Origin of the sequence: Rhodococcus sp. NPDC003318 (genome assembly GCF_042879035.1) — a bacterium.
GTDB lineage: Bacteria > Actinomycetota > Actinomycetes > Mycobacteriales > Mycobacteriaceae > Rhodococcus_G.
In genome coordinates this window covers 228,753-271,091 of sequence record NZ_JBIAOU010000002.1, presented here as the reverse complement: position 1 = coordinate 271,091, position 42,339 = coordinate 228,753, and the positions used below count along the sequence as shown (strand labels likewise).

Genomic DNA, 42,339 nt, shown 5'->3' with positions numbered 1-42,339 from the left:
GCCGTGGTGGGGTGGGGGGGCGGGGGGGGGGGGCGCGCCGAGCGGCCCCCACGCTCGGGGGGGGGGGGGGGGGGGCGGGGGGGGGGGGTGGGGGGGCCCCCCCCCCCCCCCCGCCCACCACTGCGCGAAGCGCATCATCTGGTGAAGCCGAACAGGTGGCCCGCGACCTTGCGCATCTGGATCTCCTCGGCGCCCTCGGTGATGCGGTACCGCCGATGATGGCGGTAGATGTGCTCGAACGGCAGGTGACGGCTGTACCCCATGCCGCCGTGCACCTGCATCGCCCAGTCCGCGGCGTCGCACACCAACCGGTTGGCGCGGTAGTTGCACATCGAGACGCGGTCGGAGACCTCCATGTGCGAGCGGGTGTCGAGGTCGCGTGCGGTGGCCCGGATCAGCTCGCGCAGCATCGCGGCGTCGGTGTGCAGTTCGACGAGCGGCCACTGGATCGCCTGGCGGGCGGCGAGCGGCTGCCCGAAGGTCACCCGCTCGCGGGCGTAGGCGACCGACTCGTCGATGCAGTACTGCGCGGCACCGAGGCTGGACGCGGCCTGGCGGATTCGGTTCTCGTGCACGAAGTTCTGCGCGATCTCCAGTCCGCGCCCCTCCTCGCCGAGGATCGCGGAGTCGGGCACCCGGACGCCGCGCAGCGTCACGTCGGCGTGGTCGGTCGGCATGTTCAGCGTCCAGCGGAACAGGCCGATGGTGAAGCCGGGTGCGTCGACCGGGACGAGGAACGCGGTGATGCCGCGGGCGTCGCCCGGCTTGCCGCTGGTGCGGGCGAAGACCAGGTCGTGGGTGGCCACGTGCATGCCGGTGTTCCAGCGCTTGGCGCCGTCGAGAATCCAGTCGCCGCCGGAGCGCACGCCGACGGTCTCCATCCACGTCGCGTCCGAGCCGTGGTCGGGTTCGGTGAGGCCGAATCCGAGTCCGCGCTCGCCGGTGATCAGCGCCTCGACGAACTCGCTGCGCTGCTCGTCGGTGCCGAACTTCCAGACCAGGTGCGCGGACGGGAAGTTGCCCACGATCGACGACTCGTCCTGCAGGTCGTTGTGCAGGCCCAGGCCGCGATGCGCGAGGTGCTCGCGCACGATCGCCATCTCCAGGTTGCCGGCCTCGCTGCCGCCGAGCTCGGCGGGCAGGTCGCGCCGCAGGAACCCGGCCCGGTCCGCTCGCCTGCGCATCTCCGTCAGCAGCTCGTGCCACTCGGCGCGCGGCAGCCCGCCGGCCTCGAAGTCGGTCCGCGCCCACTCGCGCCGGTGGTCGAAGAACCGCTCGTTGTCGTCGGCGGCCTGGAGCGGCGCGATCTGCTCCTCGATGAACCGATCCAGGTCCGTCAACAACTGCGCGGTGTCGGCGGGGATGCCGGAATCCATGGTGCCCCCCTTGTGCGGAATGACCTCTGAACGATCGTTCATCTATGACCGTACAGCGATGACTTTCCGGTAACAAGAGTGAGCATTGACATGCTGAAATTGCCCTTCTGTTGCCACCGGCCGAGGGTGTGCAATGATTGAGCAATCATTCATTCAGCCGAAGGAGGGGTCGCGGTGCGCAAGCGGTCCGAGACCATCGACACCGACTTTCGGAGCTCGGCGGTCCAGGGCACCGACGACGCGACCGTCGCCGACGTGATCAACGCCGCCGTCCGAACGTGGGTCGAGAAGGGCTACCACGGCACGTCGGTGCGCGACCTCGCCGCCGCCGCCGGCGTCAGCGTCGGCACGCTGTACAACCACGTCGGCTCCAAACACGATCTGCTGGTCCTGATCATGAACCGGGTGATGGACGGCCTCGTCACCCGCACCGAGGACGTCCTGTTCCGGGCGGGCACCGACCCCGCCGAGAGGTTGCGCGCCATCGTCGGCGTCCACGTCGAGGCACACGCGGCGAGGCCGTACGAGTCCATGCTCGGCAACACCGAACTGCGCAGCCTCGAACCGGCCGCGCTCGCACTCGTCGTCAGCAAACGCGACGCGCAGCAACGCATGTTCGACCGGGTCGTCGCCGACGGCGTCGACCGCGGATCGTTCACCACGACCGACCCGGTCAACGCGTCCCGTTTCGTCGTCTCGGCCTGCACCGCGGTCGCCACCTGGTTTCGTCCGGGTGGCTCGATGAGCGCGGCCGACGTCGTCGATCGCTACCAGCGGATCGCCCTCGACGCAGTCGGCTACCGGGGCGCGGTCGCACACCAGGAGGAGAAGTCATGACACCCACCGCCCTCGCCGAGGCCGTCGCGGATCGGTACGCCGACGCGGGCAACGGGCCCACCACGATCACCGGCCTGCAACGACTGACGGGCGGCGCGAGCCGGGAGACCTGGTCGATGACCGCCGTGTCCGACCGATCCCCCGACACCGAACTGATCCTGCGGCGGGACCCGCCGGGCCTGGAGGAGCCGGAACGGATGGCGCTCGAGGCCGCGTCCATCATCGAGGCACGCCGCGCCGGAGTCCCCGTTCCGCGTCTCTACGCACACAGCCGCCCCGGCACGACCGACGACACCCTGGGCACGGCGTACATGCTGATGGAGAAGCTGCCGGGCGAGGCGTTGCCCCAGCGTCTGCTCCGCGACCCCGAGTACGCGGACATCCGACCCCGGCTCGCGTACGAGGCGGGACGCACGCTCGCACGGATTCACCGGATGGATCCCGAACGTGTTGCCGGCCTGGCGGACCAGGACCCGATCGAGTCGCTCTTCCCGCTGTACCTGTCCATCGGATCGCGGCTGCCCGCCCTCGACCTCGCGTTCCGCTGGCTCCGCGAACACCGACCGGAGACCACCCGGAAGGCAGTCGTCCACGGCGACTTCCGCAACGGGAACCTTCTCGTCGAGCCCGACGGGATCCGCGCGGTGCTGGACTGGGAACTGGTCCACCTGGGCGATCCGATGGAGGACCTGGGCTGGCTGTGCACGAAGACGTGGCGCTTCGGGTCATCGGCACCGGTCGGCGGATTCGGCGAGCGGGACGAACTGTTCCGCGGGTACGCCGACGAGTGCGGTGTCGCGCCGGATCCGGCGGCCGTGCACTGGTGGGAGGTCTACGGCACGCTGCGCTGGGCGTACATGTGCCGGCTGCAGGCCAGTCGCGGATCGGACTCCGGATCGAACCCGCTCGAACTCCTCGCGATCGGGCGCCGCATCACCGAATGCGAACACGACCTGCTGAACCTGCTCGGCGTGGGCACGGCCGAGCGGCCGTCGACACCGCCCGAGGGCCCCGCCGACGACGACCTGTTCGGGACGCCGAGCGCCGCGGCCCTGCTCGGGGCGGTGCGCGGGTTCGTCCGCTCGCAGTCCGACGACGCCACCGGCCGGTCCCGCTACCTCGGCCGGGTGGCCGGGAACGTCCTCGGTGTCGTCGAGCGGGAACTCACCACCGGTGACGCCGCACGCCGCGACCACCGCGCGCGGCTCGCCGCCCTGAACCTGCGCAGCGAGGCGGAACTGGCAGTCGCCCTGGCCGAGGGTGCGCTCTCGATCGAGACCGCCGAGGTCGCGGATGCCGTCCGCGGCGCCGTCGCCGCGCGCCTCGCCGTCGCCGCACCGAACTACGTGTAGGTGCCTTCGGCGCTCGTGCGCGGTTCGGGGGTCCCCCGACCCGTCAACCCCGCACGAGCGCGTAGCGCTCGCCGCGGGCCAGCAGGGCCGCGTACCGGCCGCCGAGCGCGACCAGGTCGTCGTGGCTGCCGCGTTCGACGATCCGGCCGCGGTCGAGGACGGCGATCTGGTCGGCGCCGCGGATCGTGGAGAGCCGGTGGGCGATCGTGATCGTGGTGCGCCCGGCGCTGACGGTGTCGAGGGCCCGCTGCACGGCCGCCTCGGTCTCGTTGTCGAGGGCGCTGGTGGCCTCGTCGAGAACCAGGATCCTCGGGTCCCGCAGCAGGGTCCGGGCGATCGCGATGCGCTGCTTCTCCCCGCCCGAGAACCGGTGCCCGCGGGCGCCGACGACGGTGCCGTAGCCGTCGGGCAGCGAGGCGATCAGGTCGTGGACCTGCGCGGCGCGGGCGGCCGCCTCGATCTCGGCGTCGGTGACGCCGGGCCGGGCGTGCCGCAGGTTCTCGCGGATCGTGGAGTGCAGCAGGTAGGTCTCCTGGGAGACGACGCCGACGAGTTCGGACAGCTCGGCGAGGGTGATGTCGCGCAGGTCGACGCCGTCGATGCGGACGACGCCCGACGTCGGGTCGTGCAGCCGCGCGACAAGTGACGCGAGAGTGGTCTTGCCGGAGCCGGTTTCGCCGACCAGCGCGAGGGACGACCCGGCGGGCACGTCGATCGCGATGTCGTCGAGTGCGTGTCGGTCGCCGCCCTCGTACCGGAACCCGACGTGGTCGAACGTGACGGTGCCGTGGACCCGATCCCGCGGCATCGGGACCGGACGCTCCGGATCGTCGATGTCGACGGGCAGGTCGAGGTATTCGAAGATCCGGCTGAACAGCGCCAGCGACGCGGTCACCGAGACACCGACGTCGAGCAGGCTCATCAGCGGCCGGAACAGGGCGCCCTGCAGTCCGGTGAAGGCGACGAGGGTGCCGATCGTCATGCCGCCCGAGGTCGCGGGCAGGCCGGCGACGAGGTAGAGCAGCGCCGGGATGGCGGCGAAGACGATGTTCATCGTGGCCATCCGCCAGCGGCCCGACAGCTGCGATCGGACCTCGAGGTCGGACAGGCGCGCGGACGTGTCGGCGAACCGCTGCGACATCGCCGGTCCGGCGCCGAGGGTCTTGGAGAGCGCAATTCCGCTGACCGACAACGACTCCTCGATCTGCGTCTGCATGTCGGCGAGGGTCCGTTGCCGCTGCGCGGTGATCTCGCGGCGCATCCGCGCGACGCGGCGGGTCAGCCAGATCGCGGGCGGCAGCACGAGCAGCGAGAGCAGTGACAGCCGCCAGCTGAGCACCGCCATCGCGACGGCGGTGCCGACGACGGTGGTGACGTTCGACGCGATCGACGTGGCGGTGGAGGTGACGACGGTCTGCATGCCGCCGATGTCGTTGGTCAGCCGGGACTGGATCTCACCGCCGCGGGTGCGGGTGAAGAAGCCCAGCGACTGCCGCTGCAGGTGCGCGAACACGCGGGTCCGCAGTCCGTGCATGATCCGCTGGCCGACGGTGGTGGAGATCCAGGTCTGCGCGACGCCGAGCACCGAGCCGGCGACCGTGACGGCCAGCATGCCGATCACCGCCCACACGAGCAGGGTGACGTCCTGCTGCGGGATGGCGCGGTCGATGACGGCGCGCACGAGGAACGGGTTGGCGAGCGTGATCACGGACGACGCGACGATGAGCGCGACGACGACGGCGATCTGCAGTCGGTAGGGGGCGAACAGGGCGCCGATCCGGCGCAGGCTCACGGGCTTCTCGGCCAGTTGGGCGCGATCGGCGGGGTCGATCTTCACGGGACGGCCCGGTCCGGGTCCGCCGGGAAATTGGGGGATTGTCATACACCACCCCTCTCGCAGTGTCGGGGTAAGACATACTGAGGTTGCCTCACAATGAGGGAGGCGTCAAGTGCCTGTACGCTGAATCACCGTGACCGCCGACCGTCCCGACACCCTCCGGGACCTCGTCATGTCGACCTCACGGGGCCTGCGCCGACGGTGGATAGCGGCACTCGAACCCTGGCAGCTCAGCCCGCACGAATCGCGGGCACTGCACGTGATCGGCCACGGACCGGACGGCCGGCCGCGCCTCGGCGACGTCGCGAAGGCACTGCGCATCGCGCCGCGGTCCGCGACCGAGGTCGTCGACCGGCTCGAGGAACGCGGGCTCGTCGAGCGGATCCCGGACGCGCACGACCGCCGCGCCACGTGCGTACGCCTGACCGGCGACGGCGCGCGGACCGTCCGAGAGCTCGAGCAGGCCCGCGACGCCGACGCCGACGACTACTTCGCCGTCCTGAGCGACGAGGACCGCGCCGAGCTGCGCCGCATCCTCACCAAACTGCGCTGATCCACCGGTCCCCCACCGGCTGAAGGCGCCCTTCGTCTCGATGGGCCGCACGAAGGCCACCTTCAGCCAACACACCAGCCCACGCACCCCACGCACCCCACCGGCCGGTCCCCCACCGGCTGAAGGCGCCCTTCGTCTCGATGAACCGAACGAAAGCGCCCTTCAGCCGGTCGTGGACGCGACTAGAGGATGGGGGACGGCGAGTAGGTCGCGGCGTCGGGGTGGGACTCGACGAGCTTCTCGACCTGCGCGACGACGGACACCACCTGCGCCTCGGCGGCACCGACGAACGCGGACTTGTCGGCGAGCGCGGCATCGAGCGCGGCGCGGTCGAGCGGCAGCCGGTCGTCGGCGGCGAGCCGGTCCAGCAGGTCGGGCTCGCGCCCCTCCTCCCGCATCGCCAACGCGACGGCGACCGCGTGCTCCTTGATGACCTCGTGCGCGGTCTCGCGGCCGACCCCGGCGCGGACCGCGGCCATCAGCACCTTCGTGGTCGCCAGGAACGGCAGGTAGCGGGTCAGTTCCTTCTCGATCACCGCCGGGTAGGCGCCGAACTCGTCGAGCACGGTCAGGAAGGTCTCGATCTGCCCGTCGATCGCGAAGAACGCGTCCGGCAGCGCGACACGGCGGACGACGGAGCAGAAGACGTCGCCCTCGTTCCACTGCGCACCGGCGAGTTCGGCGGCCATCGACGCGTAGCCGCGCAGCACCACCTGCAGACCGTTGACGCGCTCGCAGGAGCGGGTGTTCATCTTGTGCGGCATCGCGGAGCTGCCGACCTGGCCGGGCTGGAAGCCCTCGGTGACCAGCTCGTGGCCGGCCATCAGCCGGATGGTGTGCGCGAACGACGACGGGCCCGCACCGACCTGGACCAGCGCGGACAGCACGTCGTGGTCGAGCGAGCGGGGGTAGACCTGGCCGACGCTGGTCAGCACGTGCGCGAAGCCCAGGTGCTCGGCCACCTTCCGCTCGAGGGTCTCGAGCTTCTCGGCGTCGCCGTCGAGCAGGTCGAGCATGTCCTGCGCGGTGCCCATCGGGCCCTTGATGCCGCGCAGCGGGTAGCGGTCGATCAGTTCGCGCAGGCGGGTCAGCGCCACGAGCAGCTCGTCGGCGGCGGACGCGAACCGCTTGCCGAGGGTGGTGGCCTGCGCGGCGACGTTGTGCGAGCGACCGGCCATCACCAGCGACGAGTACTGAGCGGCCTTCTCGGCGAGCCGCGCGGCGACCGCGACACCGTGGGCGTGCACGTGCTCGAGGGACCGGACGATCTGCAGCTGCTCGACGTTCTCGGTGAGGTCGCGGCTGGTCATGCCCTTGTGGACGTGCTCGTGCCCGGCGAGGGCGTTGAACTCCTCGATCCGCGCCTTCACGTCGTGCCGGGTGACGCGTTCCCGTTCGGCGATCGAGTCGAGGTCGACATTGTCGATGACACGCTCGTAATCGGCGAGGGCCTGCTCGGGGACGTCGATCCCCAGGCCGGCCTGGGCCCGCAGAACCGCCAGCCACAGCTGACGCTCGAGGACGATCTTGTACTCGGGCGACCACAGCGCCTTGAGCTCGGGGCTGGCATAGCGGGTGGCAAGGACGTTCGGGATGCGGCTCACGGACACCCAGTTTACGGCCACCGCGCAGGTGCCGATCCCCGACCGGCCCGTCACGGCGGAGTCCGGCGGCTCGTCAGTTGCCCAACGCGGCGCTGCGTTCGAGCCGCGACAGCGCCTCCTCGACCTCGGCCGTCGCGCCGGCGAACGAGATCCGCAACGTCCGGTCTCCCCGCACGACGTCGAAGTCGATGCCCGGCGCAAGGGCAACTCCGGTCTCGTTCAACAGGTTCGCGCACCAGGTGGTCGAGTCGTCGGTCAGGTGCCCGATGTCGGCGTACACGTAGAAGGCACCGTCGGCGGGCGCGAGTTCGGTGATCCCGAGCCGCGGCAGTTCCGCCAACAGCAGGTCCCGGTTGACCGCGTACCGCCGCACGTGACCGTCCAGTTCCGCCTTCGACTCGTCGGTGAACGCCGCGACCGCCGCGTACTGCGAGATCGACGGCGGGCACACCGTCATGTTGGACGCCAGCCGCTGCAGCGGACGAATCATCGCGTCGGGCACCACCGCCCAGCCCAGTCGCCAGCCGGTCATCGAGAAGTACTTCGACACCGAGCCGATCACGACGGACTCGCGGGAGGTTTCCCAGGCACTCGAGGTCGGCTCGGTTCCGAACTCGATGCCGTGGTAGATCTCGTCGGAGATCAGCAGGGTGCCGTGGTCCTCGCACCAGCGCGCGAGGGCGGCGAGTTCGGCGGGGTCGATGACGGTGCCCGTCGGGTTCGCGGGGCTCGCCACGATCAGGCCGGCCGGTGGCGCGTCCAGCGCGTCGAGCATCGCGACGGTCGGCTGGTAGCGCGTCTGCGGTCCGCAGTCGAGTTCGACGACGCGGCAGCCGAGCGCGGTGAGCGTGTTCCGGTAGGCCGGATAGCCCGGGCGGGCGACGACGACGGTGTCGCCGATGTCGAACGCCGCGAGGAACAGCAGGGTGAACGCGCCGGAGGAGCCGGTGGTGACGACGACGTTCTCGGGGTCGACGTCGATCCCCGATCGCGCCGAGTGGTACCCGGCGATGGCCTCGCGCAGCGGCGCGATGCCGAGTGTCTCGGTGTAGCCCAGGACCTGCGAGGCGATCGCCTCGCCGGCGGCTCTCAGCACGGGCGCGGGCGCGGGCGTCGACGGCTGCCCGGCCGCGAGGGTCAGGACGTCACCGTGGGTGCGGGCCCGCTCCGTCGCCGCCTTCCACACGTCCATGACGTGGAAGGCGGGGATCCGGGACCGCTGGGAGTCTGCGCGCACGACCCGACGTTAGGCCATGGGCGCCCCGGGCCCGGCGGCTCCCCCGGCGAGCGCGTCCCGCTGCGCGTCGACGGTCTCCCGGAGCGCACCGATCACGGCCGCCACCTCCGGGCGACGCAGCCCCTCGGGTCTCGTGACGAGCCAGTACGCGAGCCGCGCCTCCACCTTCGCGGGCAGCACGCGGACCAGGTCGTCGTGGCGGTCGGCCATGAAACTGGGCAGCAACCCGATCCCGGCGGCGGCGCGCGTCGCCTCGACGTGGACGAAGACGTTGGTCGACGTCACCGACTCCCGCATCGAGACGGTGAGCCGACGCGGCAGATCGAGCTCGTCGACCTGGAGCATCGAGTCGATGAAGTAGACGAGCGGATGGTCGCTCAACTCGGCCACGGTCCGCGGCGTGCCGTGCTCCGCGAGGTACGACCGCGACGCGTACAACCCGAGGGTGTAGTCGGCCAGCCACATCGCCTCCGCGCGGTGGACCTGCGGTTTCCCGACCACCACCTCGATGTCGAGCCCCGACCGGTGCTGGGACGCGCGGCGGGTCACCGCCACGATCTCGACGGCCACGCCGGGATGCCGTCGCCGCAGCAGCGATCCGGCCGGCGCCGCGATGTATGCGCTGAACCCGTCGGTGGCCGAGATCCGGACGACGCCCTTGAGGTGGTCGTCGCCGGCCGGGTCGACGACGAGTCCGTGGACGGCCGCCTCGACCCGCTCGGCGGCGACGAGTGCCTGCCTGCCGAGATCGGTGAGCTCCCAGCCGCCGGCGGCCTTGGCGAGGACGCGTCCCCCGAGGCTGCGTTCGAGCGACGCGATCCGTCGCGAGATGGTGGTGTGGTTGACGCCGAGGTCGTCGGCGGCGGAGGTGAACCGGCCGGTCCGCGCGACCGCGAGCAGCACGAGCAGGTCGTCGGCGCTGGGCATGGGCGGTCCGAGATTCACATCTGCATATTCGCACATCTGGGCTGCAGGATCAGCCATTGTAGGCGCAGAAACATGCATCAATACTCGGCAGGAACAGCAAGTTGTGTCACCGGTCACACGGTTCGAGCGAGGAGATGCGCATGAGTGTCGGCGAGACCACACGCGTGGAGAAGAACCCGCCTTCCGGGTTGAAGAAGGTGGTCGGCGCCTCGATGGCGGGCACCGTCGTCGAGTGGTACGAGTTCTTCCTGTACGGAACCGCGGCGACCCTGGTGTTCAGCAAGGTGTTCTTCCCCGCGGGCGGCAACGAGTTCGACGCCATCATCGCCGCATTCGTGACCTACGCCGTCGGCTTCGTCGCCCGACCGCTCGGTGGCATAGTGTTCGGTCACTTCGGGGACAAGTTCGGGCGCAAGCAACTCCTGCAGTTCAGCCTCCTCCTCGTCGGTGTGGCGACCTTCCTGATGGGATGCCTGCCCACGTTCGGGCAGATCGGCTACTGGGCACCGGCCCTGCTCGTGACGCTGAGGTTCGTCCAGGGCTTCGCGGTCGGCGGCGAATGGGGCGGCGCGGTGCTGCTGGTCGCCGAGCACAGCCCGAACCGGTCCCGCGGATTCTGGGCGTCGTGGCCGCAGGCCGGCGTGCCCGCGGGCAACCTCGTCGCGACCGTCGTCCTGCTGATCCTCACGACCACACTGTCCGACGCCGCATTCCTGAGCTGGGGCTGGCGCGTCGCGTTCTGGTTGTCCGCCGTCATCGTGCTCGTCGGCTACTACATCCGCACCAAGGTGACCGACGCGCCGATCTTCGTCGAGGCCCAGAAGGAGGCCGAGCAGATCAAGGCGAACTCCTTCAGCGTCGTCGAGGTTCTGAAGCGGTACCCGCGGGGCGTGCTGACCGCGATGGGACTGCGATTCGGCGAGAACGTCATGTACTACCTCGTCGTCACCTTCTCGATCACCTACCTCAAGGTCGTGGTGAAGACCGACACCGCGCAGATCCTGTGGTGGATGCTGATCGCGCACGCCGTGCACTTCGCGGCAATTCCCTTGGTGGGACGGCTGTCCGACACCCTCGGCCGCCGGCCGGTGTACATGATCGGCGCGGTCACCGCGGGCACGTGGGGCTTCTTCGCCTTCCCGATGATGAACAGCGGACACAACGCCGTCATCCTCGGTGCGATCATCATCGGCCTGGTGTTTCACGCGTTCATGTACGCCGGGCAGCCGGCGATCATGGCGGAGATGTTCCCGACCCGCATGCGGTATTCGGGTGTCTCGCTCGGCTACCAGGTGACCTCGATCGTCGCCGGTTCGCTCGCCCCGATCATCGCGACCGGCCTCCTGAGCCGCTACCACTCGGCGTGGCCGATCGCGATCTACCTGGCCGTCGCCTGCCTGATCACCGTCGTCGCCGTGATCGCCGCCCGCGAGACGAAGGGCATCGCACTCGAGTCCGTCGACGCGGCGGACGCCCGGATCCTCGCCGGCGAGAAGGCCGGAGTCCCGGCATGAGTCACCCCGAACGGACCCTCGTCGGGCGCCGAGCCCTGGTCACGGGCGGCGCGAGCGGCATCGGCGCCGCGTCCGCCCGGGCGCTCGCCGCCCGCGGTGCGCACGTCACCGTCGCCGACGTCGACGACGTGGCCGCCAAGTCACTCGCCGACGAGATCGACGGAGCCGCCTGGCACGTCGACCTTCTCGACACCGAGGCGCTGGAGGACCTCTCGCTCGAAACGGACATCCTCGTCAACAACGCCGGAATCCAGACGATCAGCGCGATCGAGGACTTCCGGCCCGCCGACTTCCGTCGGATCCAGACCCTCATGGTCGAGGCCCCGTTCCTGCTGATCCGCGCGGCGCTGCCGCACATGTACGCGACCGGCTTCGGCCGGATCCTCAACGTGTCGTCGGTCCACGGGCTGGTGGCGTCCCCGTTCAAGTCCGCCTACGTCACCGCGAAGCACGCACTCGAGGGTCTGTCCAAGGTGACGGCGCTCGAGGGCGGCCCGCGGGGCGTCACCAGCAACTGCGTGAACCCCGGCTACGTCTCGACTCCGTTGGTGCACAAGCAGATCGCCGACCAGGCGCAGGTGCACGGCATCAGCGAATCCGATGTGGTCGAGAAGGTGATGCTGACCGAGAGCGCGATCAAGCGTCTCGTCGAACCGGACGAGGTCGGCGAGCTCGTGGCGTGGCTCGCCGCCCCCGGCGCCGCGATGGTCACCGGCGCGTCCTACACCATGGACGGCGGTTGGACCGCACGGTGAGGCCACCGATCGGCGCCGAGCGCACACTGGAGCAGTGGTGCCCTCGGCGTCGATCCTGCTGCGTGTCCTGGTGGGTGCGCTCGCACTGCTGTGCGTCCTCGCGTTCGTCGCGTGGGTGTTCCAGCGCCGACTGATCTACCTCCCCGACAACTCCCCCGTGCCGCCCGCGTCGAGCGTGCTACCCGACGCCGAGGACGTCCGGTTGACGACGGCCGACGGCCTCGAGCTGGGCGGGTGGTACGTCCCCCCGGTCGCCGGACCGGGCCGGGACCTCACCGTCCTGGTCATGAACGGCAACGGCGGCAACCGAGCGGGGCGCGCCTCCCTTGCTGCCGCGCTCTCCCGCGACGGCTTCGCGGTGCTGCTCTTCGACTACCGCGGGTACGGCGGCAATCCGGGGTCGCCGACATCCACGGGACTCGGACTCGACGCCCGGGCCGCACACCGGTTCCTGCTACAGGACAAGCGGGTACAACCGTCGCAGCTGCTGTACTTCGGCGAGAGCCTGGGCACCGCGGTGGCGGGCGATCTCGCCGTCGACCATCCGCCGGCGGGACTGCTGCTCCGGTCGCCGTTCACCGACATGGAGTCCCTCGCGCGGCGCATGTTCTTCGGGCTGCCCGTCGGGTTCCTGCTGCGTGACCGGTTCGCGGTCGCGGAGGCGGTGTCGAGGATCGACGTCCCGACGACAGTCGTGTACGGCACCGCCGACGACGTCGTGCCACCCGAGCAGAGCAGGGCCGTGGCCGCGGCCGCGGGCGGACCGGTCGACGTCGTCGCGCTGGCCGGCGCCGGCCACAACGACGCCGTCATGTTCGGCGACGCCCTGGCAGGGGCGGTGGCGGCGCTGGCGGACCGGATCGACGCTCAGGAGTAGCCGGGCGAAAAACCGCCCCCGACAGCGGGGTTCACCGGTACATTGTTCCGACCGTCTCGACCTGCGGACTTGCCGGGTTTGTGCAGGAGAGCGCCGGATCGACGCGCCCCACGACCACGGTCGTCGTCACTAGGGTCGGTGAACACCGTCGACCCACGAAAGGCTGGCACCACATGCGCCGTGTCACCGGATGGCTCACCGGACTGACCGTCTGCACCCTCATGACCTCCCTGGCAACCGCCGGTCCAGCGACGGCGGCACCGGTCGCCGCGGACGCGGGCACGATCGTCGCGGAACGGCCCATCGGGCCGGGCTCCGCAGTCCCGGGAGCCGCCGACTCCCGCACGGTCACCTACCGGACGACGGGCGCCGAGGGCCTGGCGAACGCGATGATCTTCGAACCCGAAGGCACACCGCCGCAGGGGGGTTGGCCGATCGTCGCGTGGGCCCACGGCACCGTCGGGATGGCGGACCAGGACGCGCCCTCGAACACCGGCGTCAATTACCAGCTCTACCGCGACCTGTTCAGCGACTGGCTGCGGCGCGGTTTCCTCGTCGTCGCCACCGACTACGCCGGACTGGGCACGCCGGGAGTGCATCCGTACCTCGACGCCGACGTCGCCGCGCACAACGTCGTCGACTCGGTGCGCGCGGCCCGCTCACTTCATCCGGAGGCGTCGGACGTCTGGGCGGTCGCCGGGCAGTCGCAAGGCGGTCACGCCGCGCTCGCTACCGCGGTTCGGGCCGAAACCCTCTCGCCGGAACTGGATTTCCGCGGCACCTTCGCCAGCGGCGCACCGACGAACCTGGACCGGCTCGCCGCGCTGGCCGGGCCCGACTTCCCGGATCTGCACCTCGACGGCCTCACGCTGTACATGGTGTACGTCGCCGCCGGCCTGCGGCAGTCGCGCCCGGACGTGGATGTGGACAGCTACCTGACCCCGCTGGGCCGCGAACTGGTCGATGCCGCGGACACCACCCCGCTCGACGTGTTCCGGCCCAGCGTGGCGAGTGTGCCCCTCGGCAGCCTCTTCACGAGGCCGCTCGCGGGAACCCCGATCCCGCAGGCGCTGACCGACTACCTCGGTGTTCCCACAACGGGTTTCGACGAGCCGGTGATGCTGGTGCAGGGTCTGGCCGACCACGTGGTCCCGCCGCCGCTGACGCTGTGGTATTCGGCCGAACTGGCGCTTTCCGGCGAACCCCCCGAACTGCTGCTGCCCGCAGGCGGACACATCAGCAGCCTCGAACAGTCCGTTCCCGAGATCGGCGCCTTCCTCGAGCGAATCCTCGCACCGTGAGTCCTTCCGGCCCGCCTGGGGGCCGAAAGGACTCACGGGTGCTCAGATGCTGATGCGGCCCTCGACCGCGGCGAGGCCGATGTCGGTGCGGAAGTGCCCGCCGGGCAGCTTGATCGCGGCGAGCTTGGCGTACGCGTCGGCGCGGGCGGCGGTCAGATCCGCGCCGGTCCCGACCACGCTGAGCACCCGTCCCCCGGAGGAGACGACGACGCCGTCCTTGACGGCGGTACCCGCGTGCAGGACCCCGTCGCCCTCGGCGCCGACGATCTTGTCGCCGGTGCGCGGGGTGCTCGGGTAGTTCTCGGCCGCCAGGACCACGGTGACGGCGGACCCGGACTTCCACTGCAGCGGGGGCAGCGAGGCGAGGGTTCCGGTCGCGGTCGCATTCAGCGCCTCACCGAGCGGCGACTCCAGCAACGCCAGCACGGCCTGCGTCTCGGGGTCGCCGAAGCGGCAGTTGAACTCGACGACGGCCGGCCCGTCCTTGCCGATCGCCAGGCCCGCGTACAGCAGTCCGGAGAAACCGCTGCCCCGCTTCACCAGTTCCGCGGCGACCGGCTTGACGACCTCGTCGACGATCTGCGTGACGGTCTCGGCGGGCAGCCACGGCAGCGGCGTGTAGGCGCCCATGCCGCCGGTGTTCGGTCCGGTGTCGCCGTCACCGACCCGCTTGTGGTCCTGCGCGGGCAGCAACGGGACCACGGTCTCGCCGTCGACGAGGCAGAACAGCGACACCTCGGGTCCGTCGAGGAACGACTCCAGCAGCACCGGATGCCCGTGGTCGAGAATCTCCGCGGCGTGGGCGCGGGCCGCGGCCCGGTCGGTGGTGACGACGACGCCCTTGCCCGCCGCCAGTCCGTCGTCCTTGACGACCCAGTTCGGGCCGAAACGGTCCAGCGCCTGGTCCAGCTTGGCGGGGTTGTCCACGACCTCGCTGTGCGCGGTCCGCACCCCGGCGGCCGCCATCACGTCCTTGGCGAACGCCTTGGAACCCTCGATCCGCGCGGCATCGGCGGACGGTCCGAAGCACGCGATGCCCGCGGCCCGCACCGCGTCGGCGACCCCGACGACGAGCGGAACCTCGGGCCCGATGACGACGAGGTCGGCCTCGACCTGCTTGGCGAGGGCGACGACGGCATCACCGGACGCGACGTCCACCGGGTGCTGTTCGGCGATCTTCGCGGTCCCGGCATTGCCGGGGCCCGCGAAGAGCGCGGTCACTCCCGGGTCGCGGGAGAGAGCGAGCAGAAGGGCATGTTCACGGGCTCCGGAGCCGACGACGAGTACGCGCACGGACCTCAGACTACGTTCCGGTCCGAGTGGTCGGCGAGGTCAGGTCGTAGAGCGTGACCCCGTCGACCGTGGTGGAGGTGAAGTTCTCCGTCACCCACTGCGAGATTTCCGACGCGTTGCTGCTGCCTCCCATGCCGCCGCCGAAGCCGCCGCCGCCGCCGCCGATGAAGTAGTGGATCTTTCCATCCGCGACGTACTGCTGGAACTGCTCGAGAGTCGGGGACGGGTCGCTGCCGTTGAACCCGCCGACCGGCATCACGGGCCGCTGCGTGGCGAGCTGGTAACCCGACGCGCTGTTGGAGCCGACCGCCGCGGCGACCCAGGTGTACCGGTCGGCGCCGTCGGTCAGCATCGCGGTCAGCTCACTGCTCGGCTTGCTGCCGTTGAGCAGCCCGCCCGCGGGACCGCCGCCCATTCCGCCTGCCGTCTGCCCCGCCTCGGCGCCGGCGGGCAGCTGGCCCGTCTGGCCCCCGCCGGGCACCTGAGCGGCACCGTTCGGAGCGGGCGCCGTGCCACCCGGTGTCATACCGCCCGGCAACTGTCCGGCAGCGCCGGGAGCCGTACCCGTGGCGCCGGGCATCCGACCCGTCTGACCCATCTGACCGCCCTGGGGCATCTGGCCGGCCTGGCCGCCGGGCATCTGGCCGGCCGGGCCGCCGAGCATCTGGCCGGCCTGGCCGCCGCGCTGCCCGAAGCTGCGGCCGTCCGCGCCGCCGGGTCCTCCGCGACCACCGAAGCCCATACCGCCGGTGTTCGGTCCGGCCGTCACGATCGAACCCGTGTGCGGGGTGGTGACGGTGTCGATGGCGTACGCGGTGGGTCCCGCGACGGCCGCGAGGACGGCTGCGACAGCGGCGCCCGCGGCCAGTCGACCGGTCAGGCGCGGCAGCAGCAGCGCGGCTGCGGCGGCGATGCCGACGACGAGGATCACCCAGCGCAGCCACGGGACGAAGTCGGCGCTGCGGCCGAGCAGTTCCCACGACCAGACGGCGGTGACCACCATGGTGACCGCGGAGACGATCCGCACCCACAGCAGGTCGCGGTGCCGCCAGGCGGTGACCGCACCGGCACCGACCAGCGCACCGATCATCGGCGCGAGGGCGACCGTGTAGTAGGAGTGGAAGATGCCGGCCATGAAGCTGAACACCAGACCGGTGGTCAGCAGCCAGGCGCCGAACAGCACGAACGTGGCGCGCTTGGTGTCGGTGCGGGCGAGCTTGCCGCGCAGGACGATTCCGAGGACGCCGAGGATCAGGGCGGCGGGGATCAGCCAGGCGATCTGCCCGCCCTGGGCGGCTTCGAACATGCGGGTGATGCCGGTGTTGCCCCACATGCCGCCGCCTCCGCCGGGTCCGCCGCCGCCGGGCATCGCGCCGGCCATCGCGTCACCGGCGGCCTGGGCGGCCGCTCCGTCGGTCGCGGCACCGCCGCGTCCGGGTGTGACCGATCCGGTCTCGTCGCCGTTGAGTCGGCCGAGACCGTTGTAGCCGAGGGTCAGTTCGAGGATCGAGTTGTTCTGCGAGCCACCGATCCAGGGCCGCGAGTCCGCGGGCCACAGTTCGACGGCGAGCAGCCACCAGCCGGCGGAGACGACCATCGCGGCGAGCGCGGCGAACAGCTGCGCGATGCGCTTGCCGAGCTTCGGCGGACCGAACAGCAGGTAGGTCAGCGCGAGCGGCGGCACCACCAGCATGACCTGGAGTTGCTTGGTCAGGAATCCGAGCCCGACGAACACGCCGGTGAGCACGAGCCAGCGGGTGCGTCCGTCCTCGATGCCGCGCAGCAACGCCCAGGCGGCGGCGAGGGTCAGCAGCACCAGCAATGCGTCGGGGTTGTTGAACTTGAACATCAGCGCGGCGACGGGCGTCACCGCGAGCACCAGCCCGGCGAGCAGACCGGCGCCGGCACCGAAGTAGCGGCGCACGATCGCCCAGAGCAGCGCGACCGACGCGACACCCATCAGCGCCTGCGGCGCCAGGATGGACCACGAGTTGAGGCCGAACGCGCGAACCGACAGCTCCATGACCCACAGGGACGCCGGCGGCTTGTCGACGGTGATCGAGTTGGCCGCGTCGGAGGAGCCGAAGAAGAACGCCTTCCACGACACCGAACCGGCTTGCACCGCAGCCGAATAGAACGAGTTGGCCCAGCCGGAGGCGCCGAGGTTCCACAGGTAGCCGACGGCGGTGCCGATCAGCAGCGCCGCGAGCGCCCACGGCTCCCACCGCGGCCGGGGCCGCGGCGTGGGGGCGTCGGGGACCACGGGTTCGTGGTCGAGAACGGATGTTGTGGTCACTGGTCGACTCCCTGGGACTGACTGTGGTTCGGGGTGTGGTGCCGGAACACCCACCGGAGGGCAACGAAACGGGAAACGGTGGCAACGAGATTGGCGATGACGAGGACCGCGAGCTCGACGTGCCGGGACGCGCCGGGCGCCCAGTGGTGCAGGGCGAACAGCGATCCGCTGGTCAGCAGCAGCCCGAACGCGAACACGGCGAGCCCCTGCACCTGGTGGCGCGCGGCGCCCTCGGATCCGCGGACCCCGAAGGTGAACGCGCGGTTGGCGGCGGTGTTGAGGACGGCGGTGATCAGCAACGCCGTGAAGTTCGCCGCCTGCGCACCGAGCGCCGAGTGCAGCATCAGGTACAGCACCATGTACGCGAGCGTCGACCCGATCCCGACGACCGCGAATCGGACGAGCTGGCCGACCATTCCGTGCGGGACGCCGGCGACCAGCGGTTCCCGGCCGAGGCTGCTGCGCAGTGCGGCGACGGGAAGCTTCCCCGTGGCCAGCGCCCGCCCCACCCGGACCACGCCCTTGAGGTCGGCGACCGCGGTCGCGACGATGTCGACGGTGCTGTCGGGGTCGTCGACCCAGTCCACCGGCACCTCGTGGATGCGCAGGCCGACCCGCTCGGCGAGCACCAGCAGTTCGGTGTCGAAGAACCAGCCGGTGTCCTCCACCAACGGCAGCAGTTGGCGCGCGACGTCGGTGCGCATCGCCTTGAAGCCGCACTGGGCGTCGGAGAACTTGGCCCGCAGGGCGCCGCGGAGGATCAGGTTGTAGCAACGCGAGATCACCTCCCGCTTCGGTCCGCGCACCACCCGCGACGAGCGGGAGAGCCGGGAGCCGATCGCCAGGTCCGAATGCCCCGACACCAGCGGAGCGACCAGCGGCAGCAGGGCGTTGAGGTCCGTCGACAGGTCGACGTCCATGTACGCGACGACCTGGGCGTCGGACGCACTCCACACGGTCCGCAGCGCGCGGCCGCGACCCTTCTGGTCCAGGTGCACGACCCGGACGTTCTCGAATTCGGCGGCGAGAAGGTTCGCGACGGCGAGGGTGCCGTCGATGCTCGCGTTGTCGGCGATGGTGATCCGACTCGGATACGGCATCGCCTCGGCGAGGTGGTGGTGCAGGCGGCGGACGCAGCGTTCGAGGTCGCGTTCCTCGTTGTACACCGGGACCACCACGTCCAGTGTCACGGTGTCCGCGGCCACGGGCAGCGCGGCCTGTGGGCGAACCAGCGATTTCGTCATGGCACTCACGGTCGCGCCCGAAGCTGCGGCCTCCCTGGACCCCGACTGACAGTTTCCTGTGAGCGTTGACCTCGAGGTTGGTTGAAACACGATCATGAACTGGTGCCACAGAATCACCGCCCCCGCCCCGCACGATCCGACGACCTGATCACGATCGGCGTCTTCGCGCGGTCCAGCGGCATCAGTCCCAGCGCCCTGCGGTTCTACGCCGACTCCGGACTGCTGCTGCCCGCCGCCGTCGACGAGACGTCCGGGTACCGCTACTACGCCCCCGATCAACTCGACCGCGCGGTGACGATCCGTCGGCTCCGCGAGATCGACATGCCGCTCGACCGGGTCTCGGAGGTGCTGGACGCGGACGCGGGTCGGGCCGCCGCGCTGATCGACGAGCACGTCGGCGGGCTCGACGCCCGGGTCCGGCAGGCGCGGGCGGCGGCCGCGGAGATCCGGGCCTCGTTGGACGTGCAGCCCGCGCAGCCCGCGGGCTCGGTTCGCGTGGCGACGATCCGCGGGCCGGTGCTCGCCTCGGCGATCGACCAGGTGCTCTCGGCGACCGCGCACGACGCCGAGCATCCGGTGCTGACCGGCGTGCACCTCGAGACCGTCGACGACTGTCTGGTCCTGACGGCCACGGACCGGTATCGGCTGGCGACGCGGACGGTGACGCTCGACCGTGGGGGCCGCGCCGGCTGGTCCGGGACGGCCGACGGGGACGATCTGCGGATGGCGGCGTCGTGGACGCGCCGACAGTCGGTCGTCGACCTGCGGACCGACCCGCACGGCCTGGTCGTGGACGCCGGCACGGGCGGCACCCGCGTGTGCCGGTTGCTGCCCGACCCCTTCCCCGATCACCGGGCCGTGTTCGACGCGCTCGCACCGGTCCGGACGCGGGTGGTGGTGGCCCGAAACCCCCTGGTGCGGGCCACCGAGGACCAACCGGACGACCGTGTCCTCGTGCGGGTGTCCGACGGGGCCGTGACGGTGTCCGCGCCCGGACCCGACGCCCGCCCGGTGACCATCCCCGCCGGCGTCCGCGGCCCCGACACCGCGCTCGCATTCGAGATCACCACCCTGTATCCCGCGATCGCCACGGCCGTCGGCCCCGACGTGATGCTCGACATCGCAGCACCCGACCAGCCCGTCGTGGTCCGCTCCGCCGACGACGGCGACCTCACGACACTCGCCATGCCCGTCCGTCACGAGCCGGTGACCCCCTGACCGGCCGACACGGCGACGCCCGTGACGGCACCGTGAGCAGCCGCGTACCGGGACGCGCATAATCGCAACCATGGCATCCGTTTTCAGCATGATCATCGCCGGCGATCTGCCGGGCCGGTTCGTCTGGGAGGACGACGACGTCGTCGCGTTCCTGACCATCAACCCGATCACCAAGGGCCACACCCTCGTGGTCCCGCGAGCCGAGATCGACCAGTGGCAGGACCTCGACGGCGAGGTGTTCGCGAAGGTCTCGCGGGTCGCGCAGATCCTCGGCCAGGCGGTCCGCAAGGGCTTCGACGCCCCACGCGCCGGTCTGCTGATCGCCGGTCTCGAGGTGCCGCACCTGCACCTGCACGTCTTCCCCGCCTACAGCCTCGGCGACTTCAACATCTCCGGCGCCGACCCCAACCCCTCCCCCGAGTCGCTCGACGAGGCGCAGACCACCATCAAGGCCGCGCTGCGCGAACTCGGTCACGGCGCGAACGTTCCGGCCTGATCGATCCGGTGACGGACAATCCCGGCGAGCGGGACTGCCGGTGCGGACGGGCGGGGAACCCGCTTGATTGAGGTTCCCCACCCGCCGCCCGAGGAGTTGTGACTGCCACCGTGACCGCCACCGATTCACCGCTGCTGCGTCCGCTTCGCATCCGCGGGCTCGACCTTCCCAACCGCGTCGTGATGTCGCCGATGACGCGGACCGCCTCCCCCGGCGGCGTGCCGACCGCCGAGGTCGCGCAGTACTACCGGCGTCGCGCGGAGGGCGGCACCGGCCTGATCGTCACCGAGGGTGTCGTCATCGACCATCCGAGCGCGATGGACCATCCCGACGTGCCCAACCTGCACGACCGCGCCGCCCGGGACGGGTGGCGCCGCGCGGTCGACGCCGTGCACGAGGCGGGCGGCCGCATCGCGCCGCAGCTGTGGCACGTCGGGCCGCTGTTCGGAGCGATGCGGCGGATCGACGACGTACGGCCGATGCGCCCCTCCGGTCTGTGGGGCGAGCCGGGCGTCACGTCCTACCCGCAGGAGTACGTCGACCGCGCCGTCACGCCCACCGCGTCGATGACGGACACCGACATCGCCGACGTGATCGTCGCGTACGCGGAGGCGGCGGGCACCGCCGCGAATCTGGGGTTCGACGCGATCGCGATCCACGGCGGCCACGGCTACCTGCTCGACTCGTTCCTGTGGGCCTCGACCAATCGCCGCGACGACGCGTGGGGCGGAGACCTGCAGCGCCGCACCGCCTTTCCCGCCGCCGTGGTCCGGGCGATCCGCGAGGCGGTCGGCGAGCAGATCCCGATCCTGTACCGGTTCTCCCAGCACAAGCAGCAGGACTACACCGCCCGGATCGCCGATACCCCGGAGGAACTCGGGGTCGTGCTCGGGGCACTGGTCGACGCCGGCGTGGACGTCCTCGATGCCAGTGCCCGCCGCTTCGACGCGCCCGCGTTCGAGGGCAGCGACCTGTCGCTGGCCGGGTGGGCGAAACGCACGACCGGCGCGATCACGATGGCCGTCGGCAGCGTCGGACTCGGCAAGTCGCTGCACGACGGGCGGCTCGCCGGGCCCACGGTGGAGTCGGTCGACAACATCGCCGAACTCGAACAACGCCTCGGTGCAGACGAATTCGATCTCGCGGCGATCGGCAGACTGCATCTGGCGGATCCCCGCATCACCGAGACGCTGCGGGAGCGGCGCCCGCTGCCCGAGTTCGACCGCCGCAAGCACGAGGCGGTGCTCACCTAGGGCAGCTGCGCTGCCGCAGGCGCACCGATCTCGATCTCGTTGTGCAGCAGGGTGAACGGCGCGGCGGCGACCTGCGGGGCGGTGCCCGGCGCCTCCGGATGCCACTGGACGCCCACGACGAACCGGCCCGGCGCCTCGAACGCCTCGATCACTCCGTCCGGGGCGTGTCCGGTCGCGACCAGTCCCACCCCGAGCGTGCGCACCGCCTGGTGGGGAACCACAGCTGCCGGCAGGCATCAGCAGCCGCACGTTCTTCCGCCACTTCCCGTCGAAGGCGGACGTCCTGTGGGTCGAAACCGAGGGCGAGATCGGCCGCCTGCGCGAACTGCTCGCGGCCGGCGACCCGTCGGAACCGTACGAGGACGTCATCGTTCGTGCCGTGGTCACGTCGCTGGCCACCTTCCCGGCGGACCAGGTCGACTGGGCGATGCACCGCGCCCACCTCGTCCAGACGGTCCCCGCGGTCCAGGCCCAGGCCATGCTGCGCCACAGGCGGTGGCGCGAAGCATCGGTGGAGTTCGCCGCGGCCCGCAGCGGCGAACCGACCGACGCCCTGTTCCCCATCGCCGTGGGGCACGCCGTCCTCGCCGCCACCATGGCCGCGCACGAACACTGGATCCTCCACCCCGACACGGACCTGGCCGCCGGACTCGAGCGCACGCTGCGCCTCCTGCTTCCCGACTTGTATATCGGAGCGGCGTCGTGTTCGAACCGACGGGTCGTAGCGTGCCGTAGGAGACCGTGGGGATGGCCCGAGGAGCTTCCTGCCACCCGACCGGCCGGGGGGTTGGCTCATAGAGGGTTCTGCCTCCCCACGGTCTCCGTTCGCTGCCTGGCTCAACACAGGAACGCCACCCGCGAGGGCGGCCGGAAGTCGGAATGCCGACAGCGGATACCCCCTGTCCACCGCATGGAAGGCGCCCGCCAGGTGATCGTGATCGGTATCGACCCGCACAAGTCCACCCACACGGCCACCGCGGTCGATCCGGCCACGAACCGGGATCTCGGATCGGTGCGCATTCAGTCGTCATTCGACGACTACGCCCACCTCATCACTTGGTCCAAGTCGTGGCCGGACCGGATCTGGGCGGTGGAGAACGCATCCGGGCTCGGTCACCACCTCACCCAGTGGCTGATCAGCCGCGGTGAGGCCGTCGTCGATATCCCGTCGACCGCGACTGCCCGAGTGCGGGAGCTTTCGCGTGGTGGCCGGCGCAAGAACGACCGCATCGATGCGGCCGCCGCGGCGTGTGTGGCGTTCAGTCAGGGCGACTTCCGGCCGGTCGCCCCCGAAGGCCACACCGATGTCCTGCGGATCCTCGACGAACGCCGCATCGACCTGGTCAAACACAATGGCCGGCTCGTCAACCAGCTCCACGCCCTACTGCGCGAACTGTTCCCCGGCGGGATGGAACGCGAATTCGACACCGAGGACGCCGCCCACCAACTCAAGTCGTTCCTGCCCGGGACCCCGGCGGACGCGATGCGCAAGAACGTCGCCCTCGACATCGTCGGTGACCTGCGGCGAATCCGGTTCCAGATCGAGGACATCACCGCCCGAATCAAGACCGAGCTTGCCGCCAGTGGCACGCGGCTGCTGAAGATCTCCGGCGTGGGGATCGTGACCGCGGCCCGGATCCTCGCCCGCACCGGTGATCCCACCCGGTTCGTCAGCGAGGCGGCGTTCGCGAACTACAGCGGCACCGCACCCGTCGAGGTCGCCAGCGCCGACAAGCAGCGACACCGACTGTCCCGATCCGGCGATCGCACACTGAACTCGGCGATCCACATCGTCGCCGTCACCCAGGCCCGAACACCGAGCAGCGACGGCTACGCGTACCACCAGCGGAAGATGGCCGAGGGCAAGACATCCCGTGAGGCCATGCGTTGTCTGAAACGACAAGTCGCGAAACGGTTGTGGCGGACGATGCACGAAGACCATCGAGGTGCTTCCTCGAGGCAACTCACCGCATGACCTGCTGCCTCGAACAATCCCGACACCGGCAGCCGTGTCGTGTTGGAATGTGGGCGACCCGAGCGAGACGGAAGGGACCACTGCATGAGCACGTCAGGGATTTCCGATCAGCTGGCCACGGACGCGTACCTGTACGCGTACTCGATGGACGAGGCCTACAAGTTTCTGTACGAGACCACCATCAAACCCCGCGTGCCGTTCAACGAATTCCAGACAATCCGCGACCTTGCCGACGACACGTACACGGCACACCCCACGATCAACAACGACACACTGCACCTGCAAGGTTGGTTCGACGTGGCAGCCGAACCGGTCGTGGTCACCGTCCCCGACTTCGACGAGGGCCGGTACTGGATCCTGCACACCATGGACCTCGGTCACTACACCACCGCGATGATCGGATCACGGACCCGCGGCACCAAGGGTGGCCGCTTCCTGTTCGCGGCCCGAGCCTGGTCCGGAAAGGAACCAGACGGGATCGACACCGTCATACGGTCGGACTCCGACCTCATCAAGGTCATGGGACGGATCATGACCATCGGCGGAGATGACCTCACCGCTGCTCGCCGCTACCAGGACCAGTGGACGATCAAGACGCTCTCGCAGTATCTGGGAGTGACCGGCCCGCCGCAGCCGGAGCGCGATTTCCCGGATCCGGATTCGACGAACTGGCTGCAGCGGGTCAACTTCGTGCTCGGCGACGGATCGATGGCGGCGGCCGACGCGGCGTGGCTCGAGAAGTACAGGGCCGTCGGGATCGGTCCGGGCGGAACCGGGTTCACTGACGAACAGCTCGACGCGATGACGCGGGGGCAGGAACTCGGTATGAAGCGGCTCGTCGATCTCGCACCGACGTTGACGAATGCCGGCGAACTGCTCGGTACCCGCGACGATCTGCAGACCGGACCGCGGGAACTGTTCGCGGCGGGGACGTACCTCGGACAGTGGGGACTGCCGCCGGTCGAGTCCGTGTACATGAAAGTCGAAACTGGCTCGGACGGGTCGCCGATCACCGGGGCGGGAGGGAGAAGGTACCGAGCCCGGTTCCGCGCTCCCGACGTCAGTGAGTTCTGGTCATTCACCGTCTACGGCACCGACGATCGGCTCATGGCGCACAACGCGATCAACCGGCACAGTCGCGGCGACCGCACACTTCTGCCCGACTCCGAGGGCTACTACACGATCGAGTTGAACGCCGACGTCGAGTCGAACAGGGACAGTCCGAACTTCCTGCCGATTCCAGAGAAGGATGTCTACCTGATCCTTCGCATGTACGGGCCCAGCAAGGCGATTCAGGACGGTCACTACACAATGCCCCGCATCGAAGCGGTCTCCTGAGGTCGACAGGATCCGCCCATGCCGGGCTCGATCCTCGACTTACCTGATCGCCAAGACGAAATTGGTGCGGGTCGACGCTTCCCTCGTCGACCCGCACCAAACCTCGGCCCGGCCGGTGTTCGAACGGTCCGGCGCTTGACAGAACACACAGGAACCCTCCGCCCCACGAAACCGACCCGCGCCGGCCCTTCCTTTTCGGGCGCCGCCACGCTAGTATTCGAACACATTTTCGAATTGGGGGATTCGACAGGGGGCCAGATGAGCGCGACGAGTACCGCGAACGATGCCGAGTACGTGGTCGATTTCGCAGACGGTGTCACCACCGTGAACGCCATACGCGCTCATGCCCGTGCCGAGAACAGCACCTGCGCCCGGAAGGTCCTGACCGTGGCCGCTTTCGCCCGACGTGGCTTCGAAGGCGATGCAGCACGGCTCGGCAAGGGCGCGCTCCGCCGCGCGGGCCGTGGCGCAGAGATGGAGATCGCGCTCGCGCTCGGAGTCAGCCACACCACCGCAGTCCGGATCGTTCGCACCGGGCAGGCGCTCGAAGCCCGCCTCCCGACGGTCCGCGCCGCGTTCCTCGCCGGACGCCTCGACTATCCCCGCGTCCAACGCATCGCGGAGGACACCGCCGACATCAGCGACACCACCCTGCACCGGATCGAGGGAAAGATCGCCGACGCCGCACTGCACCGCGCGCCCCGAGCCCTGTCGAACGAGATCATGCGGATCCTGATCGACGCCGATCCCGACGAGGCCGCCCGCGTCCGGCAGACCATTCGCACCCGGCAGCGCTACGTCAGCATCAGGCCTTCCATGCACGGCCTCACCACCCTGTACGCCAACCTCGACGCAGAGGAGGGGCAGGTTCTCGACTGGCTCATCCACGACATGTCTGCGACCGTCTGCACCGACGATCCCCGCACCCGCGACCACCTGCGAGTCGACGCCTTCATGGCCCTCGCCCGCGGCGAGAGGTACCTGCACTGCCGGTGCGGAACCGCCTCCTGCCCGACAGCGCACCTGCCTGCGCCCGAGCCACTGCGACCCGAGGTCCACATCCACGTGGACCTCGACACCCTCCTCGGTCTCGCCGACAACCCCGCCCACCTCGACGGACACGGGCCGATCGATCCCGAACTCGCCCGCAAGCTGGCCGGGGACGGCACCTGGCAGGCGATCATCACCGACGCCCGGCGCATCGCCGACGGAGCCCGGAACGCCGCGACCGAATCTCGGGAACCCTCCGACACCGTCCGGCCCGGTGGCGACCAGCGGTCGAAGGCGGCCCGATCGTCGGCAGCGAACGCCGGGCCGGCGGGTGGTGGCGACGGCACAGGGCAGCCCGACGAGACCGGCACGCCCGCCTGCAGTTCGCCGACCGGTCCCAGGCATCGCACCCGCCGCCGGGCGGGAGTGGTGCCGCCGCCTGTGTCTCCAGAATCCCTTGGGGACGAATCGAATCCGATGTCACCTCCGCGTGCGGACGTACCCGACGGCTGGCCGTACGTGCTGCCGCCGAACGAGTTGACGGTCACGGCGGTGCTGGAGGCGATCGACCACGATCCCGCGCTGCTCCTCGGTGAGTTCACCAACGGTCACGGCGGGCACACCGATCCACCGAAGGGTGCTCTGACCTACCGGCCGTCCCGCGATGTCCGTGACGCCGTGTTCGACACGTACCCGACGTGCGCCTTCCCCGGCTGCGAGATTCCGGCGGGCCGCTGCCAGTTCGATCACATCACCGAGTACGACCACGCCGACCCCTTCGCCGGGGGTTGGTCGATCGACACCAACGGCCAACCCGTGTGCGGAATTCATCATCAGGCCAAGACGGACGGGCTCTTCCGCGTCACGCGGCTGCCCGGCGACGTCCTCGTCTGGATCGGACGATCCGGCACCCTCGGGGTCACGTTGCCTCGCCCGCCCGCCGAACGCGGCACCCCACCGCGACGGGATCGAAAACGGACGAGCCTCTCCGAGCGAACTCGGGAGTGAGCACTCGGCTGCAGGCAGGAATGCCGGATCGTTGCACGAGTGCGGTGGACCCGAGCCCTCGATCGGTTCCGCCGTCCGAGGGTCGATACCATCCCATTAGCCTTGCACAGGACCTCGCCGGACCGACGTCGCCCGGTGGAGAACGGAAGGGATATCGAGCGTGGGATGGGTCGACAGATGACCGAGCGAAGGCCCGTCCCGTTACGTTCGACGTTGCGCAGTCTCGGACCTGCCTACACGGCACTGCAGCCTCGTGAAGTACTCCGCGCAGGAACCGGAACGGCTGTCGGCTTGGCACTGACCGGCTCGGCACTGGCCGTCCTGGTGCTGATTGCACCCGGTCTCGACCCGGTTCTCGGTCTGTACATGATCGCACCGTTCGGCGCCACGGCCGTGCTCGTCTTCGCCGCACCCAGCAGTCCTCTGGGGCAGCCGTGGCCGGCGATCGTGGGTAACACCCTCGCGGCGGTGGTCGGTGTTGCAGCGACGCTCCTCATCCCCGTCCTGACTGTCCGGATCGCGCTCGCGGTCGGCTTGTCGGTCGCGGTGATGCTGCTCTTCCGGGCAGTGCACCCTCCCGCAGGTGCGGTGGCAATGACTGCCGCGCTGTCACCAGAAGCGGTTCATCACCTCGGGTTTCGCTTCGTGCTCACCCCCGTCCTGCTCGGCACGTGCCTGGTCGTCGCATTCGCCGCCGTCTACGGCCGGTTGACCGGCAGGCACTATCCGTTGCGACAGTTGGACTCCTCACCCCCTCCTGTCGAGCGTCTCGGGCTCAGCGAGGACGAACTGACCAACATCCTTCAGCGCTACGAACAGTCGTTGAACCTCGGCGTCGCGGATCTTGCCCGCCTGGTCGGGGCCGCTGAACTGCAGGCCGCGGGTCATCGAACAGGCCCGTTGAACGCCGGCGACGTCATGTCCCGCGACCTCGTCACGATCGGTGCCGACGCCACCCTCGACCACGTCGCGGACCTGTTCCGGAAGCATGGATTCACCTCGTTGCCCGTCGTGGACGAGAACGGCAAGTATTCCGGTGTGGTGTTCCAGATCCATTTGATCCTCTGCCAACAGGATTCGTCGGCGATGGGCACGACGCCGTTGCAGAGACGAGGCAGCGAACACGCCGCACCCGGCATACGTGCCGGCGACATCATGGCGGTCGACACGGCGGCTACCACGATCGACACTCCCGTCGGAGCGCTCCTGCCGTTGTTGGCGGAAGGCGGTTGCGACGCGGTACCGGTACTGGAGGACGGCGTGATCGTCGGGATCGTCACCCAGACCGACCTGATCGCTGCGCTGGCCCGCCAGTCGCTCCGTGCTGACACACAACCGATCTGACTCTCCACGGCACGTCCGGCGGGACGGCCTGATCAGTCACCGTCCGTGCGCGGCAACAGCACCCGGAACACCGCTCCCCCACCGTCGGGCGAGTCGGCGGTCACCGTGCCCCCGTGCGCGGCCACGAGTGCGGCGACGATGGACAGTCCCAGTCCGCTGCCCCCGGACTGGCGTGTCCGCGACGAGTCGGCTCGGTAGAAGCGTTCGAAAACGCGTTCGCGCGCTTCGGCGTCGAGCCCCGGGCCGGTGTCGGCGACTTCGAACAGCGCGTACTCGCCGACGGTGCCGACCCGCACGGTGATCGCCGCATCGGCGGGTGTGTGGCCGAGTGCATTGCCGACGAGGTTGGTCAGGATCTGACGGATACGGGCGTCGTCGCCGAGCACCTCGGGCCGGCCCGGCCCGTCGACGACCTCCAGTGCGATGGCGCGTTCGGGTGCCATCGCGCGGGCGGCGTGCACGCCGTCGGACGCAACCGTCAGCAGGTCGACCGGCGACTGTTCCAGGGGTCGCTGCGCGTCGAGACGTGCCAGCATCAGCAGGTCCTCGACGAGCAGGCCCATCCGTGACGCCTCCGCCTCGATTCGCGACATGGCCTGCCCGGCGTCGGGAATCGCTCCCTGCCGGTACAGCTCCGCGAATCCGCGGATCGTCGTCAGCGGGGTGCGTAGTTCGTGGCTGGCGTCGGCGACGAAGCGACGCATCTTCTCCTCGGACCGGCGAGCGGACTCCTCGGACGCCGCGGTCGCCGAGAACGCCGCCTGGATCTGCTCCAGCATGCTGTTCAGGGCCACCGTCAGGCGACCGACCTCGGTGCGCTCGTCGCGCTCGGGGATTCGTTGGTGCAGGCGGCCTTCCGCGATCGCGGCGGCGGTCTCCTCGACTTCGACGAGTGGACGCAGGCTGCGCCGCACCACGAAGTACCCGATGACCCCGAGCGCGATCAGGACCGCGACGCCGATACCGACCTGCAGTCCGATGAGCCGCTCGACGGTGGCGTCGACGTCCCCGAGACGCACCGCCACGGTGACCGTTCCGTCGGCCGTGGTGGTGGTCAGGGCCCGCCAGTTCTTGCCGGGATTGCCGACGGAGCCGACGGTCACCGGCTTGTCGCCGAGGTCGTCGGGCAGGTCGGGTTCGACGGCGAGGTCGTTGATCACCATGCGGGTGGTGCCGTCGGAGGTTTCGCTGCGCACGTAGAACTGGCTCGGGGGCCGCGACGGCCCCACCTCGGCGGTGGGCGGCGGCAGCGGGTGAGTGCGGGGTTTCGCCCAGGTCAGCGACGCCTCCCGCAGCGAGGTGTCGACCCGGGAGATCAGGGAGTTCTTCATCGCCGAGGTCACCGCGACACCGGAGGCGAGCAGGCCGAGGGCGGCCAGCACCAGCAGCGCCGCGACCAGTGTGAAGCGCAGCGGCGCGCGGCGCAGTCGGTGCATGCCGCTACCTCGGCTCGCGCAGGACGTACCCGACGCCCCGCAGCGTGTGGATCAGACGCGGCTCGGTGGTGTCGACCTTGCGTCGCAGGTAGGACACGTAGGACTCGACGACGCCGACCTCACCGCCGAAGTCGTAGTGCCACACGTGATCGAGGATGCGCGGCTTGCTCAGCACCACACCGGCGTTGACCATGAAGTACCGCAGGAGGGTGAACTCGGTCGGCGACAGCGACACGGGTTTCCCCGCCTTCCACACCTCGTGGGTGTCGTCGTCGAGTTCGATGTCGGCGAAGGAGATCCGTGACGGTTCGACGACGTTCGGGTCGCGTGCGACGCGACGGAGGATGACCCGTAGCCGGGCGACGACTTCCTCGAGGCTGAACGGTTTGGTGACGTAGTCGTCGGCGCCGAGGGTCAGGCCGGTGACCTTGTCTTCGACGGCGTCCTTCGCGGTGAGGAACAGCACGGGCGCCTCGATGCCGTCGGCGCGCAGGCGGCGGAGCAGACCGAAGCCGTCCATTCCCGGCATCATCACGTCCAGGATCAGTGCGTCCGGCCGGAATGCCTTCGCCTTGTCGAGGCCTTCGGCGCCGGTGGACGCGGTTTCGACCTCGAAGCCCTGGAAGCGCAGACTCACGGACAACAGTTCGACGATGTTGGGTTCGTCGTCGACGATCAGGATCTTCGCATCGGTCTTCGTGCCAGTCACAGCACCATCATCACCCGGATCGCTGACCGAAGGCTGACCGCTGGCTGCGAGTTTCCTGTGAGCCGACGGTCAGGTCGCTCACATCCGTGCCCGACCGCCGGTGAGGCGTTGCTACGGTGGAGGCGTCGACGACGACACCCGGACGAGCGCACCGTACCCGGCCAGCGAAAAGACGGTGCCTGGGAGAGATTTCCATGGCCTGGCTCGTCCTCGTCGTTTCCGGTGTGCTCGAAGCCGTCTGGGCCACTGCGCTCGGCAGATCGGCCGGCTTCACCCGACTCGCTCCGTCCGCCCTGTTCGGTGTCGCCCTCGTCGCGAGCATGGCGGGGCTCGCGTACGCGATGCGCACGCTGCCGATCGGCACGGCCTACGCGGTGTGGGTCGGTGTCGGGGCCGCGCTGACTGTCGGCTGTGCGATGGTCACCGGCACCGAGTCGGCCTCGGTCGTGAAGGTCCTGCTGATCGCCGGCATCGTCGGCTGTGTGATCGGGCTGAAGGTGTTGCACTGACCCCCCGGCAGGATCCGACCGGTGCCCGTCGGCGGCGGGTTACAGTAATCGCATGAATCTGGTGGCGATGGTCACACTGCCGGCGCGGGCGACGCTGGCCGTCGCCGACTCGGCTCTCGCGGCCGCGGCGTCGGCGCTCGGCGCGGCCCGTGTCGTGGTGTCCTCTGCCGCCCCCGTCGGCGCCGGCACGCTGACCACGACGAACACGTCGAATCCACTGAAGTTGCTGCAGCAGGTGGCGGAGGTCGCTTCGGATCAGCGGCCGCTCGGGCGGGCTCTGCAGCCCGGCGGACCGCTGGACCGTCTGCTCGCCGAGGGCGGCGTCGTCGACCGTCTCACGTCGCCGGGTGGCACCCTCGACCGGTTGCTCGCGGAGGGCGGTGTGGTCGACCGGCTCACTTCGCACGACGGCACCCTCGAACGCATTCTCGAGCCCGGCGGCCCACTCGAGCGCGTCCTCGCGCCCGGCGGCCCGGTGGACCGCCTGCTCGAGGAGGACGGCCCCGTCGAACGTCTGCTTGCCCCGGGCGGCCTGCTGGACCGGCTGACGGCCGAGGACGGGCCACTCGAACGTCTGACCGCCACCGCGGGCCCACTCGAAACCCTCACCAGGGAGGGCGGGATCATCGATCGCGCGCTCGAGGAGGGTGGCGTCCTCGAGTCCCTGCTCGCAAAGGACGGGCAGCTGGAGCGGATCATCGCGGAGGGTGGGCCGCTCGATCAGATCGTCTCGCTGTCGGAGACACTGACCTCCCTCGCACCGAACCTCGAGCACCTGGGTGAGAGCGTCGAGTTGCTCCGGGAAACGGTCGGTGTGCTGTCCGCCGCCGTGGGCCCGCTCGGCGACCTCGCGGGGAAACTGCCCGGCCGCTGGCTCAAAGGTGGCCGGTACAGCACAACGGAACTCCCCCAGTGACGGCCTGCGCGTAATTCGCGGCCCGGGAGGTTGAGGACACCGGCGAGGAGTTCGCCGGTCGGGAATGCGGCCGGACGGGACGGGTGTGACGTCGAGCGGGTTTCGCCCGGCGCCCCGAAATGTTGCGAGGCACTCGCGGAGCACGTTTCATGTTCAGCATCACCCGTGTTGCGCTCTCACAGAGGTTCACTACGGTGCCGGGCGGTCACCGGTACCGCACCGCCCGAGCGACGCCGACGCGAACGGAGCCGACCATGCCGGAGTTCCCCGCCTTCGCCCCTCGCCCGCACCGGGCGTTCAGCGCTGGTTTCTACCCGAGTGCGGATTTCGATTTCTCGGTGCGGTACGTCCTCGGCGCCGCGCCCTTCGGCGGGGCGGACGTCGGCGAGGTCCTGTCGACGATCGACGGGGTCTCCAACAACGACCACGACCACTGGTTTCAGGCGTGGCACGACACCGGAAGCCGGATTCGGGCGGCCGCCGACGCGGAGGCCGCCGCGGGCCACAGGGTGAGCGCCTCCCTCGCTTATCTCAGGGCCGCAAACTATTTCGCCGTGGCGGTCAATTCGGTGAGCGGGCGCAAGTCCGACGACCTGCTGGTGCCGACGTTCCGCCTGCACCGGTCCAGCTGGGACGGTTTCGTCGACACCACCGACCGGATCGTCGAACGCGTCGCGATCCCGTACGAGCAGGACACGCTGCCCGGTTGGTTCTTCCGCCCGGACGCGGACGGCGCCGCCCGCCCGACGCTGGTGATGGTCAACGGCAGCGACGGCGCGGTCAGCGGGTTGTGGAGTTCCGGGGCGGCCGGAGCCCTCGCCCGCGGCTACAACGTGCTGGTCTTCGACGGTCCGGGGCAGCAGTCGATGCTCTTCGAGCGGGGCGTCGGATTCCGGCCCGACTGGGAGGTGGTCCTCACTCCGGTGGTCGACTTCGTGCTCGCGCGATCCGATGTCGACGCCGGTCGGCTCGCGTTGTACGGGATCAGTCAGGGCGGTTTCTGGATCGGGCGAGCGCTGGCGTACGAGAACCGCTTCGCGGCGGCGGTCGCGGACCCCGGTGTGGTGGACGTCGCCGCGTCGTGGAGCCTCAACATTCCGAGCAGCCTGATGAAGTTGTTCCGCGCGGGAAACAGGGACGCCTTCGACCGCGACATGGCACTGGGGTTGAAGTTCTCCCCCGAGGCCGCGCGGACGTGGAAGTTCCGCGCCCGACCGTACCTGCAGGACGGTTACTTCGACACGCTCACCGAGGTGCACCGGTACACCCTCACCGACGACGAAGCCGCGCAGATCACCACCCCACTGCTGGTCCTCGATCCGGAGGGTGAGCAGTTCTGGCCCGGCCAGTCGAAGGAACTCGCCGACCGCGCGGGTGGGCCGACCGTGCTGTCCCCGTTCACCGCGGCGGAGGGCGCGAACTTCCACTGCCAGCCGATGGCGCGGCTGCTGACCGACGAGCGCATGTTCGGCTGGCTCGAGGGCAGGCTCCGCCGCTGACGGAGCGGTCCTCTAGCGCGACCCGGACAGGTGCTCGCCGAGGAAGGCGTACACCCGACGCCACGCGTCACGGGACTGCTCCTCGCCGTAATGGAAGCCGACGACCCGCAGCAGGGGTGTCGCGGGCCCGGCAGGCAGATGGTTCGCGAAGCTGTGTCCGACTCCGGGGTAGGTCTTGACGTCGTGCGGGACTCCGTGCCGTTCCAGTGTCTCGGTGAGCCGACGGCCCGCGCGCGGCAGGATCGGGTCGCGTGCCCCGAAGCTCGCGACGATCGGGCAGGCCCCGGACAGTGCCTCGTCGAGATGGCGTGGCAGTACGCCGTAGAACGGTGCCGATGCATCGAAACCCATGGGCGACAAGGCCAATGCGAACCCTCCGCCCATGCAGAAGCCCACCACCGCCACCGCGCCGGTGCAGTCGGGACGCGCGATCAGATGATCACGCGCCGCGAGCAGGTCGGTCACCGCGCGACCCTGGCGTCCGACCAGCTCGCGGAACACCCGCGTGACGCACCGGGCGGCACCGCCCCGGGAGTACAGGTCCGGAGCCAGCGTCAGATATCCGTGGTCCGCGATGTCGCGGGTGATCGCGCGGATATCCGCACTGAGGCCGAGCGCGTCGTGGACGACGACCACTCCCGGATGCGGATCTGCGCCGCCGGGTTGCTCGAGGAGCGCGTCGATGGAGCCGTCGGGGGTGTCGAAGGTGATGTCGGGCATCCGGCGACCTCCAGGGTTCGACTGGCGTCAGGTTAGCCGACCATCGTCGATCCGGTGAGCTTCCGCGGCCCGCAGCCGGTCGAGTTCCTTCTCGACCTCGACGAGCCGCCGGTACAGCGCCTGGATGCTGGCCATGCAGACACCGTTGGCGTCGACCTGGGCGATGCTGCGCTGCGACGAACCGAGACCGAACACGGCGGCGAAGTCCTGTGCCATCGGCCCGAGGTGCCGCACCGACTCGTGGTCGAAGCGGTAGTTCCACACGCTCAGCGGGAGCGCCGCGAGACGTTCCAGTACCTCGTTGGCACCGTCCGGAATGTCGGCGCCGGTGTCCACGCCCCGTCTGCGACTCGCGTGGGACCGTATCCACGCGAGCGGGTGGTGCGCCGTCAGATGTGCTGCACTCACCGGATCACGGTCGCAGCGGGCGGATGTGACGCTTTGCTCCGATGTCACTGAGGAGGATCCCGACGCCGGCACCGAGCAACCCGAGTCCGAGTCCCACTGCCGCTCCACCGAGACCGATCGCGAGTCCGAGCATGATTCCTCCAACGCTTCTCGTGAAGTCGTGTGTCGGGGCGGCCTCGCGCGGGGCAGCCCCACGAAATGAACACCCTCAACGGTGGTCCTCCGGGGCGACGAATGCAACCGCCGGACCGATGCCCGGTTTTCCGCAACGGTCTGATACAGATACCGGTCATGAAACGCATCGTGTTCGCCGCACTCGCGGCCGCCTCCGTGTCCGCGCTCGCCGTCGGCTGTGGATCCGACGACTCGTCCGACACCTCGTCGGCGAGCGCCACGTCGGCCGCGCAGTCGACGTCGGACAGCCTGGCGGAGCCGGCCACGACCGGCGACGTCTATCTCGACACCTGTAACGGTGTGCTCGCCTACATCGAGACGATGAAGGAATCCGGGCTGGCCGCGGACGACGCCGCCGTGCAGGCGATCGGCGACGAGTTCCTCACCCTCGCGCAGGCGGAGCCGGACTGGGCGGGCAAGTCGGAGCAGGACAAGGCCGACTTCGAGCGTGGGATGAACGCGGCGGTCGCGGGAAGCTGCTGAGCCTTTCCTGCTGCACGCCCCCGCCGACGTTGCGGGGGCGTTGCTGCATTCAGGTCGCGGTGGAGCCCCCTGTCAGGATTGAACTGACGACCTTTCGCTTACAAGGCGAGTGCTCTACCACTGAGCTAAGGAGGCGGGTGAAGCGCGCCCATCATATCCAGGCGGCCGCGGCGGTTCACAAACCGGAGCCCCCGGTGCGCCACGTTCCCTGGACGACGTCCCCTCGCGCGACCGGAAAGGCGCAGTCCGGCAGCGATATTCTGGAACGATACGACCGCCCGAGTAGTGAGCATGTCGCCCCGACGTCGGGGGTCGCGGGGTGGCGGAGAGCATGTGCCTGATGACTGACAGCGATCCGCTGCGAACACAACGTGACGTGGCCACCGTGATCGGGGACGACCTCGGTGCGGCCGGGTTCGACGATCCGGAGGAGATCGGGCGCGGCGGTTTCGGTGTGGTGTATCGCTGTCACCAGCCCGCCCTGGAGCGGACGGTGGCGGTGAAGGTGCTCACCGCCGAGTGGGACGAGACGAACCGGGAGCGGTTCCTGCGTGAGCAGCGGGCGATGGGCCGGCTGACCGGGCATCCGAACATCGCCGCAGTGCTGCAGGTCGGGACCACCGACATCGGTCGGCCGTATCTGGTGATGCCGTATCACCGTCAGGGTTCGCTCGAGGCCCGGATCCGGCGGCACGGGCCGCTCACCACACCGGAGGTGCTGCGGCTCGGGGTGAAGACGGCCGCGGCACTCGAGACCGCGCACCGGGCCGGGATCCTGCACCGCGACGTCAAACCGGCGAACATCCTGCTCACCGACTACGGCGAACCGGCCCTGACGGATTTCGGTATCGCACACATCACCGGCGGGTTCGAGACCGCGACCGGCACGGTCACCGGGTCGCCGGCGTTCACCGCGCCCGAGGTGCTCGCCGGGGATCCGCCGACACCGGCCGCGGACGTGTACGGACTCGGCGCCACCCTGTTCGCGGCGCTGACCGGGCACGCCGCGTTCGAACGTCGCAGCGGCGAACAGGTGGTGGCGCAGTTCCTGCGGATCACCACCGCGCCGGTGCCGGACCTGCGCGAGGGCGGCGTCGACGCGGACGTGGCCGCGGTGATCGAGCACGCCATGTCCCGCGCACCGGAGTCCAGGCCCACCGCGGCGGCGCTGGGCGAACGGCTCCAGGAGTTGCAGGCCCGCAGCGGGTTCCCGGTCGACGGGATGGCATTACGCGGCGAACCGACCTCGGAGGAACCGACCGACGGCCCGGATCAGCCGCCGGTGCCGCTGACCACCGGCCGCACCCCCGTCCGCATGCCGCTCGGCGCGTCTGCGACGAGCGGAGGCAACATCCCGGTCGAGTTGTCCACGTTCGTCGGCCGCCGCGCCGAGTTGACGGAGGCGAAGCGGTTGCTGACGGTATCGCGGCTGGTGACGTTGACCGGGATCGGTGGCGTGGGCAAGACACGATTGGCGCTGCGCGTCGCGGCGAACTCCAGGCGGGTGTTCGCGGACGGGGTGTGGCTGGTCGAGCTGGGCGAGTTGCGGGACGGGGCGCTGCTCGAGGCGATGGTGGCCGCCGCGCTCGGGCTGCGCCCGCAGTCCACCAGGCCACTGACGCAGGTCCTGGTGGACTTCCTGGCCCAGCGGGAGCTTCTGCTGGTCCTCGACAACTGCGAACAGGTGGTCGACGCGGCGGCGACGCTGGCCGAGACGCTGCTGCGCGCCTGCCCGACGGTTCGGATTCTCGCCACCAGCCGCGAATCCATGGGCATCGGCGGTGAGGCGGTGCTGCGGGTGCCGCCGCTGACGGTCCCCGATCCCGGCCGTGAACCGTCGCCGCGAGAGGTGCGGGCCTGCGATGCGGTCGGCTTGTTCGTCGAGCGGGCGGCCGCCGCACTGCCGGGGTTCGAGCTCACCGCGGACAACGCGGCCACCGTGGCGCAGATCTGCGCGCAGCTCGAGGGGCTGCCGCTGGCCATCGAGCTCGCCGCGGCGCGGTTGCGGGTGCTCTCGCCCGAGCAGATCCTGCAGCGGCTCACGGACCGCTTCACACTGCTCGCGCTCGGCGGCCGCGGGGCGCCGACCCGTCAGCAGGCCCTGCGCCTGTGCATCGACTGGAGTCACGACCTGTGCACTCCGGCCGAACGACGACTCTGGGCACAGTTGTCGGTGTTCGCCGGCAGTGTCGAACTCGACGCCGCCGAGCAGGTGTGCCGGTGGGACGAGGGACCGGACGACCTGGTCGACCTACTGGTGTGCCTGGTCGACAAGTCCATCCTGATCCGGGAGCAGTCGGGCGCAGCGGTCCGGTTCCGGATGCTCGAGACCCTGCGCGACTACGGACGCGAACGGCTGCGCGAGTCCGACGAGCACCTCGACCTGCAGCGGCGGCACCTGCACTGGTACCGGCAACTCGCCCTCGATGCCGAGTCGCAGTGGATCAGTGACCGGCAGCTCGACTGGATCGACCGCCTCGACCGGGAACAGCCCAACCTCCGCGAGGCTCTCGAATTCGCCCTCACCGACGACGCGGGATCGGAGGACGTCCTGTCCTTCGCGTCGGCGCTGCACGCCTTCTGGTTCTCGTGCGGCCGGCTCGGTGAGGGACGGCATTGGCTCGACCGTGCCGTCGCAGCTGCCCCCGTCACCGCGTCCGTGGTCCGCGCGAGGGGCTTGTGCTGGACCTGTGCACTGGCCGATGTCCAGGGGGACATCGCCGCGTCCACCGCTCTGGTCGCCGAAGCCCGGGCCATCGCCGAACGATCCACGGACCCGGCTGTGCGCGCGTGGGTGGACCTCACCGAGGGGCGCCACGCGGTCTACACCGGCGACCTTGCCCCGGCGAGCGTGCTGTTGACGCGAGCGCACGACGCGTTCGTCACGCAGGGCGACCTCATTGCCCAGGTCTCGTCGCTCCACAACCTCGGATGGGCCGACGAGCTCCAACAGGACACCGCGGGGGCGCTCCGGTGTCGCGAGGAGTCCCTCGCGATCACCGAGCCCCGCGGCGAATCGGTGTGGCGGTCGTACGCACTGTGGGGTGCCGCGGTCGCGGTGTGGCGTCACGGTGATCGGGACCGCGCGCTGCGGCTGCTTCAGCAGGGGCTCGGACTGGTCCGACGGCGGGGAGACCCGTTCCTGGGCGCGGCGTGCCTCGAGGTAGTGGCCTGGATCGTGTCCACCGAGGGCAGCGCCCGACGCGCCGCCGTGCTGTTGGGTGCGGCGCAGGCCCTGGGCCGGACGACGGGCGCATACACCGTGCTGTACCCGGGCCTGCTCGTCCATCACGAGGCGAGCGAGCGGAGCGCGCGCCGGACGCTCGGCCAGCGGGCGTTCGAGACCGCACACCTCGAAGGCAGTGCGCTCGACCTCGACGAAGCCATCGCCTACGCGCTCGGTGTGGAACCCGCGACCGCGCGGCCCGCCTCGGTCGCGTCTGCCGAGCTGACCAAGAGGGAGCGGCAGGTCGCCGACCTCGTCGCCGAGGGCATGACCAACAAGGCCATCGCCTCCCGCCTGGTCATCTCCCCACGCACCGCCGACGGACACATCGAGCACATCCTGACCAAACTCGGCTTCACCTCGCGGGCACAGATCGCGGCCTGGGTCGTCGAGCAGCGACAACACTGACCACCGGGCAGCGACCCCACCCGTCAGGCGAGCCGAATACGTTGGTCGACAAGGGAATCGGGAGACTCGTTCACTCTAGTTGCCCGAGACGCCGCGGATCGCGTCGATCACCAGCCGCGGGGACTCGTGGTGGATGTCGTGGCCGCTGTCGGTGTGGGTGATGTGTTGCGAGCCGGGGAACAGGCGAGCCAGATCGTCCTGCGACGCCAGTTGGGCCGCCCAGAACGTCTGCGGGTAGTCGGCCGGGGCGTCGGCGGGCAGGCGCTCACGGAAGGCGTCCGCGTCGAAGGTGTCCCCGCTGAGGACGACGACGGGCATGGCGGGGACGGCCGGGGCGGCCCGCAGCTGCGCGAACACGGTGGCGGGGTCGACCTGCTCCACGTCGGCCCACTGCGCCCGCCGGGCCTCGTTGTCACGCTCGATCGTCGCCAGGAACACGGAGAAGTCGGCGGGGGTCAACTCGTTCTGCAGGAATTCGGACATGCCGTCGACGAGTACGAGACCGGACACCGCATGCGGGTGTGTGCCGGCGTACATCCGCGCGACCGGGCCGCCGTACGACCACCCGACGAGCACGTACGGTCCGGGCACGCCCGCCGCGGTCAGCAGGGCCGCCAGATCGGCCGCGTCCCGTTCCGGCGTCGTCGGCTGCGGCATCGGCGTCGACGACGTGAATTCGTCGTCCTCGCGGACGGTTCCGGCCCGGTCGTACGAGCAGACCCGCGTGAACGTGGCGACCTCGGGAAACACGGCGGACTGGCTCGGATGGACGGCGCCGGACGGATCCTCGACCTCGCTCCACGTCTGCGCCGCCGCGACGGCACCGGGGACGAGCACCACCGTCGGCGACCCGGTCCCGCTGCACTCGAGGTACATCTGCCTGCCGCCGCCGACGTCGAACGTCTGCGCGACGTCGGGTGCCGGCGCGACCATCGTGGTGGTCGTCTCCTCGGCCTGCTCCGCGCGGCCACCGCACGCGGCCACGAACGTCGGCAGCGTCGACAGGCAGGCCAGGACGGTGAGGGGTCTGGTGTGTTTCGCGATCATCGAATTGCCCCGTTCGACAACCTGGGCGTCTTCGCAGCATAGTTCGCGGACGGGGAACGCAACACGGACAGGGTCCGAGCGCGCGCCGGTCCGGCCGGAAACCGATAGCGTTACATCATGAGTACCTCCGAGATCGCCACGGTCCTCGCGTGGCACGACGCGCTGAACGAGTCCGACCTCGACACGCTGCTGGCACTGTCCAGCGACGACATCGAGATCGCCGGCCCCGCGGGCGCCGCACAGGGACTCGGCGCCCTGCGCGAATGGGCTTCGACCGCTGCGCTGACACTGAACCCGGGACGGATGTTCGTGCACTCCGGGGTGGTCGTGGTCGAGGAGGTGCCGGGGCCCGCGGACGCACCCGGTCAGGTCGCCGCCGGCGCGGCGGCGTTCCGCGTCGTGCACGACCAGGTGACCGCGATCTTCCGGCACCCCGATCTCGCGTCCGCCCTCGCGGCGACCGATCTCACCGAGCAGGACGTGGTGTCCTGACCCGGTGTCGGCACTTCGACCGGACACAGCACTACGACCGGACAAAGGGAACGCTCCGGTGCCCGATCCCGCGAGAAGTGCGGAACGGGCCCGGAGCGCGTCACCCGAGGTTCGGGCGTGAGGGTGGCTCAGCCGTTACCCGCGGCCTTGTCCTTCTCCATGGCCTCACGCAGGCTCTTCGGCCGCATGTCGGTCCAGTTCTGTTCGACGTACTCGACGCACGCCTGTCGGCTGTCCTCACCGAAGACCACACGCCACCCCTGCGGGACCTCGGAGAAGGTCGGCCACAGCGAGTGCTGCTCCTCGTCGTTCACGAGGACATAGAAACGGCCGTCTTCGTCGTCAAATGGATTCGTGCTCATCAGGCCTCGCTTGTCGCAAACTCGTTCGATGTGCTGTCCACCCCTGTGGAAGCCTCGACCCTACCAACATCATCTCTCGCTGACCGCCGTACCACGATCGAACCGAGAATCTCTCCCGCGCGCACCGCGACGTTCGACAGCAGCGACGCCGTCAGCCCGTGCGTCTTCTCGGTACCGCCCTGCAGGTAGATGCCTGCCCGGACATTCGGTGCGGTCGGCAGCCGGTAATCGCGCTCGACCTCCGTCACCACGTCACCTGCCGGTGCGAGGTCGCCGAGGATCTCACGCAACGGGGTGGGGGTGAATCCGGTCGCGAGGACCATGGCGTCGCAGGTGAGGATGTCGGTGAGACCGTCCAGGTTGCTGCGCACACTGACCTCGATGCCGTCGGGACCGTCGACGACCTTCGCGATGTCGGACGCCTTGCGCATGAACAGCCGCCGCCGGCCGCGAACGATCTCCTGGTACTCGATGGTGTAGAGCTCGTTGATCAACTCGATGTCGACGACGGAGTAGTTGGTGCCCTTGTGCATGGAGAGCAACCGCTCCCGCTCCTCGGGGGTGGTGCCGTGGAACTCGTCCACGGTGGCCGGGTCGAAGATCCGGTTGGCGTACGGGCTGTCGTCGGCCGGGCTGTAGCCGTAGCGGGAGAAGACGCTGTGCACCTCGGCCTCCGGGAAGTTCCGGTGCAGGTACTGCACTACCTCGGCGGCGCTCTGTCCGGCGCCGAGCACGACGAACCGCTGGTGGCGCAGCTCCGGCAGCTTCTCGAGATGGAACAGGAACCGATGGTTGTGGAAGCACCGCGGGGAAGGGGTCGCCCACTCGGGCAGCCGCTCGCGGAGTCCGGCGCCGACGACGACGTTGCGGGTGCGCAGGACCTCGCCGTCGGACACCTGCACGGTGAACTCGTCGACGGTGCCGTCCGCCGAGCCGGCGCCGGTGATCCCGGTGACCTCGACGCCGTACCGGACGTCGGCGTCGACTCGCCCGGCAGCCCACTGCAGGTAGTCGTTGAACTCGTGGCGACTGGGGAAGAAGGTCTGGTGGTTCACGAAGTCGACCAGCCGTCCCTTGTCGAACAGGTACGAGAAGAAGCTGTAGGTGCTCGCGGGATTCCGGAACGTCACCAGGTCCTTCGGGAACGCGATCTGCATCGTCGCGCCGTCGAGGAGCATTCCGGGATGCCAGGCGAAACGATCCTGGCGCTCGACGAAGCGGGCGTGGATCCGCTCGTTCGGATCGCAGGTGGCGTTGTGCTCCTCGATCGCGATGGCCAGCGCCAGATTCGAGGGTCCGAATCCGACCCCGACCACATCGAGCAC

The 42,339-nt window shown here is 70.0% G+C and carries 37 protein-coding genes, 1 tRNA gene and 1 riboswitch (1 of these 39 cut by a window edge); of the genes, 20 read left to right on the top strand and 18 right to left on the bottom strand.

The genetic code is table 11. From position 1 onward, the window contains the following. Nucleotides 1-134: 134 nt before the first annotated feature. Nucleotides 135-1,376 (bottom strand): acyl-CoA dehydrogenase family protein, encoded by a 1,242-nt coding sequence (locus ACFYVR_RS06460; RefSeq protein WP_387471192.1) that lies wholly within the window; start codon nucleotides 1,374-1,376, stop codon nucleotides 135-137. Nucleotides 1,377-1,550: 174 nt separating this feature from the next. Between ACFYVR_RS06460 and ACFYVR_RS06455 the strand changes: the two genes are divergently transcribed. Then, nucleotides 1,551-2,213: a TetR/AcrR family transcriptional regulator gene (locus tag ACFYVR_RS06455; RefSeq protein ID WP_387470864.1), complete on the top strand. Its 663-nt coding sequence runs from the start codon at nucleotides 1,551-1,553 to the stop codon at nucleotides 2,211-2,213. After that, nucleotides 2,210-3,565, top strand: a complete 1,356-nt coding sequence (locus tag ACFYVR_RS06450) for a phosphotransferase family protein (protein ID WP_387470862.1) — start codon at nucleotides 2,210-2,212, stop codon at nucleotides 3,563-3,565. Before ACFYVR_RS06455 ends, ACFYVR_RS06450 begins: the two co-directional genes overlap by 4 nt. Nucleotides 3,566-3,608: 43 nt before the next feature. Here ACFYVR_RS06450 and ACFYVR_RS06445 read toward each other — a convergent pair whose 3' ends face one another. Next, entirely contained in the window at nucleotides 3,609-5,447 is a 1,839-nt protein-coding gene (locus ACFYVR_RS06445; RefSeq protein WP_387470860.1) for an ABC transporter ATP-binding protein, read from the bottom strand. A gap of 127 nt (nucleotides 5,448-5,574) precedes the next feature. On the opposite strand from ACFYVR_RS06445, the gene ACFYVR_RS06440 reads away from it, so the two are divergent. Continuing rightward, complete coding sequence (locus ACFYVR_RS06440; protein ID WP_387471190.1) at nucleotides 5,575-5,955, top strand: MarR family winged helix-turn-helix transcriptional regulator; 381 nt, start codon at nucleotides 5,575-5,577, stop codon at nucleotides 5,953-5,955. Between the two features lie 182 nt (nucleotides 5,956-6,137). Here the strand turns inward: ACFYVR_RS06440 and purB are convergent, their stop codons facing one another. The 3 genes from purB to ACFYVR_RS06425 all read right to left on the bottom strand — a co-directional run bounded on the left by purB (nucleotide 6,138) and on the right by ACFYVR_RS06425 (nucleotide 9,723). Next, entirely contained in the window at nucleotides 6,138-7,559 is a 1,422-nt protein-coding gene (gene purB / locus ACFYVR_RS06435; RefSeq protein WP_387470858.1) for an adenylosuccinate lyase, read from the bottom strand. A gap of 73 nt (nucleotides 7,560-7,632) precedes the next feature. Next, on the bottom strand, nucleotides 7,633-8,796 hold the full coding sequence (locus ACFYVR_RS06430; protein ID WP_387470856.1) for a pyridoxal phosphate-dependent aminotransferase: 1,164 nt from the start codon (nucleotides 8,794-8,796) through the stop codon (nucleotides 7,633-7,635). 9 nt (nucleotides 8,797-8,805) lie between these two features. After that, a complete protein-coding gene (locus ACFYVR_RS06425) occupies nucleotides 8,806-9,723 on the bottom strand; it encodes a LysR family transcriptional regulator (protein WP_387470854.1) in 918 nt (305 codons plus the stop codon). A gap of 140 nt (nucleotides 9,724-9,863) precedes the next feature. Here ACFYVR_RS06425 and ACFYVR_RS06420 point away from each other — a divergent pair, with 140 nt between their 5' ends. The 4 genes from ACFYVR_RS06420 (at nucleotide 9,864) to ACFYVR_RS06405 (ending at nucleotide 14,170) form a co-directional block, all read left to right on the top strand. Continuing rightward, the gene (locus tag ACFYVR_RS06420; protein ID WP_387470852.1) at nucleotides 9,864-11,237 is read left to right on the top strand and encodes an MFS transporter; all 1,374 of its coding nucleotides are present in this window, start codon (nucleotides 9,864-9,866) and stop codon (nucleotides 11,235-11,237) included. After that, nucleotides 11,234-11,992, top strand: coding sequence for a 3-hydroxybutyrate dehydrogenase (locus ACFYVR_RS06415; protein WP_387470850.1), 759 nt, complete (start codon nucleotides 11,234-11,236; stop codon nucleotides 11,990-11,992). Before ACFYVR_RS06420 ends, ACFYVR_RS06415 begins: the two co-directional genes overlap by 4 nt. A 55-nt stretch (nucleotides 11,993-12,047) precedes the next feature. After that, nucleotides 12,048-12,869 (top strand): alpha/beta hydrolase, encoded by an 822-nt coding sequence (locus tag ACFYVR_RS06410; RefSeq protein WP_387471188.1) that lies wholly within the window; start codon nucleotides 12,048-12,050, stop codon nucleotides 12,867-12,869. 173 nt (nucleotides 12,870-13,042) lie between these two features. Next, the gene (locus tag ACFYVR_RS06405; RefSeq protein ID WP_387470848.1) at nucleotides 13,043-14,170 is read left to right on the top strand and encodes a lipase family protein; all 1,128 of its coding nucleotides are present in this window, start codon (nucleotides 13,043-13,045) and stop codon (nucleotides 14,168-14,170) included. 42 nt (nucleotides 14,171-14,212) lie between these two features. Here the strand turns inward: ACFYVR_RS06405 and purD are convergent, their stop codons facing one another. The 3 genes from purD to ACFYVR_RS06390 are packed head-to-tail and all read right to left on the bottom strand — an operon-like array spanning nucleotide 14,213 to nucleotide 19,003. Next, nucleotides 14,213-15,463, bottom strand: a complete 1,251-nt coding sequence (gene purD, locus ACFYVR_RS06400; RefSeq protein ID WP_387470846.1) for a phosphoribosylamine--glycine ligase — start codon at nucleotides 15,461-15,463, stop codon at nucleotides 14,213-14,215. A gap of 10 nt (nucleotides 15,464-15,473) precedes the next feature. Beyond that, on the bottom strand, nucleotides 15,474-17,759 hold the full coding sequence (locus tag ACFYVR_RS06395) for a glycosyltransferase family 39 protein (protein WP_387470844.1): 2,286 nt from the start codon (nucleotides 17,757-17,759) through the stop codon (nucleotides 15,474-15,476). Beyond that, nucleotides 17,756-19,003, bottom strand: a complete 1,248-nt coding sequence (locus ACFYVR_RS06390) for a glycosyltransferase (RefSeq protein ID WP_387470842.1) — start codon at nucleotides 19,001-19,003, stop codon at nucleotides 17,756-17,758. Before ACFYVR_RS06390 ends, ACFYVR_RS06395 begins: the two co-directional genes overlap by 4 nt. Nucleotides 19,004-19,105: 102 nt before the next feature. Here ACFYVR_RS06390 and ACFYVR_RS06385 point away from each other — a divergent pair, with 102 nt between their 5' ends. From ACFYVR_RS06385 to ACFYVR_RS06375, 3 genes are all read left to right on the top strand, one after another. Then, nucleotides 19,106-20,221: a MerR family transcriptional regulator gene (locus ACFYVR_RS06385; protein ID WP_387470840.1), complete on the top strand. Its 1,116-nt coding sequence runs from the start codon at nucleotides 19,106-19,108 to the stop codon at nucleotides 20,219-20,221. A 70-nt stretch (nucleotides 20,222-20,291) separates the two neighbouring features. Beyond that, complete coding sequence (locus ACFYVR_RS06380) at nucleotides 20,292-20,717, top strand: HIT family protein (RefSeq protein WP_387470838.1); 426 nt, start codon at nucleotides 20,292-20,294, stop codon at nucleotides 20,715-20,717. A 98-nt stretch (nucleotides 20,718-20,815) separates the two neighbouring features. After that, nucleotides 20,816-21,970 (top strand): 12-oxophytodienoate reductase, encoded by a 1,155-nt coding sequence (locus tag ACFYVR_RS06375; protein WP_387470836.1) that lies wholly within the window; start codon nucleotides 20,816-20,818, stop codon nucleotides 21,968-21,970. On the opposite strand, the gene ACFYVR_RS06370 is transcribed toward ACFYVR_RS06375, so the two are convergent. After that, complete coding sequence (locus ACFYVR_RS06370; RefSeq protein WP_387470834.1) at nucleotides 21,967-22,173, bottom strand: gamma-glutamyl-gamma-aminobutyrate hydrolase family protein; 207 nt, start codon at nucleotides 22,171-22,173, stop codon at nucleotides 21,967-21,969. The two genes, ACFYVR_RS06375 and ACFYVR_RS06370, sit on opposite strands and share 4 nt — an antisense overlap. Before the next feature lie 20 nt (nucleotides 22,174-22,193). Between ACFYVR_RS06370 and ACFYVR_RS06365 the strand changes: the two genes are divergently transcribed. The 4 genes from ACFYVR_RS06365 to ACFYVR_RS06350 all read left to right on the top strand — a co-directional run bounded on the left by ACFYVR_RS06365 (nucleotide 22,194) and on the right by ACFYVR_RS06350 (nucleotide 28,625). Continuing rightward, a complete protein-coding gene (locus tag ACFYVR_RS06365) occupies nucleotides 22,194-23,945 on the top strand; it encodes an IS110 family transposase (protein ID WP_387471186.1) in 1,752 nt (583 codons plus the stop codon). Nucleotides 23,946-24,029: 84 nt separating this feature from the next. Then, a complete protein-coding gene (locus ACFYVR_RS06360) occupies nucleotides 24,030-25,283 on the top strand; it encodes a DUF1254 domain-containing protein (RefSeq protein WP_387470832.1) in 1,254 nt (417 codons plus the stop codon). A gap of 258 nt (nucleotides 25,284-25,541) precedes the next feature. Continuing rightward, complete coding sequence (locus ACFYVR_RS06355) at nucleotides 25,542-27,281, top strand: DUF222 domain-containing protein (RefSeq protein ID WP_387470830.1); 1,740 nt, start codon at nucleotides 25,542-25,544, stop codon at nucleotides 27,279-27,281. Nucleotides 27,282-27,458: 177 nt separating this feature from the next. Then, on the top strand, nucleotides 27,459-28,625 hold the full coding sequence (locus ACFYVR_RS06350) for an HPP family protein (protein WP_387470828.1): 1,167 nt from the start codon (nucleotides 27,459-27,461) through the stop codon (nucleotides 28,623-28,625). A gap of 32 nt (nucleotides 28,626-28,657) precedes the next feature. Here ACFYVR_RS06350 and ACFYVR_RS06345 read toward each other — a convergent pair whose 3' ends face one another. Together ACFYVR_RS06345 and ACFYVR_RS06340 are read right to left on the bottom strand one after the other, a co-directional pair. Then, nucleotides 28,658-30,061: a sensor histidine kinase gene (locus tag ACFYVR_RS06345; protein WP_387470826.1), complete on the bottom strand. Its 1,404-nt coding sequence runs from the start codon at nucleotides 30,059-30,061 to the stop codon at nucleotides 28,658-28,660. A gap of 4 nt (nucleotides 30,062-30,065) precedes the next feature. Continuing rightward, on the bottom strand, nucleotides 30,066-30,770 hold the full coding sequence (locus tag ACFYVR_RS06340) for a response regulator transcription factor (RefSeq protein ID WP_387470824.1): 705 nt from the start codon (nucleotides 30,768-30,770) through the stop codon (nucleotides 30,066-30,068). 116 nt (nucleotides 30,771-30,886) lie between these two features. Then, a riboswitch (guanidine-III (ykkC-III) riboswitch) is annotated at nucleotides 30,887-30,952 on the top strand. A gap of 12 nt (nucleotides 30,953-30,964) precedes the next feature. On the opposite strand from ACFYVR_RS06340, the gene ACFYVR_RS06335 reads away from it, so the two are divergent. From ACFYVR_RS06335 to ACFYVR_RS06325, 3 genes are all read left to right on the top strand, one after another. Further along, nucleotides 30,965-31,279 carry a DMT family transporter gene (locus ACFYVR_RS06335; protein WP_387470822.1) on the top strand — a complete coding sequence of 105 codons (315 nt, stop codon included), beginning with the start codon at nucleotides 30,965-30,967 and terminating at the stop codon, nucleotides 31,277-31,279. Nucleotides 31,280-31,331: 52 nt separating this feature from the next. Beyond that, the gene (locus ACFYVR_RS06330; RefSeq protein ID WP_387470820.1) at nucleotides 31,332-32,195 is read left to right on the top strand and encodes an ABC transporter; all 864 of its coding nucleotides are present in this window, start codon (nucleotides 31,332-31,334) and stop codon (nucleotides 32,193-32,195) included. 254 nt (nucleotides 32,196-32,449) lie between these two features. Further along, nucleotides 32,450-33,694 carry an alpha/beta hydrolase family protein gene (locus tag ACFYVR_RS06325; RefSeq protein ID WP_387470818.1) on the top strand — a complete coding sequence of 415 codons (1,245 nt, stop codon included), beginning with the start codon at nucleotides 32,450-32,452 and terminating at the stop codon, nucleotides 33,692-33,694. 12 nt (nucleotides 33,695-33,706) lie between these two features. Here the strand turns inward: ACFYVR_RS06325 and ACFYVR_RS06320 are convergent, their stop codons facing one another. The 3 genes from ACFYVR_RS06320 to ACFYVR_RS06310 are packed head-to-tail and all read right to left on the bottom strand — an operon-like array spanning nucleotide 33,707 to nucleotide 34,955. Next, entirely contained in the window at nucleotides 33,707-34,414 is a 708-nt protein-coding gene (locus tag ACFYVR_RS06320) for a dienelactone hydrolase family protein (protein ID WP_387470816.1), read from the bottom strand. 27 nt (nucleotides 34,415-34,441) lie between these two features. Next, on the bottom strand, nucleotides 34,442-34,822 hold the full coding sequence (locus ACFYVR_RS06315) for a tail fiber domain-containing protein (protein ID WP_387470814.1): 381 nt from the start codon (nucleotides 34,820-34,822) through the stop codon (nucleotides 34,442-34,444). Between the two features lie 4 nt (nucleotides 34,823-34,826). Further along, nucleotides 34,827-34,955, bottom strand: a complete 129-nt coding sequence (locus ACFYVR_RS06310) for a hypothetical protein (RefSeq protein WP_387470812.1) — start codon at nucleotides 34,953-34,955, stop codon at nucleotides 34,827-34,829. A gap of 158 nt (nucleotides 34,956-35,113) precedes the next feature. On the opposite strand from ACFYVR_RS06310, the gene ACFYVR_RS06305 reads away from it, so the two are divergent. Next, nucleotides 35,114-35,479: a hypothetical protein gene (locus tag ACFYVR_RS06305; protein ID WP_387470810.1), complete on the top strand. Its 366-nt coding sequence runs from the start codon at nucleotides 35,114-35,116 to the stop codon at nucleotides 35,477-35,479. 60 nt (nucleotides 35,480-35,539) lie between these two features. Here the strand turns inward: ACFYVR_RS06305 and ACFYVR_RS06300 are convergent. After that, nucleotides 35,540-35,614 (bottom strand) — tRNA-Thr (locus tag ACFYVR_RS06300). Between the two features lie 205 nt (nucleotides 35,615-35,819). On the opposite strand from ACFYVR_RS06300, the gene ACFYVR_RS06295 reads away from it, so the two are divergent. Continuing rightward, a complete protein-coding gene (locus ACFYVR_RS06295) occupies nucleotides 35,820-39,113 on the top strand; it encodes a protein kinase (RefSeq protein WP_387470808.1) in 3,294 nt (1,097 codons plus the stop codon). Between the two features lie 75 nt (nucleotides 39,114-39,188). On the opposite strand, the gene ACFYVR_RS06290 is transcribed toward ACFYVR_RS06295, so the two are convergent. Then, the gene (locus ACFYVR_RS06290; protein ID WP_387470806.1) at nucleotides 39,189-40,160 is read right to left on the bottom strand and encodes an alpha/beta fold hydrolase; all 972 of its coding nucleotides are present in this window, start codon (nucleotides 40,158-40,160) and stop codon (nucleotides 39,189-39,191) included. A 117-nt stretch (nucleotides 40,161-40,277) separates the two neighbouring features. Here ACFYVR_RS06290 and ACFYVR_RS06285 point away from each other — a divergent pair, with 117 nt between their 5' ends. Next, the gene (locus ACFYVR_RS06285; RefSeq protein ID WP_387470804.1) at nucleotides 40,278-40,652 is read left to right on the top strand and encodes a nuclear transport factor 2 family protein; all 375 of its coding nucleotides are present in this window, start codon (nucleotides 40,278-40,280) and stop codon (nucleotides 40,650-40,652) included. 128 nt (nucleotides 40,653-40,780) lie between these two features. Here ACFYVR_RS06285 and ACFYVR_RS06280 read toward each other — a convergent pair whose 3' ends face one another. Both ACFYVR_RS06280 and ACFYVR_RS06275 read right to left on the bottom strand, forming a co-directional pair. Then, nucleotides 40,781-41,014 (bottom strand): MbtH family protein, encoded by a 234-nt coding sequence (locus ACFYVR_RS06280; protein WP_387470802.1) that lies wholly within the window; start codon nucleotides 41,012-41,014, stop codon nucleotides 40,781-40,783. Continuing rightward, a protein-coding gene (locus ACFYVR_RS06275; protein WP_387470800.1) for a lysine N(6)-hydroxylase/L-ornithine N(5)-oxygenase family protein crosses the window boundary here: on the bottom strand, nucleotides 41,014-42,339 show its 3' portion. Its footprint extends 39 nt past the window's final position; 1,326 of the gene's 1,365 nt are visible here — the last part of the coding sequence; its start codon lies beyond the right edge, outside the window; the stop codon is at nucleotides 41,014-41,016. The genes ACFYVR_RS06280 and ACFYVR_RS06275 overlap by 1 nt, the downstream gene beginning before the upstream one ends.

Bases quoted from the DNA above. Each gene is read 5' to 3' on its own strand.
- ACFYVR_RS06460 (WP_387471192.1), bottom strand. From the start codon at position 1,376: ATGGATTCCGGCATCCCCGCCGACACCGCGCAGTTGTTGACGGACCTG.
- ACFYVR_RS06450 (WP_387470862.1), top strand. From the start codon at position 2,210: ATGACACCCACCGCCCTCGCCGAGGCCGTCGCGGATCGGTACGCCGAC.
- ACFYVR_RS06445 (WP_387470860.1), bottom strand. From the start codon at position 5,447: ATGACAATCCCCCAATTTCCCGGCGGACCCGGACCGGGCCGTCCCGTG.
- ACFYVR_RS06440 (WP_387471190.1), top strand. From the start codon at position 5,575: ATGTCGACCTCACGGGGCCTGCGCCGACGGTGGATAGCGGCACTCGAA.
- ACFYVR_RS06425 (WP_387470854.1), bottom strand. From the start codon at position 9,723: ATGCCCAGCGCCGACGACCTGCTCGTGCTGCTCGCGGTCGCGCGGACC.
- ACFYVR_RS06420 (WP_387470852.1), top strand. From the start codon at position 9,864: ATGAGTGTCGGCGAGACCACACGCGTGGAGAAGAACCCGCCTTCCGGG.
- ACFYVR_RS06415 (WP_387470850.1), top strand. From the start codon at position 11,234: ATGAGTCACCCCGAACGGACCCTCGTCGGGCGCCGAGCCCTGGTCACG.
- ACFYVR_RS06405 (WP_387470848.1), top strand. From the start codon at position 13,043: ATGCGCCGTGTCACCGGATGGCTCACCGGACTGACCGTCTGCACCCTC.
- ACFYVR_RS06390 (WP_387470842.1), bottom strand. From the start codon at position 19,003: ATGACGAAATCGCTGGTTCGCCCACAGGCCGCGCTGCCCGTGGCCGCG.
- ACFYVR_RS06380 (WP_387470838.1), top strand. From the start codon at position 20,292: ATGGCATCCGTTTTCAGCATGATCATCGCCGGCGATCTGCCGGGCCGG.
- ACFYVR_RS06360 (WP_387470832.1), top strand. From the start codon at position 24,030: ATGAGCACGTCAGGGATTTCCGATCAGCTGGCCACGGACGCGTACCTG.
- ACFYVR_RS06355 (WP_387470830.1), top strand. From the start codon at position 25,542: ATGAGCGCGACGAGTACCGCGAACGATGCCGAGTACGTGGTCGATTTC.
- ACFYVR_RS06350 (WP_387470828.1), top strand. From the start codon at position 27,459: ATGACCGAGCGAAGGCCCGTCCCGTTACGTTCGACGTTGCGCAGTCTC.
- ACFYVR_RS06345 (WP_387470826.1), bottom strand. From the start codon at position 30,061: ATGCACCGACTGCGCCGCGCGCCGCTGCGCTTCACACTGGTCGCGGCG.
- ACFYVR_RS06335 (WP_387470822.1), top strand. From the start codon at position 30,965: ATGGCCTGGCTCGTCCTCGTCGTTTCCGGTGTGCTCGAAGCCGTCTGG.
- ACFYVR_RS06330 (WP_387470820.1), top strand. From the start codon at position 31,332: ATGAATCTGGTGGCGATGGTCACACTGCCGGCGCGGGCGACGCTGGCC.
- ACFYVR_RS06325 (WP_387470818.1), top strand. From the start codon at position 32,450: ATGCCGGAGTTCCCCGCCTTCGCCCCTCGCCCGCACCGGGCGTTCAGC.
- ACFYVR_RS06320 (WP_387470816.1), bottom strand. From the start codon at position 34,414: ATGCCCGACATCACCTTCGACACCCCCGACGGCTCCATCGACGCGCTC.
- ACFYVR_RS06310 (WP_387470812.1), bottom strand. From the start codon at position 34,955: ATGCTCGGACTCGCGATCGGTCTCGGTGGAGCGGCAGTGGGACTCGGA.
- ACFYVR_RS06305 (WP_387470810.1), top strand. From the start codon at position 35,114: ATGAAACGCATCGTGTTCGCCGCACTCGCGGCCGCCTCCGTGTCCGCG.
- ACFYVR_RS06295 (WP_387470808.1), top strand. From the start codon at position 35,820: ATGACTGACAGCGATCCGCTGCGAACACAACGTGACGTGGCCACCGTG.
- ACFYVR_RS06290 (WP_387470806.1), bottom strand. From the start codon at position 40,160: ATGATCGCGAAACACACCAGACCCCTCACCGTCCTGGCCTGCCTGTCG.
- ACFYVR_RS06285 (WP_387470804.1), top strand. From the start codon at position 40,278: ATGAGTACCTCCGAGATCGCCACGGTCCTCGCGTGGCACGACGCGCTG.
- ACFYVR_RS06280 (WP_387470802.1), bottom strand. From the start codon at position 41,014: ATGAGCACGAATCCATTTGACGACGAAGACGGCCGTTTCTATGTCCTC.